At 41.2% G+C, this 57,671-nt stretch carries 56 protein-coding genes, 1 rRNA gene and 1 pseudogene; 29 read left to right on the top strand and 29 right to left on the bottom strand.

Annotated features, from left to right (window positions below; genetic code table 11):
* The first annotated feature begins 180 nt into the window (after positions 1–180).
* Together L6C30_RS07355 and L6C30_RS07350 are read left to right on the top strand one after the other, a co-directional pair.
* Positions 181–441, top strand: a complete 261-nt coding sequence (locus L6C30_RS07355; protein WP_171066665.1) for a hypothetical protein — start codon at positions 181–183, stop codon at positions 439–441.
* Between the two features lie 169 nt (positions 442–610).
* A complete protein-coding gene (locus L6C30_RS07350; protein WP_236162759.1) occupies positions 611–1,546 on the top strand; it encodes a tRNA-dihydrouridine synthase in 936 nt (311 codons plus the stop codon).
* Between the two features lie 63 nt (positions 1,547–1,609).
* On the opposite strand, the gene L6C30_RS07345 is transcribed toward L6C30_RS07350, so the two are convergent.
* The 12 genes and pseudogenes from L6C30_RS07345 to acnD all read right to left on the bottom strand — a co-directional run bounded on the left by L6C30_RS07345 (position 1,610) and on the right by acnD (position 12,446).
* Entirely contained in the window at positions 1,610–2,677 is a 1,068-nt protein-coding gene (locus L6C30_RS07345) for a DUF1176 domain-containing protein (protein ID WP_236162758.1), read from the bottom strand.
* A 159-nt stretch (positions 2,678–2,836) separates the two neighbouring features.
* Positions 2,837–3,163, bottom strand: a pseudogene (locus L6C30_RS07340) (YegP family protein).
* A 238-nt stretch (positions 3,164–3,401) separates the two neighbouring features.
* On the bottom strand, positions 3,402–3,743 hold the full coding sequence (locus tag L6C30_RS07335) for a zinc ribbon domain-containing protein YjdM (RefSeq protein ID WP_230244009.1): 342 nt from the start codon (positions 3,741–3,743) through the stop codon (positions 3,402–3,404).
* Positions 3,744–3,846: 103 nt separating this feature from the next.
* Positions 3,847–4,212, bottom strand: a complete 366-nt coding sequence (locus tag L6C30_RS07330) for a DUF488 domain-containing protein (RefSeq protein ID WP_236162757.1) — start codon at positions 4,210–4,212, stop codon at positions 3,847–3,849.
* 115 nt (positions 4,213–4,327) lie between these two features.
* Positions 4,328–4,705, bottom strand: a complete 378-nt coding sequence (locus L6C30_RS07325) for a ribonuclease E inhibitor RraB (protein ID WP_019837763.1) — start codon at positions 4,703–4,705, stop codon at positions 4,328–4,330.
* A gap of 163 nt (positions 4,706–4,868) precedes the next feature.
* Positions 4,869–5,849, bottom strand: coding sequence for a DUF5660 family protein (locus L6C30_RS07320; protein ID WP_236162756.1), 981 nt, complete (start codon positions 5,847–5,849; stop codon positions 4,869–4,871).
* 276 nt (positions 5,850–6,125) lie between these two features.
* The gene (locus L6C30_RS07315) at positions 6,126–6,791 is read right to left on the bottom strand and encodes an RluA family pseudouridine synthase (RefSeq protein ID WP_070152914.1); all 666 of its coding nucleotides are present in this window, start codon (positions 6,789–6,791) and stop codon (positions 6,126–6,128) included.
* 121 nt (positions 6,792–6,912) lie between these two features.
* The gene (locus L6C30_RS07310; protein WP_230244007.1) at positions 6,913–7,626 is read right to left on the bottom strand and encodes an SIMPL domain-containing protein; all 714 of its coding nucleotides are present in this window, start codon (positions 7,624–7,626) and stop codon (positions 6,913–6,915) included.
* Positions 7,627–7,744: 118 nt separating this feature from the next.
* Entirely contained in the window at positions 7,745–7,996 is a 252-nt protein-coding gene (locus L6C30_RS07305; protein WP_004972400.1) for a DUF6868 family protein, read from the bottom strand.
* Positions 7,997–8,558: 562 nt separating this feature from the next.
* Positions 8,559–9,131 (bottom strand): DUF4126 domain-containing protein, encoded by a 573-nt coding sequence (locus tag L6C30_RS07300; RefSeq protein WP_070152908.1) that lies wholly within the window; start codon positions 9,129–9,131, stop codon positions 8,559–8,561.
* A gap of 106 nt (positions 9,132–9,237) precedes the next feature.
* A complete protein-coding gene (locus L6C30_RS07295) occupies positions 9,238–9,381 on the bottom strand; it encodes a zinc ribbon-containing protein (protein ID WP_004972403.1) in 144 nt (47 codons plus the stop codon).
* Positions 9,382–9,839: 458 nt separating this feature from the next.
* On the bottom strand, positions 9,840–12,446 hold the full coding sequence (acnD, locus tag L6C30_RS07290) for a Fe/S-dependent 2-methylisocitrate dehydratase AcnD (protein WP_230244006.1): 2,607 nt from the start codon (positions 12,444–12,446) through the stop codon (positions 9,840–9,842).
* A 256-nt stretch (positions 12,447–12,702) separates the two neighbouring features.
* Here acnD and L6C30_RS07285 point away from each other — a divergent pair, with 256 nt between their 5' ends.
* Both L6C30_RS07285 and L6C30_RS07280 read left to right on the top strand, forming a co-directional pair.
* Positions 12,703–13,425 carry a folate-binding protein YgfZ gene (locus L6C30_RS07285; RefSeq protein ID WP_230244005.1) on the top strand — a complete coding sequence of 241 codons (723 nt, stop codon included), beginning with the start codon at positions 12,703–12,705 and terminating at the stop codon, positions 13,423–13,425.
* A 186-nt stretch (positions 13,426–13,611) separates the two neighbouring features.
* Complete coding sequence (locus L6C30_RS07280) at positions 13,612–14,418, top strand: tetratricopeptide repeat protein (protein ID WP_236162773.1); 807 nt, start codon at positions 13,612–13,614, stop codon at positions 14,416–14,418.
* 101 nt (positions 14,419–14,519) lie between these two features.
* On the opposite strand, the gene L6C30_RS07275 is transcribed toward L6C30_RS07280, so the two are convergent.
* Positions 14,520–15,452 carry an AEC family transporter gene (locus tag L6C30_RS07275; RefSeq protein WP_236162755.1) on the bottom strand — a complete coding sequence of 311 codons (933 nt, stop codon included), beginning with the start codon at positions 15,450–15,452 and terminating at the stop codon, positions 14,520–14,522.
* A gap of 123 nt (positions 15,453–15,575) precedes the next feature.
* Positions 15,576–16,712 (bottom strand): NADH:flavin oxidoreductase/NADH oxidase, encoded by a 1,137-nt coding sequence (locus L6C30_RS07270; protein WP_179994319.1) that lies wholly within the window; start codon positions 16,710–16,712, stop codon positions 15,576–15,578.
* Positions 16,713–17,000: 288 nt separating this feature from the next.
* On the opposite strand from L6C30_RS07270, the gene mutM reads away from it, so the two are divergent.
* Together mutM and L6C30_RS07260 are read left to right on the top strand one after the other, a co-directional pair.
* Entirely contained in the window at positions 17,001–17,861 is an 861-nt protein-coding gene (mutM, locus tag L6C30_RS07265) for a bifunctional DNA-formamidopyrimidine glycosylase/DNA-(apurinic or apyrimidinic site) lyase (RefSeq protein ID WP_004972419.1), read from the top strand.
* Positions 17,858–18,136: a peptidylprolyl isomerase gene (locus tag L6C30_RS07260; protein ID WP_004972420.1), complete on the top strand. Its 279-nt coding sequence runs from the start codon at positions 17,858–17,860 to the stop codon at positions 18,134–18,136. Before mutM ends, L6C30_RS07260 begins: the two co-directional genes overlap by 4 nt.
* Positions 18,137–18,227: 91 nt before the next feature.
* Here L6C30_RS07260 and mscL read toward each other — a convergent pair whose 3' ends face one another.
* Both mscL and typA read right to left on the bottom strand, forming a co-directional pair.
* Entirely contained in the window at positions 18,228–18,662 is a 435-nt protein-coding gene (mscL, locus tag L6C30_RS07255; RefSeq protein WP_004972423.1) for a large conductance mechanosensitive channel protein MscL, read from the bottom strand.
* 199 nt (positions 18,663–18,861) lie between these two features.
* Positions 18,862–20,700, bottom strand: coding sequence for a translational GTPase TypA (gene typA / locus L6C30_RS07250; RefSeq protein ID WP_070153741.1), 1,839 nt, complete (start codon positions 20,698–20,700; stop codon positions 18,862–18,864).
* 173 nt (positions 20,701–20,873) lie between these two features.
* Here typA and L6C30_RS07245 point away from each other — a divergent pair, with 173 nt between their 5' ends.
* The 3 genes from L6C30_RS07245 (at position 20,874) to L6C30_RS07235 (ending at position 24,807) form a co-directional block, all read left to right on the top strand.
* Positions 20,874–22,244, top strand: coding sequence for a uracil-xanthine permease family protein (locus L6C30_RS07245; protein ID WP_236162754.1), 1,371 nt, complete (start codon positions 20,874–20,876; stop codon positions 22,242–22,244).
* Between the two features lie 65 nt (positions 22,245–22,309).
* Positions 22,310–23,344 carry a methyltransferase gene (locus tag L6C30_RS07240; RefSeq protein WP_236162753.1) on the top strand — a complete coding sequence of 345 codons (1,035 nt, stop codon included), beginning with the start codon at positions 22,310–22,312 and terminating at the stop codon, positions 23,342–23,344.
* Positions 23,344–24,807: an amino acid permease gene (locus tag L6C30_RS07235; RefSeq protein ID WP_236162752.1), complete on the top strand. Its 1,464-nt coding sequence runs from the start codon at positions 23,344–23,346 to the stop codon at positions 24,805–24,807. The genes L6C30_RS07240 and L6C30_RS07235 overlap by 1 nt, the downstream gene beginning before the upstream one ends.
* A 502-nt stretch (positions 24,808–25,309) precedes the next feature.
* Here L6C30_RS07235 and omp38 read toward each other — a convergent pair.
* Entirely contained in the window at positions 25,310–26,356 is a 1,047-nt protein-coding gene (gene omp38, locus L6C30_RS07230) for an outer membrane protein Omp38 (protein ID WP_236162751.1), read from the bottom strand.
* 375 nt (positions 26,357–26,731) lie between these two features.
* Here omp38 and L6C30_RS07225 point away from each other — a divergent pair, with 375 nt between their 5' ends.
* The gene (locus L6C30_RS07225) at positions 26,732–27,250 is read left to right on the top strand and encodes a GspH/FimT family pseudopilin (protein WP_236162750.1); all 519 of its coding nucleotides are present in this window, start codon (positions 26,732–26,734) and stop codon (positions 27,248–27,250) included.
* 128 nt (positions 27,251–27,378) lie between these two features.
* Positions 27,379–28,554: a thiolase family protein gene (locus L6C30_RS07220; protein WP_236162749.1), complete on the top strand. Its 1,176-nt coding sequence runs from the start codon at positions 27,379–27,381 to the stop codon at positions 28,552–28,554.
* 129 nt (positions 28,555–28,683) lie between these two features.
* On the opposite strand, the gene L6C30_RS07215 is transcribed toward L6C30_RS07220, so the two are convergent.
* The 4 genes from L6C30_RS07215 to L6C30_RS07200 all read right to left on the bottom strand — a co-directional run bounded on the left by L6C30_RS07215 (position 28,684) and on the right by L6C30_RS07200 (position 33,485).
* Complete coding sequence (locus L6C30_RS07215; protein WP_019837783.1) at positions 28,684–29,670, bottom strand: diaminopimelate dehydrogenase; 987 nt, start codon at positions 29,668–29,670, stop codon at positions 28,684–28,686.
* 302 nt (positions 29,671–29,972) lie between these two features.
* The gene (locus tag L6C30_RS07210; RefSeq protein WP_019837784.1) at positions 29,973–30,458 is read right to left on the bottom strand and encodes a DUF934 domain-containing protein; all 486 of its coding nucleotides are present in this window, start codon (positions 30,456–30,458) and stop codon (positions 29,973–29,975) included.
* A complete protein-coding gene (locus L6C30_RS07205) occupies positions 30,451–32,094 on the bottom strand; it encodes a nitrite/sulfite reductase (protein ID WP_019837785.1) in 1,644 nt (547 codons plus the stop codon). Before L6C30_RS07205 ends, L6C30_RS07210 begins: the two co-directional genes overlap by 8 nt.
* Before the next feature lie 272 nt (positions 32,095–32,366).
* A complete protein-coding gene (locus tag L6C30_RS07200) occupies positions 32,367–33,485 on the bottom strand; it encodes a CaiB/BaiF CoA-transferase family protein (protein WP_236162748.1) in 1,119 nt (372 codons plus the stop codon).
* A gap of 210 nt (positions 33,486–33,695) precedes the next feature.
* Between L6C30_RS07200 and L6C30_RS07195 the strand changes: the two genes are divergently transcribed.
* From L6C30_RS07195 to L6C30_RS07180, 4 genes are all read left to right on the top strand, one after another.
* On the top strand, positions 33,696–34,706 hold the full coding sequence (locus tag L6C30_RS07195; RefSeq protein ID WP_019837787.1) for an AraC family transcriptional regulator: 1,011 nt from the start codon (positions 33,696–33,698) through the stop codon (positions 34,704–34,706).
* A 230-nt stretch (positions 34,707–34,936) separates the two neighbouring features.
* A complete protein-coding gene (locus tag L6C30_RS07190; RefSeq protein ID WP_070153758.1) occupies positions 34,937–36,142 on the top strand; it encodes an acetyl-CoA C-acetyltransferase in 1,206 nt (401 codons plus the stop codon).
* Positions 36,143–36,153: 11 nt separating this feature from the next.
* Positions 36,154–38,289: a 3-hydroxyacyl-CoA dehydrogenase NAD-binding domain-containing protein gene (locus L6C30_RS07185; RefSeq protein ID WP_236162747.1), complete on the top strand. Its 2,136-nt coding sequence runs from the start codon at positions 36,154–36,156 to the stop codon at positions 38,287–38,289.
* A 162-nt stretch (positions 38,290–38,451) separates the two neighbouring features.
* Positions 38,452–38,784, top strand: coding sequence for a hypothetical protein (locus L6C30_RS07180; RefSeq protein WP_019837790.1), 333 nt, complete (start codon positions 38,452–38,454; stop codon positions 38,782–38,784).
* A gap of 114 nt (positions 38,785–38,898) precedes the next feature.
* On the opposite strand, the gene L6C30_RS07175 is transcribed toward L6C30_RS07180, so the two are convergent.
* On the bottom strand, positions 38,899–39,321 hold the full coding sequence (locus L6C30_RS07175; protein WP_019837791.1) for a GNAT family N-acetyltransferase: 423 nt from the start codon (positions 39,319–39,321) through the stop codon (positions 38,899–38,901).
* A 22-nt stretch (positions 39,322–39,343) separates the two neighbouring features.
* Positions 39,344–40,564 carry an SAM-dependent methyltransferase gene (locus L6C30_RS07170; protein ID WP_230243994.1) on the bottom strand — a complete coding sequence of 407 codons (1,221 nt, stop codon included), beginning with the start codon at positions 40,562–40,564 and terminating at the stop codon, positions 39,344–39,346.
* Between the two features lie 98 nt (positions 40,565–40,662).
* Here L6C30_RS07170 and L6C30_RS07165 point away from each other — a divergent pair, with 98 nt between their 5' ends.
* Together L6C30_RS07165 and L6C30_RS07160 are read left to right on the top strand one after the other, a co-directional pair.
* Complete coding sequence (locus L6C30_RS07165) at positions 40,663–41,310, top strand: hemolysin III family protein (RefSeq protein WP_019837793.1); 648 nt, start codon at positions 40,663–40,665, stop codon at positions 41,308–41,310.
* Between the two features lie 188 nt (positions 41,311–41,498).
* Positions 41,499–42,812, top strand: coding sequence for an MFS transporter (locus L6C30_RS07160; protein WP_019837794.1), 1,314 nt, complete (start codon positions 41,499–41,501; stop codon positions 42,810–42,812).
* A 64-nt stretch (positions 42,813–42,876) separates the two neighbouring features.
* On the opposite strand, the gene L6C30_RS07155 is transcribed toward L6C30_RS07160, so the two are convergent.
* Positions 42,877–43,887: a metallophosphoesterase gene (locus tag L6C30_RS07155; RefSeq protein WP_230243993.1), complete on the bottom strand. Its 1,011-nt coding sequence runs from the start codon at positions 43,885–43,887 to the stop codon at positions 42,877–42,879.
* Positions 43,888–44,063: 176 nt separating this feature from the next.
* Between L6C30_RS07155 and L6C30_RS07150 the strand changes: the two genes are divergently transcribed.
* Positions 44,064–45,674 (top strand): phospholipase D family protein, encoded by a 1,611-nt coding sequence (locus tag L6C30_RS07150; RefSeq protein ID WP_230243992.1) that lies wholly within the window; start codon positions 44,064–44,066, stop codon positions 45,672–45,674.
* Positions 45,675–45,771: 97 nt separating this feature from the next.
* On the opposite strand, the gene L6C30_RS07145 is transcribed toward L6C30_RS07150, so the two are convergent.
* The gene (locus L6C30_RS07145; RefSeq protein WP_070153822.1) at positions 45,772–46,590 is read right to left on the bottom strand and encodes a 1-acyl-sn-glycerol-3-phosphate acyltransferase; all 819 of its coding nucleotides are present in this window, start codon (positions 46,588–46,590) and stop codon (positions 45,772–45,774) included.
* Between the two features lie 427 nt (positions 46,591–47,017).
* Between L6C30_RS07145 and hflX the strand changes: the two genes are divergently transcribed.
* The 6 genes from hflX to L6C30_RS07115 all read left to right on the top strand — a co-directional run bounded on the left by hflX (position 47,018) and on the right by L6C30_RS07115 (position 51,164).
* The gene (gene hflX / locus L6C30_RS07140; RefSeq protein ID WP_236162746.1) at positions 47,018–48,358 is read left to right on the top strand and encodes a ribosome rescue GTPase HflX; all 1,341 of its coding nucleotides are present in this window, start codon (positions 47,018–47,020) and stop codon (positions 48,356–48,358) included.
* A 35-nt stretch (positions 48,359–48,393) separates the two neighbouring features.
* Complete coding sequence (locus L6C30_RS07135; protein WP_236162745.1) at positions 48,394–48,765, top strand: hypothetical protein; 372 nt, start codon at positions 48,394–48,396, stop codon at positions 48,763–48,765.
* A gap of 10 nt (positions 48,766–48,775) precedes the next feature.
* Positions 48,776–49,450, top strand: a complete 675-nt coding sequence (locus L6C30_RS07130) for an LrgB family protein (RefSeq protein ID WP_019837800.1) — start codon at positions 48,776–48,778, stop codon at positions 49,448–49,450.
* A gap of 86 nt (positions 49,451–49,536) precedes the next feature.
* Positions 49,537–49,983 (top strand): DUF2147 domain-containing protein, encoded by a 447-nt coding sequence (locus L6C30_RS07125; RefSeq protein WP_026438199.1) that lies wholly within the window; start codon positions 49,537–49,539, stop codon positions 49,981–49,983.
* Positions 49,984–50,161: 178 nt separating this feature from the next.
* Positions 50,162–50,608, top strand: coding sequence for a DUF2147 domain-containing protein (locus L6C30_RS07120; protein WP_019837802.1), 447 nt, complete (start codon positions 50,162–50,164; stop codon positions 50,606–50,608).
* 103 nt (positions 50,609–50,711) lie between these two features.
* Entirely contained in the window at positions 50,712–51,164 is a 453-nt protein-coding gene (locus tag L6C30_RS07115; RefSeq protein WP_019837803.1) for a DUF2147 domain-containing protein, read from the top strand.
* Between the two features lie 85 nt (positions 51,165–51,249).
* Here L6C30_RS07115 and L6C30_RS07110 read toward each other — a convergent pair whose 3' ends face one another.
* From L6C30_RS07110 to pdxA, 3 genes are read right to left on the bottom strand one after another with little or no spacing between them, the layout of a single operon-like run.
* Positions 51,250–52,098, bottom strand: coding sequence for a symmetrical bis(5'-nucleosyl)-tetraphosphatase (locus L6C30_RS07110; protein WP_236162744.1), 849 nt, complete (start codon positions 52,096–52,098; stop codon positions 51,250–51,252).
* Complete coding sequence (rsmA, locus tag L6C30_RS07105; protein ID WP_019837805.1) at positions 52,098–52,910, bottom strand: 16S rRNA (adenine(1518)-N(6)/adenine(1519)-N(6))-dimethyltransferase RsmA; 813 nt, start codon at positions 52,908–52,910, stop codon at positions 52,098–52,100. The genes L6C30_RS07110 and rsmA overlap by 1 nt, the downstream gene beginning before the upstream one ends.
* Positions 52,911–52,929: 19 nt before the next feature.
* Complete coding sequence (gene pdxA, locus L6C30_RS07100) at positions 52,930–53,898, bottom strand: 4-hydroxythreonine-4-phosphate dehydrogenase PdxA (RefSeq protein ID WP_236162743.1); 969 nt, start codon at positions 53,896–53,898, stop codon at positions 52,930–52,932.
* Between the two features lie 706 nt (positions 53,899–54,604).
* Between pdxA and rplM the strand changes: the two genes are divergently transcribed.
* From rplM to L6C30_RS07075, 5 genes are all read left to right on the top strand, one after another.
* Positions 54,605–55,033 (top strand): 50S ribosomal protein L13, encoded by a 429-nt coding sequence (rplM, locus tag L6C30_RS07095; RefSeq protein ID WP_004909012.1) that lies wholly within the window; start codon positions 54,605–54,607, stop codon positions 55,031–55,033.
* 12 nt (positions 55,034–55,045) lie between these two features.
* On the top strand, positions 55,046–55,432 hold the full coding sequence (rpsI, locus tag L6C30_RS07090) for a 30S ribosomal protein S9 (protein ID WP_004972483.1): 387 nt from the start codon (positions 55,046–55,048) through the stop codon (positions 55,430–55,432).
* A 247-nt stretch (positions 55,433–55,679) separates the two neighbouring features.
* On the top strand, positions 55,680–56,333 hold the full coding sequence (locus L6C30_RS07085) for a glutathione S-transferase N-terminal domain-containing protein (protein WP_236162742.1): 654 nt from the start codon (positions 55,680–55,682) through the stop codon (positions 56,331–56,333).
* A 10-nt stretch (positions 56,334–56,343) separates the two neighbouring features.
* Positions 56,344–56,772 carry a ClpXP protease specificity-enhancing factor gene (locus tag L6C30_RS07080; RefSeq protein WP_019837808.1) on the top strand — a complete coding sequence of 143 codons (429 nt, stop codon included), beginning with the start codon at positions 56,344–56,346 and terminating at the stop codon, positions 56,770–56,772.
* Positions 56,773–56,788: 16 nt separating this feature from the next.
* A complete protein-coding gene (locus L6C30_RS07075; protein ID WP_070153784.1) occupies positions 56,789–57,439 on the top strand; it encodes a hypothetical protein in 651 nt (216 codons plus the stop codon).
* Between the two features lie 132 nt (positions 57,440–57,571).
* On the opposite strand, the gene rrf is transcribed toward L6C30_RS07075, so the two are convergent.
* A 5S ribosomal RNA gene (gene rrf, locus L6C30_RS07070) occupies positions 57,572–57,671 on the bottom strand; the annotation flags it as partial.

Below are 57,671 nucleotides of genomic sequence, written 5' to 3'. Positions count from 1 at the left end.
ATCTGTATAGGTCTCCTTCCCATAGTTATTTATATATTTATTAGAGACTTATGTAGTCCTCAAATTCCTACTAATGCAAGTAATTCATATACCTTAGGAATCGTTTTCATCACATTGATTTCACCTATTATTGTCATTATTGGATTTTTAATAGGTCATGTAGTTTTTCTTGCGATATTCATGATTATTGATTTAATCATTTCAAAATTCTGTGGTAATAACATAAAATTTATATTTAGTATTCTATTAACTACTTTAGTCATGATTTTCTTTTTGGAATTTATTTGGTGGGAAGTATTTTACTCTGAAGGCTCTATTCCAATCCGAATTTATGTGTGGAATATTACAATATTAACTTTACCATGGATGCCAATCATTGGTGCTCTAGCTATCCAAAAGTGGAAGCAACAGAAATTTTTATCTAGAAATAACAATTTATAATTCAGATATTTCCAAGGCCGATTTAACATAATGGTGGTTATACACAAAACAAACAACAACAATAAAGGCTAAAACCTTATCTCACTCTACAACAATTCAAAACCCTTTTCCTAGACATCCTCCATAAAAAAACGTATAACTCCACTTTTGTTTGAGCTGGTAGCATCCTGTGAAACTAATTCTTGCACCCATGGAAGGCTTAACCGACCCCATCATGCGTGATGTACTCACGTCTGTAGGCAGTTTTGACTGGTGTGTGACAGAGTTTATTCGGGTCACAGACAGCATTCTGCCAGATCATACCTACCACAGCTATTGCCCAGAACTACTCACCAACGGCAAAACTGCGGCAGGTACACCTGTGCATGTTCAATTTTTAGGAAATAATCCTGAAATGTTAGCAGCCAATGCAGCCAAAGCTGCGGCTATGGGCGCTCCTGCGATTGATATGAACTTTGGCTGCCCTGCCAAAACCGTCAATCGGCATCGAGGCGGTTCAGTCTTACTCGATGAACCCGAAGTGGTATATGAGCTAGTGAAAGCCGTGCGCGATGCCGTTCCTGCTCACATTCCTGTTTCCGCCAAAATGCGTTTAGGTTATATGGATCGGAACTTCATGCTAGAAAATGCACACGCCATTGAAGATGCAGGCGCAGCATGGGTCACAGTACACGCCCGCACCAAAGCCGATGGCTATACACCTCCTGCGTTTTGGGATCAACTGCGCCCGATTCGTGAAGCATTGAAGATTAACGTCATCGCCAATGGCGAAATTTGGAACAATACCGATGCCAAACAATGCCAATTAGAATCGGGCTGTGAAGATTTAATGATTGGTCGTGGTGCAGTCACCACCCCAGATTTGACCCAATGTATTCGTCAAAATTCAGACCGACCTTTGCTAAGTTGGCAAGATTTGCTGCAACTGCAAATTCGCTTTATTCACGGCCCTGCCAAAACTGAAATTGGGATGCTAGGCCGTTATAAACAATGGCTTGGTATGATGTCGAAACATTATCCCGAAGCCAAAGCTTTATGGGATGAAATCAAACGTCTGAAAAAACTCGATGAAATCATTGAAAAATTGGTCGCGCACACGACTTAAACAGTGAATCTATCAGACTTAAGATTTATCTAAAAAATTTCAGCTTTTATTGGTGGACATTATCTATTCAAGCTTACTGACAAAGCTTGGCATTTCCCACGCACTGCCTGCAAAACCTTTGCATTGTCCTGCATCAAATTGATAGCTTTTGACAAACTGCTGACCATTCCACGCCCATTCAATTTGACTAAAACAATCGCCAATTCCACGCCCTTTTAGATAAGCAAAAATCTGACCGTTGCTGAACTCTGAAGCAGAATCGGTTACAAATTGCTGTATCTTTTGCAATTTTTTATCCATGACCCAATAAGCCACACCCCAATTATAAGCCCCTCGCCAACAACTTGCCTCAACCAACACCCTATCCTGATTTAAAGGATAAGTATGAATTTGCTGTTCAGCTTGTTCAGGTTCAAACAGCATATAACAATCTTCACGATCTACGGTTTTCTGTAAAATCGGATATAACTTTTCTGCACTGGCTGCACTAAGCAGCTGTGCTTTGGTAGTTCGGTATTGAGGCTGCATGAGAATATTGATTTTAGGTATCGCTTGCGCTTTTAAGACCTGCGTGGATGCTTGATTGCCTTTTGCCAATATTGCAGAGTCTGTGTCCACACGCTTTTGAAATTCATCCATTTTTAACAATACCGCACTCATGCCTGCACCAGACAATTTCCAGCGTTGTTGAGCATGTTTCAACTCTATTACCACATGCTTACGCGCCTGTGCCAACAGCTTTTGCACACTGGCAGCAGATAAATGGGCGATACGCTCATGAAAGTTTAATTGTTGCAAAACACGCCCATTTAAAAATAAAGTCGCTTGAGCAATATCTTCCTGAATTTGCAATTGCCCTTGTACAGCAGTCTTTGCACCTGCTTGACGGGTCAATAGCATGCTAATCGGTTGTTCAAAATCATCATCGCTTTGGTATCCTGCGGCACGGCAGGTTCCTGTATTATCACAAGCCAACTCCCAATCTTGATGCTGAAAATACAATCCTTGTAAAGCAGTCGACTGGCTTGAAGCAATCGTTTTTTCAGTAGTGATAGGGGCTGCAAAAATACTAACGCTACCTAACAAACCACTGATCGCCAGCAACATTTTTAGATTGCATATGAAATTCATGATCTTCACAACTCCTGAAATGATCATCTATGATTTAACGGCTTCATCTAGGCTGAATTTAGCGCCTTGCCTACTTATCTCAATAAAAAACACGCCACAGCATACTTTTCTAATGCAATTGAACATCAAGATTTTCTGTAAAAGATTACGATTCCTGCGTTAAACCTTGACCGTGGCACTTGCGCCATTAGTTTTCACCGACTCAATTCCTTTGTCACGTGATTGTTCAGAAGTATAAAGCTGACTTGTCCCAATAATTAGATGATTAACAACTTTTAAATTAAAATAGGGCTTACCATTCTTAGATGTCAGTCGATCATAACGTGCATCATCCTGACTATTCTTTTGTACTGAAGCGATGCCATTTTTAGCAGAAGCTTTTGCCTTATATTGTTCACTGGTTAAGATAATTTCGCCATTGCCCGCTTTAAATTCAAAGCGGTACTGAACATTGCTTGCTTATGAAATCTCAAACCATCCAGACATAACTATTGCCCCCAGTTTTCTTGGGAGTGGTGAAGTATATTGTTCAATGATGCTAGCAATTATATTGTCTAAAAACTATTCTTTTCGCTAGAAGATAAAGAGCTTAGGTACAAGAAAGCAGTATTAATTTTGTACATTCTTAAAGTTATTTTTGCTCAATTTGAATCATAATATACTTAAATAAACCCCGAAATGCGCAGGTCACTCAAGTTACCTGCGCTATTGAAATCTATTTAACTTAAGCTTTTTTCACATATTCAGATTTTAATTTCATAGCACCCATACCATCAATCTTACAATCAATGTCATGACCATCTGCTGCCTCTGGAATTAAGCGAATATTTTTCACTTTGGTCCCCACTTTTACAGCTGCCGAAGAACCTTTAATTTTCAGGTCTTTAATCACAGTTACCGTGTCACCATCTGCCAACACGTTGCCATTTGCATCTTTAATCACAGCAGCAGTTTCTTCAAGCTGTTCCCCTTCTTTCCACTCATGTGAGCATTCAGGACAAATCAGCAGGTCGCCATCTTGATAAGTGTATTCTGATTGGCATTTTGAGCAATTCGGCAAAGACATAAAAAACCTCAAAAACTATATTGTAGCATTTTTTATTTAATTTTCATAAACTTAAAAGTATTACAAAGCATAAGGATAATGCATAGAATCATACGATGGATTTTTAATCCATTGATGTTAAAGATTGCTCCAAAACATGTTTTAACACCACCACATGATTGTGCTGCTCATCTTTAGCTGCTGTGACTAAAGTAACTTTCTGTTGCTGTGCCAATTCACGTAATGCCTGTACTGCAGCGTGTTGTTGGGCTAATTCAGCTGTATAACGCTGCTGAAACTGATTCCAATGTTGCTCAGGGTTTTGATGATACCATTTGCGCAGTTCAGTCGAGGGCGTAATTTCTTTGAGCCATAAGTCAATACGAGCACGTTCTTTACTCACACCACGCGGCCATAAACGATCAACTAGCACCCGTGTTCCATCTGCCTGAGTCGCTTCAAGATAAGCGCGTTTCATTGCAATATCCATATTTTCACCTCTGCATCTTTCATGATGTCTTCATCAGCGCCAGAGTTTTAGGCAGCAGATTATGTATTAAAAATAAAAAAGCATGTGATCAACACATGCTTTTCAGATAACCGATTTAATCTTCGTAATCGTCTTCGTCTTCATCATCGTAGACGTAAGCCATACAGCCCCAACCATCGTATTCACCGCCATGTTCTTCAGCAATTTTAGTGAACCATTGTTCTAAATCAACAATGTCTGAATACTCTGGTTCCATGTAAACATAAATGGTAATGATCCATTCAACTGCGTCAGATTCTTCATCTTGGAATAATGAAATTTTTTGTTCTTCAGCCAACAAATACAAAGCACATTTTTCAGCTTGTTCTTGTGTGGTAAATGCGATGGAGTACTCAATCTCATGTGGCTCTGTCAGGTCATCCCCATCTTCATGCATTTGCCAAAGTACATTGCCATTATCATCATCAGGGAATTGTTCATAGTCACGTGTCATGCGAATATCCTTGTTATCTTTTTAGCCAATATATATCTGGCAAGTGACAAAATAGTGAATTCAACATAGCACAAATTTGCCCTAAGGACTCAATTTTCATTTCGTTATACACTGACTTTAGTCTGAAACACCCAAAAGCTTGTATTTAGACACCGCAATTGCTCTAAGCATTTGCAGCCAGTTTAATTTGTGGCGTCTGACAAGAGCTTTTCTGTTTAAATGCCAACAGCAAAGCGGCAAACTTTAATTCTTCTTGTCGAAGTGTCAAATAAGAGTCCAGAATTTTTGCGTGTCCAAATGCAGCCGCATAATGATTCAGCAAAGTAAAATCATCCTGCAAAGCTTGAAGTGATTCAGCCAAATTATGTTCAGTCAGCTGCGCCAAATATAAATCTGCTTTGCTATTAAATGCTTGAGTCAGTAACGTCATTGCCGCTAGACGGCGTTGCTCATCGACAAAAGCACAATGCGCAACTTCTTGATTTTTGACTGCATCTTGAATCTTGTGTCGTACTTGCTGCAAGTGTTGTGCTGTATCACTGTAGCCATAACCTTCAATCAGATCATCCAATAGCTGCTGAGCAGGCAACTGAAAATCAGGCGTATGATTTTCAATTTTATGATACAGCGCGGTCATAATCTGTTCGAGTTGCTGACGTTCTTCAACCAAGTTATAAAAAGCACCCAATTGATCTTGTGCAGTTTTAAGCATTTTGGCTTTGGTTTTTTGCTCATGCTCGGCTAAAAAATCTCGGACTTTTTCAACTTGTTGCTTGCACTGCTCCCGCGTATTTTCCGCTTCGGATTTAACCATTTCTACAAACATTTCAACTTGTTGGCGACGTTCTAATACATATTTCTCAACGTCTAAAATATGTTGATAGTTCTGCAAGGTTTCTAAACGACCTTTTAAACTGCCTATTTCAATGCGTAGCACAGCCAGCTGATGCTCTAATTCATTACTTTCCAACTCATCGGACGCTAAATTGGAGCGAGTGCGGTCTAAATTGCTTTGTAAAGATTGAATGCTGGCAGATAACTCACGGCTACGCTGAGATTGCCAAAAAATAATCACCACCAATACAATAATGATTGCAGCCAATATATACAGCATATAACTATACAGCATATAACTATACAGCATATGACTCTACCCCGCATTGGTCTGCCAGATGCTGAAAAGTCATCTTCAGTTTTAAAGACGCTTTCTAACCCGCTTTGACAGCCCACCACACTCAAAAACACAAAATTTTAAAACAGCGAGTCATTCATCTCCTTCATTTATGCCAAGGCAAATGAATAACTAAAGCTCTAAGGATACGTTAGCGAGTTAGCGGCACGAAGACTATCCCAATTTTTGAGTATTTTCACAAAAAAATTGAAAAATATGCGCCTGTTAGAAAATTAAATCCGAAAATCCCTAAAAAGGAAGCTGTGCTCGAATTGCAACAGGAACTTGGCTTAAAGGTTGCGTGAAAGCCAAATAACTGGCATGCAGCGCCATCCGACCTAAAGTACTTTTTTTCGGTTCAGGATGATATAACTTATCGCCTGTAATGGGATGTCCAATATATTGCATGTGTACCCGTAACTGATGAGAACGTCCTGTGATTGGGGTGAGCAAAACACGGGTAATATCTTCAACCGCACAATATTCCAAAGCTTGATACAGCGTTTGCGCAGGTTTACCTAAATCAAAATGCACAATTTGGCGTGGACGGTTTTCCCAGTCAGTAATTAAAGGCACATCGACACTGCCCTCACCTTCAAGTTTGCCTTGAATTAAAGCAATGTAGTTTTTTTCTACTGTTCGTGCCTGAAACATTTTACTCAATGCGACTTCTGCATCACGATGCTTGGCAAACATGAGAATACCTGAGGTGGCCATGTCTAAACGATGGGCAATTTTTGCCTGAGGATAATTTGCGAGCACTCTTAAATATGCGCTGTCTTGATGTTGAGGCAAACGTCCAGGCACAGACAATAAACCTGCAGGCTTATCAATCACCAGTAAATCGTCATCTTCATAGACAATTACTAACGGATCTTGTGGAGGTGCGTAAATAAAGTTGTCGTTTAAAGCCATGAACTACAGCACGCAAAGTGGTGCGGGCAAAATATCAAGCACAACCCGAGCTGTCAATTCAGTCGGGCGATGTGCTTTTTTATGTAAAATTTAGATTTTTAATTGGCTTAGTCTGCCAAACTTAGTCTGCTAAATAGTATTCCACCGTAGACACCACACGAACTTTTTTCAAATAAGGGGTATTGCTGTCACGGTCTTCAATACTAAATACACCCTGATTGGCCGATTTAATTTTGCCTAAACGACTATCAGAATCTGCAGCAAACTTTTCTGCAACACTGCGGGCATTTTGTGTGGCTTGCTCAATCATGGCAGGTTTAATGTCATTAAGTTGGGTATATAAATATTCGGTGCGTTGCCCATAATCTTCACCACCAAAGGCTATTCCATTTTTACCTAAATCGACCAAGCGGCTTTGTGCGCTGCGCACTTTATCAATATTTTTGGTATAGACCGTAATGGTTTGATGTGCGGTATAACGTAAAGCGACATTGCCATCGCCTCCATATTGCTGGGCATATTTATCGGTAATTACAGGTGCTGCAATGGTCATTTCTTCAGGGCTAAAACCTTCATTTTTTAAAAAGTTTTGAATTTGAGAGGTTTGGCTTTGCATGGTGTCATATAACGCTGCCAAGTCTTGACTGGCTGTACTAAAACGAATTGGCCATACCGCCACATTGGCTTTTACTTCACGCTCAGACAAACCTTTGACTGAAACCACACGCTCATATTGTTTAATTTTAAGTGCGCTATTGCCCAAAATCCAACCTGCGAGCACCATCCCCAAACAAATTAGACCGCCTAAAATCAGTGCAGGTTTAAATTGATTCATGTTTACCAACTCCTCAAATTGCGGGCTTTTCGCCTCTATTTCGATGACCGTGTGTTTTTAATGTACTGTTTAAAGCGATGTTTCTATGCTTTTCGATGCTTGTTTATCGAGTTTTAAATTAAGGTCGCATCATATACAGCGCGATAAGTGGCGCGATATTCAATAGCAATACCCCAATTTTATAGACTGCCATGCCACCATAATGAATGGCATCAAAACTTGCATCTGACAGTTTGAACCATCTGCCATGTAACTGTCGAAGCCAGTCATGCGCGAAAATCACCACCACAAACCACAGCATTAAAATGGCATAGTTAATCAGTGCGCAGGTCAGTAATAAACGACACCAAAAATCGTAATCAACACTCATATCCCACCTAATTAGATGTGGATGATCATTACAAATTAACAGATTTAAACGAAAAACTTGATGGGAGTTTTGTAGCGGAAAGATGGTTTAAAATTCATTTAAGTTATTATTTTTTCTTAATTTTATTTCTTAATCTTGTTTTATTTTTTATATTTTTAACAATGTTCTTTAGGGTGTTAGGGAAAACAACTGTGGTTTACTTCAACTATCATGCTGGATAAGTCATGATCTTATAGCCTATAAACTTCTGATTTATAGCGTCCTAAGCCGAATCGAGACCTTTTGGGTAAGTACTACACGCACGTTGTACGCAACTGGTAGCAATCTACTCTTTTCGATCCCCATCACACCCTTGAGATATATAGTAGTGATTTGAGGATGGGATTGTTTCCCCGAAATGATTTTATTTTGATTTATTTTTAAAATTTTTATCACTTTTTAAGTTATATTTTAAAAAATTTCCCAAATAGGCATTTTTTATGCGCACAAACCATCAAATAAAGCTTAAATATTAAATTTATTACCACACTTATTTTTGAATATTTTCAAACTGACCAAAAATCTATGTGGACGATTCAACAACTTTCTTTTTGCCTCGAATCCAGCGAATCGCCCAAATTAAAGCAATAACCACCACAAACACCACCAATACAGGCACAACGAAAGACAACACTGAAAGTACGGCAGCCCCAATCCACTCTCCTGTTGAAATTACAGGATTCGCAACACCGCCTGTGGTTGCCGTTGATACACCACGCACCGCCACTGTGCTCATTTGCACAACACCTGCTGTACCGCCACCGACAATAATGGCTGAAGCCCAACTGGTAAATTGCGACATTTCACCACTACTTACAGCCATTGTGGTGAGTGTACCTGCAATCATGGCAGCAGGTGTTGCCACGGTATCGAGTAAATTATCGACCCACGGCACATAATACGCAGCAATTTCACTGATTGTTGCCACAGTCAAAGCCAGACAAACCGCAGGCATTGCCAACCATTCAAAACCTTTTAAAGGTTCAAACCAACCCATGAGCGCCGCAACACTCATGACCAGCAAAGGCACAAAAACCCGAAAACCACTGGCAGCACTTAGCCCAATGCCGACACATAAACCGAGTATTGTTTCCATGTTCTACCTCATTGCCTTGGGTTTTCTATGGCTAAAATAGCAAAAAGCCCCATCGGGTGATAGGGCTTTAGATTAAAACAGGATCTGCTGTTTTATGTCGTGTAGCTTAGGCAACCTTGTTGTTATATTGGGTGCCATGGCATTTGGTACACGGTGGTAGACGGTCTGTACCAATTTCTAAGTAAACGCGATGCCCGCATTGGACACAAAAATAGAAGCCTGTTCCTGGTTTATCACCTGCAGTTACCATCTTTGTTCTCCGTATGATTTAGAAATGGTCAATCCAGTATATCTATTCTGTGATGATTGTCTATTGTCCATTTTGACAGGTGATGAGGGCAGTTGGGCGAAGGATGATTTTGTTAGAAAATTAAGCCGATTTTTTTTAGAGATTCACATAAAAAGTATAACGGGTTAAAACAACTTTCAAAAAATAAACTTATACACCTTCAGGGTTTCAATTTCTAAATTTGTTAACAGTGAATGGCTTTGTTACATAAATATGTAAGCATCTGATTTAAATAAATTTAATTTTGGATTAAAAATTAATCAAAACTTTTAAAATCATATAGTTATGAAATATTTGTGCAACAAAGCCTTTTTCATATACAAATTTATCATTATATTTACTGCAATCTTAAAAACTAAAAACCCCATCATCAAGATAGGGTCTTTTAGAATAAATTTCAATCAGCTATGGACTAAATATCAAGCCACATTCCCTTCCAAGAAGTCCTGTGCAAAACGTTGCAATACACCGCCCGCTTCATATACAGACACTTCTTCTTCGGTATCTAAACGGCAAGTCACAGGCACTTCAATCATTTGATTTTTGCCGTCTGCAGTTGAACGCTCAATCACCAAAGTTAAGTCTGAACGTGGCGCAATATTACCCATCACGCTATAGAGTTCTGTACCATCCAAACCTAAAGTTTTACGGTTTACACCCGCTTTAAACTCAAGTGGCAATACGCCCATGCCCACCAAGTTGGTACGGTGAATACGCTCAAAACCTTCAGCGACAATTGCTTCCACACCAGCAAGACGCACACCTTTTGCAGCCCAGTCACGGCTAGAACCCTGACCATAATCCGCACCTGCAATAATAATTAACGGCTGTTTACGGTTCATATAGGTTTCAATCGCTTCCCACATACGCATTACTTCGCCTTCTGGCTCAACACGCGCTTTAGAACCTTGCTTAATTGTGCCGTCTGAACGTACCACCATTTCATTAAACAATTTTGGATTCGCCAAAGTTGCACGTTGTGCCGTCAGGTGATCACCACGGTGCGTTGCATAAGAGTTGAAATCTTCTTCTGGCAAGCCCATTTTTGCCAAATACTCCCCTGCTGCCGAATCTAAAACAATCGCATTCGATGGAGATAAATGGTCTGTGGTGATGTTATCGCCCAAAATTGCCAACGGACGCATATTGGCTAATGTACGTGGAGCCGCCAATGCACCTTCCCAATACGGCGGACGACGGATATAAGTACTTTGTGGACGCCAGTCATATAGCGGACTTTCAGATTTTTCTGACTCACCCAAATCAAACATTGGGATATACACTTGGCGGAATTGTTCAGGTTTAACTGACTCTTTCACCAAAGCATCAATTTCAGCATCAGATGGCCAAATATCTTTTAAGTAAATTGGGTTGCCATTTTGATCTGTACCTAATGCATCTTTTTCGATGTCAAAACGGATGGTACCCGCAATCGCATAAGCCACAACCAATGGTGGAGATGCCAAGAAAGCTTGTTTCGCATACGGATGGATACGACCATCGAAGTTACGGTTGCCCGAAAGTACCGCGGTCGCATATAAGTCACGGTCAATAATTTCTTGTTGAATCGCTGGGTCTAATGCACCAGACATACCGTTACAGGTGGTACATGCATAAGCCACAATACCAAAACCAAGTTTTTCTAAGTCTTTGAGTACGCCTGCTTCTTCCAAATACAATGCTGCGGCTTTAGAACCTGGCGCAAAAGATGATTTCACCCAAGGTTTACGCACAAGACCAAGCTCATTAGCCTTACGTGCCAACAAGCCTGCTGCTACAGTATTACGTGGGTTTGAAGTATTGGTGCACGAAGTAATTGCTGCGATGATGATAGCGCCATCTGGCATCAAGCCATCAGTACGGTTTTCTACCACACCCGCAATGCCTTTTTCTTTCAGGTCAGATGTTGAAACACGCGCATGCGGATTCGATGGACCTGCAATGTTACGAGTTACCGTTGAAAGGTCAAAACGTAGTACACGTGGATATTCTGCCTGAGTCATTTCAGATGCCCAAAGACCAATTTCTTTGGCATAGCTTTCAACCAGTTTGACCTGATCTGCTTCGCGACCTGTTAAGGTTAAATAGTCGATGGTGTTTTGATCGATATAGAACATGGCAGCAGTTGCACCATATTCCGGAGTCATGTTGGAAATCGTGGCACGATCACCCACCGACATGCTATCTGCGCCTTCACCAAAAAATTCTAAATAAGCACCGACGACACGCTCTTTACGCAAAAACTCGGTTAAAGCCAACACGATGTCTGTTGCCGTAATACCTGCCTGACGCTCACCAACCAACTCAACACCAATAATATCTGGCAGACGCATCCAAGAAGCACGACCCAACATTACGTTTTCAGCTTCAAGACCGCCTACACCCACAGAAATGACACCCAAAGCATCGGTATGTGGTGTATGTGAGTCTGTACCGACACAAGTATCTGGGAATGCAATGCCTTCACGGTTTTGAATCACTGGGGACATTTTTTCCAGATTGATCTGGTGCATGATGCCATTGCCTGCAGGAATCACATCAACATTTTCAAACGCAGTTTTCGTCCATTCAATAAAGTGGAAACGGTCTTCATTACGACGATCTTCCACTTCACGGTTTTTACGGAAAGCATCTGGGTCAAAACCGCCATATTCCACTGCCAAAGAGTGATCGACAATTAACTGGGTTGGCACTACAGGATTCACTTTAGATGGATCACCACCTTGATCGGCAATCGCATCACGCAAGCCTGCCAAATCTACCAATGCGGTTTGACCTAAAATGTCGTGACATACCACACGTGCTGGATACCACGGAAAATCATGCTCTTGTTTACGTTCAATCAACTGTTTTAAAGATTGTTCTAAAATTGCAGGATCACAACGGCGCACTAACTGCTCTGCAAGTACTTTTGAGGTATATGGAAGTTTGGCATAAGCGCCTGGCTGGATATCTTCAACGGCTTGACGCACGTCATAAAAATCGAGCTGAGTGCCTTGCAGCGGTTTGCGGTAGTTGTTATTCATCTGGTATTCGCCCTTACTCTATTGTTCTCAACATCTTATGGGATGATTGTTTCCACCCGTCGAAAGCATTGTACGCTGCCAAAAACCCATTTCCCAAATCTTATATATTTCATAAACTTAAGTATAAAAATAGGGTTTTTTGAAATATTTAATTACATTTTGTGTAAAATTCTTGCCCTTAAAATGCTTTTTTTTCAAAAATAGCGCAAAATTGACCTCATTCTTTAGTCTTAGATTTCATTGTGAAAGGTTATTCATGCGCGATTTAGCTTTCTGTGCTTTAAGTTTAAACGGTGTCGATGCACAAAAATTCCTGCAAGGTCAGGTAACGATCAATGTCGAAACATTAGCTGAAAATACAACGCGTTATACTGCAATTTGTAGTTTAAAAGGACGCGTTCAGTTTGGTTTGTGGCTTAAAAAAATCACGTCTGAATGCTTTGAAATCGTCAGCACAGCTGACCAAGCAGAAGATTTAGCCAAACACATTAAAAAGTTTGGTGCATTTTCAAAAATGCAGCTTGAAACCATCGGTACGGTTTACCCAACCATTCAGGGCAATCAAACGGAGTTTTCAGTTGAAGTCACTGATTTAAATGCATGGCAGCTACAAGCCATTGACGCAGGTCAAGCGTGGATTCAAGCCTCAACAGCAGAATTGTTTCAGCCACAGGAATTGCGTTTGCATCAACGAGATGGCGTGCATTACGACAAAGGCTGTTATTTGGGTCAGGAAGTGGTGGCACGTTTATGGTTTAAAGCCAAACCAAAACGCTGGTTGCATTTAATTCAGGGTTCAGGCGAAGTCCCTGCACCTGCCGCCAAACTGAATAATGATATGGAAGTGGTGAACAGCCTTGCAACTGCAGATGGCTTTAAAGCGTTAGTGGTTGCTAGACCCAATGCTTTGCAAGAATTATCTGTACAAGTGTTAGATTTACCTGAACATTTAAATGGCGATGTCGCCCGCCCGCAATAGACTTAAAAAAAATTGGTTATATCACGAGGGAATCACAAGATTCCCTCGTTCTTTTCTGTGATTTGAATAATTCACAGTTTTTATATTTACATTCACACTTTTCAACTTATGATGAATGCACCACTACAAAACAAAAGTACATCAATGGATGTGATGTGCAAAAGAGAACAAGGTAAAACTCAAATGATAAAAAAACTACTCATGGCGGGCGCAATTGCCCTCTCTAGCAGCATCAGCATGGCAAATAGCAACATTGCAACCGATCCTGCTTTTGCCAAGATTGAACAATTAATGCAAGCCAATAAAGTTAAAGATGCTTTTCAGGAATTAGAAAAGCTTGCCAAAGCAGGCAATGCACAAGCCTTGTATAACTTAGGCTATTTGACGCAAACTGGACAAGGCACAGCAAAAAATGAAAAGAAAGCCATTCAGTTGTATGAGCAAGCTGCTCAAAAAGGCTACCCCGTTGCAAGTTATGTTTTAGGTAAAAACTACCTCACTGGCGCACTGGGTTTAAAACAGGATATCGCCAAAGCCAAACAATATTTACAGACTGCATCCAGTCAAGGTTTTAATGATGCCACAGTAGATTTAGCCGTTTTATATTTCTCAGAAAATACGGCAGCATCTGACCAAAAAGGTTTAAAACTATTACAACCTTTAATTGCCAAAGATCATTATCAAGCCATACATGCAAAAGCCTTGTACGAAATTAGCACAGGCTTTAAAAACAAAGATGAAGCACCAATTAAGCAAGGGCTGCAAAGCATTCAAAACTTGGCGCAAAAGGGTTATATTCCTGCACTCATGGCAGTGGGCAATATGTTTGTGAATGGCAATATCGTGCCGCAAAACTTGCCTGAAGCGAAAAAGATTTTTGCCTCACTGGCACAGGAAAATGTAGCGCAAGCCAAAGAATCATTGGCTGTGGTTGAAAAAATGATGGCAGATCAAGCCAAAGCTTCCAACAAGGCAACCGCTAAGAAAAGTTAAGATAGTTTCTTTATAAAAGCTATTAATCAGAGAAATTTTAAAAAAAGTCTGTATCAGCATGGTACAGACTTTTTTATGATTTGAGCACTTCGATACCGTTGCTATAAATACTTACCCGATTGTGTCAATAAAATCGCCACCATCACAAAACCAAAAACTGTACTCAACACCAAGGGGGCTAAGGCTTTTTCATGTAAACCATAGTGCTGCCCGAAAATACCAAAGGCAATTGGCATTGGTAAAGCCGCAAGCAAAGTCCCGACAAATAGCATTTCTCGGTTCACATCTAATGCCCATAAAATTCCAAAAATCGTGAGTGGCATCAGCAATACTTTGAATGCAACCAAAACAATACTTTGCAAATTCACCGACTTGATTTGCATGCCGACCAAACTTCCACCAATCACAAATAAAGCCAAAGGTGAAGCAGTTTTGCCCAACATTTCCAGCACTTGTGCAATAGCTTGCGGCAGTTTGAAATTCAACAATACGCACAGCATACCCAATAAAATAGATAAAATTACTGGATTTTTCAGTAAGCGCTGCACAGTTTCGGCATACACCTGCCAACCTGATTTCGCTGAAGATTGTAGCCCTCGTTCTGCCAAAATCAGCATCAATGCCACAATAATTAAATTTTCGACAATTAAAGTTAAAGACAAATAAATTGCCGATTGACTGCCAATCAACAAAGTCAAAATAGCAGTGCCAATAAACCCTGTATTTGACATTGATGCACCCATTGCCAAGACACTGGCATGGGTTAAGTTTGAATTAAAATAATGCCGATACAGTAAAAAGGCAAAGATAAACAGCAGAATAGAACCGCCACCGTAACCTAAAAAATAAGCGGGATGCCAGATTTCTGACAAACTTTTACTGGCCAATGCCTGCAATAGAAATGCAGGCAACGCCACTTTCATGACAAATTGACCTAGAAACTGAATCGCACTGTTTTCAATAAATTGGCTTCTGACGGCAAAATATCCCAACAGCACCACAGCACAAATGGGAAATAAAATACTCAGTAACACCCTGACATCCTTTTTCAGTGTTGCCCATGATCGACATGGTTTTACTGATTTACCTTACACCGAATCTCCCGATAAAGCACGGCAAAATAGTTTAAGTTTCACTTATTTTAAGCAGATAAAATATTAGGATTCCACTTCCGTATCTGTGGATTTAAACGGCGCAAATAAAGTACGAAACCCATGCGGCTGACAGCGCAAATATTGCGGGGCAATCTCAATTTTTTCACCCAATTCTGCCGCAGCATGCCATGGCCAACGAGGGTCATATAAAATCGCACGTGCGATCGCAATCGCATCGGCCTGTTCATATTGCAAAATACCTTCTGCCTGCATCGCTTCGGTAATCAAACCCACCGCAATTACAGGAATTTTTACAGCTTGCTTAATGGCATGTGCAAATGGTGTTTGATAACCCGCATGTAAATCAATTTTTTGATCGACATGCAAACCACCGCTCGACACGTGAATATAAGCCGCACCTAAATGCTCCAGTGCTTTTGCCAAACCTACTGAAGATTCCACATTCCAACCCTCTGCATCATCCATCCAGTCTGTTGCAGAAATTCGCACCCCAATTGGATAGCCTTGTGGAACAGCATTTTGAATTGCTTGAAATACTTCCAATGTAAGGCGAATCCGATTTTCCAAACTGCCGCCATATTCATCTTGGCGGTGATTAGACAGTGGTGACATAAATTGATGCAGCAAATAACCATGTGCAGCATGAATTTCGATTAAATCAAAACCTGCATCCACCGCTCGTACTGCGGCACTGGCAAAGTCTGCAATCACCTGTTGAATTTCATCTTGCGTTAAAGCATGCGGAGGATGTTCGTGCGGTTGAAATGGTAACTCACTGGCCGATACAGTCTGCCAACCATGTGCATCACTTGGGCTAAACTGACCTTTGCCCTGCCAAGGTTTATCGGTTGAGGCTTTACGTCCCGCATGTGCCAACTGCACAGCAAATGGCATAGGCGATAAACTTTTAACTTTATGCAATAAGGCTTTAAGCTGCGCACGCTGCATGTCATTCCATAAGCCTAAATCTGCATAGCTGATACGCCCTTCAGCCTGTACTGCGGTGGCTTCTACAATGCACATCCCTGCACCCGACAAGGCATAATTTGCCCATTGCTGCTCATGCCAATAGCTCAACTCACCTTGTTCATTGGCAGAATATTGACACATCGGAGCGATAATAATTTTGTTGGCAAGTTGCAGTGATCCAAATTGAATCGGCTGAAAAAGTAATGTCACGCTGCAAGCCCTCATACAGTGCGATTCACCAAAAGCGAATCATTAAATAAAAAAGAAGTAATCACTCAGAATCTGCCATCTGTTTTAGATGGTTTTTCTATAATAGATGTTTAAAAATGATTTATTTATAACGTGTTGTATGGTTTTTGCAAAGCCTGCTTTTGTTTTACACAGAATAATTTTGCGACAGCACACTATGGCTTGTATTCTATGGATAATGCCCAATATTAAGCGCATTACTGTATGTCCTTGCCTGCTTAATTTCTAAAAGCGGATTGAATTTGTACCATGCCAGAATTACCAGAAGTTGAAACTACCAAAACTAGTCTATTGCCGCTACTTGATCAAAAAGTCCTGAATGTAGAAGTACGTCAAGCCAATTTACGCTGGCCCATTCCAGAAAACCTACATAAACTCACAGGACAAAAATTACTGCAATTGACCCGCAGATCCAAATACATTCTGGCGCAATTTGAACAGGACAGCATGTTGTGGCATTTAGGCATGTCGGGCAGTTTTCGTCTTTGCGATGCGCAGGAAGATTTACGCAAACACGACCATTTGATTATTCAGTTTGAAGATATACAATTGCGCTACCACGACCCACGTCGCTTTGGCTGTATTTTATGGCTAAATGAAAGCTCTCAACGCAAACTGATAGATCCACTTGGCCCTGAGCCGTTGAGTGATGCCTTTAACCCCGACTATCTTGCACAGAAGCTCAAAAACAAAAATGTTGGCATCAAAGTTGCAATTATGGATAACCATGTCGTGGTGGGTGTGGGCAATATTTATGCCACGGAAAGTCTGTTTAATTTAGGTATTCACCCTGCACAACCTGCATCATCACTCAGTTTGAAACAGATTGAAAAACTAGTGCTCGAAATCAAACGCATTTTAAAACAAGCGATTGATTTAGGCGGTTCGACCTTACGTGATTACAGCAATGCGATGGGCGAAAATGGCTATTTCCAACAAACCTTGTTGGCGTATGGACGTGCAGGTGAAATGTGTGTGAACTGTGAAACCACACTAGAAAATTTAAAACTGGGCCAACGTGCCTCGGTATTTTGTCCTGAATGTCAGCCTTTGAAAAAAGTACTCACTTCGACTAAAGCTGCAACAAGCAAACGAGGTAAAAAAGTATGAGAACCGCTATTGTGCGTCATATTTTAGTGAAAGATAAAGAAACCTGTGAACAACTGAAAAAGCGGATTCAATCAGGTGCTGATTTTGCCAAAATTGCCAAACAATTTTCGACCTGCCCTTCAGGAAAAAAAGGTGGGGAATTGGGTGAGGTCAAAAAAGGACAATTGGTACCCGTAATTGATAAGTTAGTGTTTACCGCAGCAGAACGCGTACTACACGGCCCTGTAAAAAGTCAGTTTGGTTTTCATTTGGTAGAAGTAAAGTTTCGGATGTAATTTTTATGCCTTCAGCGCCTCTCCATCCTAGAGAATAGGGTGCAAACAAACGGCGCATAAAGCGCCGTTTGTTTTGATTGCGTATTAAAAATTATTGACGTTTTTTCAATTCATCACGAATTTCACGTAGCAACGCGATATCTTCTGGCGTTGCTGCTGGTTCTGGCGCTGCTTCTTCTTGTTTACGGCGCATACGATTAATCATTTTCACCATTAAGAACACCACCCATGCCAAAATGATGAAGTTAATTAAAATCGTAAGGAAGTTACCATAGGTCAGGACATTTACACCTGCTTTGGTTAACTCATCTAAAGACTGTAAATTGTTTGGGTTATCGCCCAAAACAAAGAACTTTTGTGTGAAATCCACACCACCGCCAGTGATCACAGTAATCAATGGCATGATGATATCTTTCACTAATGAGTCAACAATTTTACCAAATGCCCCACCAATAATCACACCGACAGCCAAGTCGATCATGTTACCTTTTACCGCAAATTCGCGGAACTCTTGAATAATACTCATTTAAATCTCCAGTTTTTTTGACTTTAATTTATGTGACGAAGTATACATTAATTTTATAGCTTCATTTCCACGTAACTTACTCGGAAATCATCTGCTTTTATATATTGGTTTGCTAATTTTAAACAAAAAATGCCATCAATAAATTGATGGCATTTTTAAATTTTGCTGCCCCGCATGAGGACAACATCATTTTTAAAACTTATTTACCAGAACGGTTACGTTTACGTTCGTTTTCAGTCAAGTAACGCTTACGGATACGAATTGACTTTGGCGTTACTTCAACCAGCTCATCATCTTCAATAAATTCAAGCGCTTGTTCAAGCGTGAATTCAATTGCAGGTACCAGTGTCAACGCATCATCAGTACCAGAAGCACGTACGTTAGTTAACTGTTTCGCTTTAGTTGGGTTAACCACCATGTCGTCTGAACGAGAGTTAATACCAATGATCATACCTTCGTAAACTTCTAACTGAGGTTTAGCAAATAGACGACCACGGTCTTGCAAGCTGAACAATGCATAACCCAAGCACGTACCTTGAACCATAGAGATCAACACACCGTTTTGACGTTTCGCAACTTGACCTGCTTTCATTGGGCCATAGTGTGAGAAGCTTGACGTCATGATACCCGTACCAGAAGTCATGGTCATGAATTCAGAACGGAAACCAATTAAACCACGTGAAGGCACAGTGGCTTCAATACGGATACGGCCTTTACCGTCTACTTCCATATTGGTCATCTCACCTTTACGGTTACCCATTTGTTCCATCACAGCGCCTTGGTGCTGTTCTTCTACGTCAAAAGTCACGTTTTCGTATGGTTCTTGCATTTCGCCATCAATCTCTTTCAAGATGACTTGCGGACGAGATACACCCATTTCGAAGCCTTCACGGCGCATGTTTTCAATCAATACAGAAAGGTGAAGCTCACCACGACCAGATACTTTGAAACGGTCTGGACTGTCAGTATCTTCTACACGAAGTGCAACGTTGTGAATTAATTCGCGGTCTAGACGTTCACGAATGTTACGTGAAGTCACGAACTTACCTTCTTTACCCGCAAAAGGTGAGTTGTTGACTTGGAATGTCATCGATACGGTTGGTTCATCTACAGAAAGCGGCGGTAAAGCTTCTACATTTTTCGGATCACAAATCGTGTCAGAAATATGGAGTTCGTCCATACCTGTTACACACACGATGTCACCTGCAGAAGCAGATTCAACATCAACACGCTCTAAACCGTGGTAACCCATGATTTTTAAGATACGACCGTTACGTGTTTTACCTTCTTGGTCAATCACGGTTACTGGTGTATTCAGCTTCACAGAACCACGTTGAATACGACCCACACCAATCACACCCACGAAGCTGTTATAGTCGAGTGAAGACACTTGCATTTGGAATGGACCATCAACATCAACTGCTGGTGGCTCAACGATATCGACAATGGTTTGGAACAACGGTGTCATATCTTCCGCTAATTCATCTGGTGCAGGACCCGCAACACCACGTAAGCCTGATGCATATACGATTGGAAAGTCTAATTGCTCATCAGTTGCACCCAAGTTATCAAACAAGTCAAATACTTGATCAATAACCCAGTCTGGGCGCGCGTTTGGCTTGTCTACTTTGTTGATGATCACGATTGGCTTTAAACCACGTGCGAACGCTTTTTGCGTTACGAAACGTGTTTGCGGCATTGGGCCTTCTTGTGAATCAACTAAAAGAAGTACGCAATCCACCATCGACATGACACGTTCAACTTCACCACCGAAGTCGGCGTGTCCTGGGGTGTCCACAATGTTAATGCGGTATTCAGTATCTGTACGTTTATCTAACCATTTGATTGCAGTGTTTTTTGCAAGAATGGTAATGCCACGTTCACTTTCAATAGCGCCTGAATCCATGACACGCTCAATCTCGCCCGCTCGCTCACCGAGTGCGCCCGATTGTTGTAAAAGTTTATCCACAAGAGTTGTTTTTCCGTGGTCAACGTGCGCAATAATTGCGATGTTGCGGAGAGTTTTAATATCTGACATGTAAATTCAATACGCTATAAATTTGAGGGCAAATTATACAGAAAAATACTAAAGTTTTATAGTGACACTTTATTGACACACACAATTTTTTTTGATGAGAAACACGCTTTTGATTTTGTAAAGCTGTGTAACTCGATTAGAATAGCGCCACTTTTGCAATATCTTTACGACTTATGTCTGATTTTAACCAATCTCCCTCCCCAAAAGACCAACTTGATCTGGTCTATGGTCTGAATGAGCGTCCAAAACCACTTATCGCTTTTTTAGCCGCTTTTCAGCATTTACTGGCAATTATTGTTCCGATTGTCACACCAGGCCTCTTAATTTGCTTGGCTTTAGGCGTTTCCAAACAAGATACCAACATGATCTTGTCAATGTCTTTGGTCATTTCAGGTATTGCAACCTTTTTACAATGTAAAAAAGTCGGCCCTTTTGGTGCAGGTTTACTCATTGTACAAGGCACCAGCTTTAACTTTATTGGCCCAATTATTGGTATCGGCTCTGCCATGGTTGCTGCAGGCACACCTGTTGAATCAGTCATGGCGGCAATTTTTGGTGTCGTGATTGCAGGCTCATTTATTGAAATGGGCGTTTCCCAAATTTTACCTTGGGTAAAAAAGCTGATCACTCCGCTCGTGACAGGTATTGTTGTACTCCTGATTGGCTTGACCTTAATTAAAGAAGGTTTAATTAGTATGGGCGGTGGATATCAAGCCATGAGCAATAATACCTTTGCCAATACTGACAACCTGATTATGTCGTGCACAGTCTTGGCCATTATTATTATTTTAAACCGCATCAATATCACATGGATTAAAAGCTCTGCCATTTTAATTGCCTTGGTGATTGGTTATGCAATGGCAGGCATGATGGGTCATCTTGACTTTTCAGGTCTGAAAGATGCGCCTCTGGTACAGGTCCCAACACCAATGCATTTTGGACTAGATTTCTCTTGGAGCTTGTTCATTCCCTTAGCATTTATTTATTTAGTGACATCACTAGAAGCCATTGGTGATATTACCGCGACCTCTAAACTTTCCAATCAACCTGTCGATGGCCCACAGTGGATGCAACGTATTAAAGGCGGTGTATTGGTGAATGGCGCAAACTCTTTCTTGGCAGGAATTTTCAATACCTTTCCAAGTTCAGTATTTGCCCAAAACAATGGCGTGATTCAACTTACAGGTGTTGCTAGCCGTTATGTTGGCATCTGGATTGCAGCCCTCCTCATCATTTTAGGCCTGCTCCCTGCGGTCGCAGGTGTGATTCAGGCTGTGCCTCAAGCCGTACTAGGTGGTGCTGTGATGGTGATGTTTGGTGCTGTTGCCGCTTCGGGAATCAATATTCTTTCAGGTGTCGTTTTAGATCGACGTGCCTTGCTGATTATTGCAATTTCATTGGGCTTAGGTTTAGGTGTTGCACAAGTGCCACAAATTCTGGAACACTTACCTGAATTATTCCGTAATATTTTCAGTTCAGGCGTTGCAACAGGCGGTATTGCAGCACTCATTTTAAATATTGTGCTTCCTGAAACTAAAAAGTAATTGCATGTCCAAAAAACACTGTCTGAGCTGAACTTAGACAGTGTTTTTCTATTGGAGAGAGAACCATGAACCCCCAAAGCGAAGTTTTACTCAGACAATATGACTATTTGTCTGGTCGTGTTCTACTGATCAATGCACCATCCGATCAACTCCTCGCAGAATTGGGTGACTCAATCCAAGCCTCTGTGTGGACATGGAATTTTAACGACTATCAATACTTTCAAAATCAACAAGCGCAAGTGCATTTTGGTGCAGAATTGCCTGAAGGTGAATTTGATCAAGCGGTTATTTTTGTACCGAAATCCAAGGAATTACTCAATTACCTAATTCACTCCATTGCCGCACAACTCCCACAAGGCAGCAGCGTATTTTTAGTTGGTGAAAAGAAAGCTGGAATTGAACGGGCTGCAAAGCAATTACAACCTTATGGCAAGACACTCAAGCTAGATAGCGCACGCCACTGCCAACTTTGGCAACTAATTTTAGAACACAATGTTCAAGCTAAAGCTCTATGTGACTGGGCACAACGCTATAACATCAGCACACCAAAAGGTGACTTACAAATTTGTGCGCTACCAGGCGTATTTAGCCAAAAACACTTAGATGTTGGCACAGCTGTGTTATTACCTTATTTAAATCAGGTGACTGCTGGAAAAATTGCAGATTTTGGCTGTGGTGCGGGCGTGATCAGTGCTTATTTAGCCAAACTCAACCCAGAAAATCGCATTTTTGCTTTAGATGTCGATGCATTTGCTTTAGCCTCAACACAAATGACGTTTGAAAAAAATCAACTCAACCCACAACAGCTTGAAATTAAAGCCGTGACAGGCATTGAGGATGCACCGTTATTTTTGCATGCCATCGTGAGTAATCCCCCGTTCCACCAAGGCATTCAAACACATTACGATGCCAGTGAAAATCTGTGTAAAACTTCACGTCGTCACCTGAAGTCGGGTGGTGAACTTTGGATCGTGGCTAATCGCTTTTTAAATTATCCACTCTTAATTGAACAAAGTTTCGGTCAATGCACAATCAAGGCAGATCAACAAGGCTTTAAAGTACTGTTTGCCAGTACTCAAAAAAATACGAAGGACGCATGATGAGCGAAACTCAAAACAATCGACAGTTACAGCGTAAGCTCGGTGCGCGTCATTTAAACATGATCGCCATTGGTGGCTCAATTGGTACAGGTTTATTCCTTGCTTCAGGTGCGACCATTGCCAATGCAGGTCCTGGTGGCGCCTTGCTTGCGTATGCCCTAATTGGCGTCATGATTTATTTTTTGATGACCAGTCTAGGCGAACTTGCAACGCATAATCCAACTTCAGGCGCGTTCTTTACCTATGGCAGTAAATATGTCGAAGGTGGTTTTGGTTTTGCGCTAGGCTGGAACTATTGGTACAACTGGGCCATTACCGTGGCATTTGAATTGGTGGCTGTACAATTCATTATGAAATTCTGGTTTCCCGATATTCCTAGTTTCTATTGGAGTGCCTTATTTCTAGCGGTTGTATTTGGTATTAATGCCTTAACCGTCAAAGGTTTTGGTGAATCTGAGTTTTTCTTCTCACTGGTCAAAGTCCTTGCAATTATAGTGTTCATCATCATTGGTCTATTCATGATTATCAAAATCATGCTGACTCCAGATGTTGCTACTTTTGCCAATTGGAGCAAAGGAGAAGCGCCATTTGTAGGTGGATTATCTGCCTTAATTGGGGTGGCAATGATTGCAGGATTCTCATTTCAGGGTACAGAAATGGTGGGGGTTGCAGCGGGTGAATCTAAAAATCCTAAGAAAACCATTCCAATTGCAATTAAACAAATCTTCTGGCGTATTTTATTGTTTTATATCGTGTGTATTTTCATTATTGGTACCTTAATCGCCTATGATGACCCACGTTTACTTCAAGCAGCCGCCACCGATAACATTGCACTCTCTCCGTTTACTTTACTGTATGAACAGGCAGGCTTTGCTTTTGCCGCAAGTGTCATGAATGCAGTAATTTTAACTGCGATTCTTTCTGCGGGTAACTCGGGTATGTATTCATCGACCCGTATGCTATTTGATATGGCACGTAAAGGCAGTGCACCAAAAGCTTTTGCCCGCTTAGATGCTCGTGGCGTCCCAATGAATGCACTGTATGCCACAACAGCAATCGCTGCACTATGTTTTTTAACAACATTTATTGGCGAAAAACAAGTATTTAACTGGCTTCTGAATATGTCAGGCATGTGTGGCTTTATCGTTTGGCTCGGGATTGCTGTATCACATTACCGCTTCCGTAAAGGCTATTTGGCACAAGGCTACAAACTTGAAGATTTAGATTACCGCGCTAAATTTTTTCCTTTTGCGCCATGGTTTGCCTTTATTTTGTGTGCAATTATCGTGTTAGGGCAAAACTACCAAGCAGTTCTCGAAGGTGAATGGCTCGCAGTTTTATCGACTTATATTGGTATTCTTTTGTTCTTGGTCATTTGGTTAGGTTATAAATGGAAACACAAAACCAAACTGATTGCGTATCAGGATATGGATGTGAAACCACTACACCCTGATCATGACTAAAAAAGTTCTTCTTCTATTTCACTTCATTTAAGAAGCTAAGGTTCAAAAAAACAGCCAACATTTGGCTGTTTTTTATGCTGAAAATTTAAAACAAATTTTATTTTAAAGCACTTTCGTTATTGATAATACGATGAAATATCATGCCACAAATTGCTCAATGTTGATTTTGATCATCGCTAAACAACGACTTGATCGACTGATAGACATAGAGTCCATATATCCTATTTTAAAAGTTTGATCTGCGACGATGCTTTGGAGTTTTTAAATGAATTGACGATAAACTCGCTATAAAAATTCGACTTAGTTTACGATTCAACAAGCCGAAATATTAAGCATAATCAGACTCCACCTTATTTACTCTTTATTCAAAAAAATCATAGTTTTACAATATTTTTAATCGTATTAAGTGTAAATAATTTTATGCAATATCTAATCCATACATTCCATAAAAAGAGGCATAAAAAAACGACTCCGAAGAGTCGTTTTTTCAACTTAACTCAAATTATTGAGCTTGTTGTTCAACAGTCACTGTACGGCTGCCAGTGATCGTCGCGAATACACGACGGTTCATAGCACGACCTTCTTTAGTGTTGTTGTCAGCAATCGGTTGATCCCAAGCGAAACCTTGAGTAGACAAACGAGCTGGATCTACATTGTATTCATTTACAAGTGAAGATTTAACAGAGTTCGCACGAGCTAAAGATAAACGTTCGTTCAATGCACGTGGGCCAGTATTGTCAGTGTGACCTTCGATGCGAGCAGTAGCGTTTGGATATTCAACTAACTTCTCAGCAACTTTAGCGATTTCTGGCTTGTACTGATCTTTGATGTTTGATTTGTTCGTATCAAAGAACACACGAAGTTCCATGTTCAGGTCTTCAGTCAACTCTTGTGGAGCTGGTTGAACTGGAGCAACGGTTTCAACTGGGGCAACTTCTACTACTGGAGCAGCAGGCTTCAAGTGACCGCCAAGAACTACGTTAAGACCAGCTAAAGCTGTATAGTTCCAAAATTTTTCGTCAAAGTGGTAAGTACCACGCGCTTCTGTACGAAGAGATAAAGCATCGTTTAAGCGGAAGAACGCACCAACACCTGCATTACCAAGTGTACCTTCTTCTTCAAGACCACGACCTTCACGACCTAAATCATTATCAAATTTATACTTATAGTGACCAGCACCTAAAAGTACATATGGTTTGATTTTGCTGTCGTAGTTTTTAGTGATCAAGTCAGAAGTCGCATAGAAGTTACCTGCGATATTTTGACCTTTATACTCTGCACCAGCTTGATCGATCATATCACCTTTAACTTGGCTATATTCAGCTTCAAAACCTAACCAAGGGGTAAGTTCAACACCAAGTGCAGCACCAACAAATAGATCATCATCCATTTGCGCAGAAGTGGTCAACTCACCATCATCACCACCATTATTGTGCTGTGTATCTTGCCAAGTGTAACCAAGCATTAATGGGGTAACAGTTACGCCCGCGTTTGCAGCAGCTAAAGGAGCAGCTACGAGCATTGCTAATGCAATACGACTCATTTTCATGGATTTATCCTCCAGAGATAACAATTGTTGTTCAAGCTCAAGCTTAAATTTTCGACTACCCTGAGATAGGCTTTTTTATACCCCAGTATTATTTTTAAGCTAGTCACTTTGAATCATACAAACACTTTTTTACTTTTCCAAGTGCTTGATAATTTTAATCAAGTAAATTATTGACAAAATTACTTACAATTTCCGTTGTAATTCGGTAACTTTTTACTCAATTATTTGGTGCGAATAGCCTATCTTTCTTGCGGTTTATTCTAACACTTTCACGAAAAGTTGTTTAGTAATTATTATACAACACATAAAGTGCTATAAAACAACAAATTACTCAAATTAATCATAAAAAAACATAACAATAACAGGTATAGACTTATGTCGAATATAAGCAAAAATGGCTTCACGCTGTTTGAATTGATCGTCACGTTAGCGATTAGTGCGATTTTAATCATGGTTGCCCTGCCCTATTTTCATCAGCTGATGGCACAACAAGAACTCAAGCGAATTCAGTATTCATTACAGGCCAGCCTGAAAATAGCACGCTCCCATGCCTTCACCCATCATAGTAATGTTGTGATCTGTCCAACACATGACTTTAGCCAATGCAGTAAGCAAAACTGGAATACGGGTTTTATGATTTTTATTGATCGAAATAAAAATCGTCAGATAGACAACAATGAATACATTCTTTATACAGAAAAAACTGCACTTAAATACGGTACCTTGGATTGGCGTGGCACTTTAAACATACCCAGTGTAACTTTTAATGCACAACAAGGTTTGCCGATCGGCTCGAATGGTAGCTTCTTTTACTGTTCCACTCACCTTACAAGCAGGCGCTTCATACTCAGTAAAATGGGGCAAACCCGAGCTGAAGACATCAATATATGTTAACTCAGCAGTCTAAACGATCTTTACATTGTCACTTTATTCTCTTCTTTTTTTGCCTATACTGCAGAGTTGATCTATTCCTACTTGGAATTCAATCTAGATATAAGCACACATAAAATTGGGAGAATAAAATGACGGATATCGTTATTGTAAATGGTGCACGCACTGCAATGGGTGGCTTTCAAGGCAGTTTAGCCAATGTGACTGCACCAGAATTAGGTGCGGCAAGTATCCAAGCGGCCATTCAACGTGCGGGGGTACAAGCAACAGAAATCGATGAAGTCATTATGGGCTGCGTCCTGCCTGCAGGCTTAAAGCAAGGCCCTGCTCGTCAGGCGATGCGTCAAGCAGGCTTACCAGATTCTACAGGTGCGGTCACCATCAACAAACTCTGTGGTTCTGGTATGAAAGCTGTCATGCAAGCAGCCGATGCAATCAAAGCAGGTTCTGCCTCAATCATTGTCGCTGGTGGTATGGAGTCAATGAGTAATGCACCTTATGTACTGACCAAAGCACGTGCTGGGTACCGTATGGGACATGGTGATGTGAAAGACCACATGTTCTTAGACGGCCTTGAAGATGCTGAAACAGGTCGTTTGATGGGCTCATTCGCACAAGACATGGCTAATAGCAAAGGCTATACCCGTGAACAAATGGATGATTTTGCGATTCGCTCTCTTAAACGCGCGCAAACTGCCGTAAATGAAGGCTATTTTGCCGATGAAATTGTGTCTGTAAATGTTTCAACACGTAAAGGTGACGTGGTTGTCGATAAAGACGAACAACCGTTTAATGCCAATATTGAAAAAATTCCAACTCTGCGTCCTGCTTTTGCCAAAGATGGTACGATTACCGCGGCCAATGCCAGCTCAATTTCAGATGGTGCTTCGGCTTTAGTCCTAACGTCTGCAGTAAATGCAGCAAATAAAGGTTTACAGCCATTGGCGAAAATTGTGGCTTATGCCACCAATTCACAACATCCATCAGAATTCACTATCGCCCCTGTTGCTGCAATTCAAAAAGTATTAGATAAAGCGGGTTGGCAAGTTGCAGATGTAGATTTATGGGAAATCAATGAAGCTTTTGCCATGGTCACCATGTGCCCAATAGATGAATTCAAGCTTGATCCTGAAAAAGTGAATATCAATGGTGGTGCCTGTGCGCTTGGACATCCTGTGGGTTCTACAGGTTCACGTATTATCCTGACTTTAATTCATGCGCTTAAACGTACAGGTGGCAAACGTGGCGTGGCCGCTCTCTGTATTGGCGGTGGTGAGGCAACTGCAGTCGCGATTGAATTGCTTTAATGCATTGCAACCCCTATTTCGTAAAGCAGAATTAGGGCAGATGGAATACAGTCATTCCCAACCCTTCTTTATTCAAAAAGCAAAAAGACGAATCATTGATTCGTCTTTTTGCTTATAGCTTGAAAAAGTTTAGAGCAATTCAGCGCGCAACTGTTCAGGCGATTTCATTGACAATAAACCTGGCGCAACATCGTAAGCAGTTTTTGCACCATATTGCTGCATTTGGTTTAAACGATAACAAGCACGTGCATAAGCTACCAAAATACTCGCGGTAAACTCCGGATTGCTGTCTAACTTCAATGAGAATTCAAGCACTTGTTTTTGTTCATCGCTGGTATTGCCACTGCGAATAACAAAACCACCATGCGGCATGCGTTGGTGATCTTTGGCCAAAGTCGCTTCATCAATGAAATTTACAGTTGTGTTGTAGTCTGCGAAATAATCTGGCATGGTCACAATCGCTTGCTCAACGGAAGCTGCATCGGCACCTTCTGCAAGTACGACATAACATTCACGAGTATGTTTGTCTTTAGTGCTTAATACAGGGCGCGCACCGCTACGCACTTGCTCAATCGCATCATTAGATGGAATGGTATATTGCACACCTGCTTTTACACCATCAACACGACGAATGGCATCTGAGTGTCCCTGACTTAAACCTTTCCCCCAAAATGTATAAGTTTCGCCATCGGGTAATAAAGCTTCACCAAATAAACGATTGATTGAGAACATGCCTGGATCCCAACCAATTGAGATAAGTGCAGTTTTCTTATTCGCTGTCGCAGGTGCATCTACAGATGCATAATATTCAGGAATACGCGCATGCGTATCGAAACTATCGACAATATTAAATTGGCTGGCTAATACAGGGCCTTGTTGTGGCAAGTCGTCTTTTGAACCACCACATAAAATCAGTACGTCAATTTTGTCTTGAAAATCGGACAGTGAATCCATTTGAAAAACTGCTGTTTCAGCATAACATGGTGAAACGCTTTCAGGCGCACGGCGGGTAAAAATACCTACCAATTGCAAATCTGGGTTTTTCTGAATTGCCGTTTCAACGCCACGACCTAAATTGCCATAACCAGCAATACCAATACGGATAGAATTTTGCATAAAGACAAATCACTTCATTGAAAAAATTGAATAAATAAATCAGAGGATAATCACATCCAATTATCGTCTTGGTTGATTTTTGATACTTTAAAATAAAGTCTATATAGGGCTACGATGCTTCGTCAGTGTGCTTATGCTACAGCACTTTGCCGAAAATTAAATCATTAAGAAGTGACATAAAACAAACCCTTTGATCACTTTAAGGCAAAAAAAGCCTGCGCATGGCAGGCTGTTTGTAAATGTGTGAACCGCTATATTTCAATGAAATCTATCTATATTTAGATAAACCCATCATCAATATATTACGCACCAGTTTGATAATTTGGTTTAGGTACAGCTGTAGACGCTTGATAAGGGCGCGTAAAATCCGCCAAACCTGCCGCAGCTTCTTGCACGTCTTTACCTTCTTTAATCACGAAAGTATCGAAACCTGCACGCTTCATATAGTTCAAGACATCTTTAAATACATCACCAACTGCGCGAAGTTCGCCCTGAAAGCCTTGACGGCGTAACAATGCCGCAAAAGAATAACCTCGACCATCGTTAAAACCTGCGAATTCAATAAAAATCGCATCGAGTTCTGCCAATGGAAATTCATGGTTTTCAGGCGAAGCATCTACCGTTAAATACAAAGCTTTTTTACCAGAAATTTGTGCCAACAGATCAAGCTGTTCAACGCTAAGCACCACATCACCTTGCGGTAATGCTGCATCTTCAGCAATCACTTGATAAGTATTGTCTGCAATCGTGCCATCTTTCGCGAGCACAGGGAGTGCAGTATTAAGCATAAGCGCGCTCCTTAAATGGTTGAATGCCGACACGACGATAAGTGTCGATGAAGTCTTCACCTTCACTACGCAAATCTAAGTAGGTATTTAAAATTTCTTCCACGACATCTGGAATCACTTCGGCAGCAAAAGATGGCCCTAAAATATCACCAATTGAAGCATCATGGTCTGCATGCCCACCTAAAGTGATTTGGTAAAATTCGGCGCCTTTTTTATCAACACCTAAAATCCCGATATTACCAACGTGGTGATGACCACAAGCATTCATACAACCTGAAATATTCAAATCCAGTTTGCCAAGATTATAAATGGTATCCAAATCATCAAAACGGCGTGAAATAGCTTCTGAAATTGGAATAGATTTAGCGTTGGCAAGTGAACAGAAATCACCCCCCGGACAGCAAATAATATCGGTAATAAAGCCAATATGTGCACGCGCCAAGTTGTTAGCATCTAGGACTTGCCACAATGCAAATAAGTCTTTTTGTGGCACATCTACCAAGGCAATATTTTGTTCATGCGTGGTACGCAATTCACCAAAGGTATATTGATCTGCTAAATCTGCAATTAGATTCATTTCTTCGGTCGTCATGTCACCTGGTGCAACACCTGCACGCTTCAATGAAATAGTGACAATACGGTAGCCTTGAACTTTGTGCGCATTGGTGTTGATGTTGAACCATTGTTTGAATTTTGGATACTGTGCAAACAGCTCACTAAAATCTTCATCGGCATAATTTTGATAAGCAAATGGCGTGAAGTTTTCATCCATTTTTTTCAAAGTTTCAGCATCAATTTTTAAGGTTTTCACGGTATGTGCAAATTCAGCTTCAACTTTTTCTGCAAATACTGCTGGAGTTAGGGCTTTTACCAAAATTTTAATACGTGCTTTATATTTATTGTCGCGACGACCATGCAAGTTATAGACACGTAAAATGGCTTCTAAGTAAGCAATCAAATCCTCACGTGGCAAGAACTCACGAATAAAGCTACCAATAATTGGAGTACGACCTAAGCCACCACCCACTTTAATTTTATAGCCAATTTCGCCTGCTTCATTTTTAACAATATATACGCCAATGTCGTGAAACGCAGTCGCTGCACGATCCACTTCTTCAAGTGCTGAAACAGCAATTTTGAACTTACGTGGCAAGAATGCAAATTCAGGATGGAAGGTAGACCACTGACGAATTAATTCACAAGTCGGACGAGGGTCGGCAATTTCACCTGCCACAACGCCTGCATATTGGTCTGTGGTGGTGTTACGAATACAGTTGCCTGAGGTTTGAATAGCATGCATTTGTACTGTTGCAAGCTCAGCTAGCATATCTGGCACATTTTCAAGTGCAGGCCAGTTAAACTGAATATTTTGACGTGTTGATACGTGTGCATAACCACGGTCATAGTCTTTGGCCAGCTGCGCCACTTTACGCAACTGCTTAGAGTTCATCAGACCGTAAGGCACAGCAATACGCAACATTGGCGCATAGCGTTGTACATACAAACCATTTTGCAGACGTAATGGACGATATTCGTCTTCAGTCAATTTGCCTGCTAAATAACGTTCCGTTTGGTCACGGAACTGTGCAACACGTTCATTAATCAGTTGCTGATCGAAATCAGTATATAAATACATGGCGTACAGCTAGTCATTTCTATTATCACGGCTGACAGCATAGCGAGATTCAATCTATCAACAAAATGTGTTTTTTACATATTTCTTAGCGATTTTATTGATAAGACATTACAATGGCACAGCCTGCAAGCCTTTGCCGAAATTTCCAGACCTTTTACATAGCTATCACAAAATAATGCATGCTTTAGCACTTTTTATGCTAAAGCATCTATCTTCGTTTTTATTTCGTGTTTAAGTTGAGTTTCCTACATATTTTTAGCTATTGAGCATGATCACCATTGTCCTACACCTAAAGCCTGCCCAATATAGTCATAGCGCATTTTTGAACGTGAAAATTTAATAGGACAAGCCAACTGAGTTTCGGTTTGTGTGGCATTGCCTTGAATTGGGACATTTACAGTCCAACCGCGCTGCTTTGCCAAGGGTGAATGTAAAGCTTCATCTAAAGTTAAAACGGGTTCTACACAAACATCGTGTTGTGCAAAGATATGCTGCCACGTGGCAAAATTTTGCGCTTTAATCTTGGCCTGAATGGCTTGTTTCACTTGTATATGGTCTTGCGGGTCTAAAGATGTGCCTTTTTCGAGCAAAATGGGCAAATCTAAAATTTGTGCCAAGCCTTGCATAAATTGTGGCTCTAAGCTGCCCACCGAAAGATAACGACCATCGGCCGTTTCATAATAGTCATAATAACTGCCTCCATTTAAGTAAGATTGCTCAGCATATTGAGGCAGCTGTGCCGCCAAAACAGCAGAAGCTGCCATATTATTTAATGTGGCAGCACAATCGGTCATCGAAATATCAATATATTGCCCTAAGCCACTGCGCTGACGCTCAATCACCGCACTCAAAATTCCAACCAAAGCATGCAATGAACCACCTGCTACATCGGCCACCTGAATACCTAGCGGTGGCGGCCCGCCTGCTTGACGTCCGCTGTGCCCTGCAATTCCAGACAAAGCTAAATAGTTGATGTCATGTCCTGCTCGTTGTTGATAATCACCTGTTTGTCCATAACCTGTGATGGAACAATAGATCAGTCGCGGATTAATTTTTGCCAAGCTGGCATAGTCCAGTCCTAAACGCTGCATCACCCCTGGTCTAAACTGTTCGAGTATAATATCGAAATCAGTAATTTTCTCGTGAATAAGGTGAATACTTTCCGGAGATTTTAAATCGAGAGTAATGGACTGTTTATTACGATTCAAATAACTATGCGAAGTCGCCTGTCCATTGGCATAGGGCGGAAATAAACGAATCAAGTCAGGTCGGCTTGCCGATTCAATGTGAATGACCTCTGCGCCCATATCCGCCAAATACAAACTGGCAAAAGGACCTGGTAATAAGGTGGAAAAATCCAAAACTTTTAAACCGCTTAGTGCATGTGTCATTGTTGTGATTACTCAATTTTTACTGATTTTCCGTTCATCTTATAAACAGCAAAACTGTAACACAATGTCATGTTCAGCCATTTACCTTGATCATTTCGGCAATTTATTATGTAAAATAAGTAAAATTGGTATTGTAAATTGCCAATTTCAATTTTTTAGCGTCATTTAGGTCAAGCTTACGTGAATACAAAAGAGACTGAAGGATTTAACATGAGCCGCGATACCATTAGTATCCATTTTGTCAATGCTGCGCTCACAGGTGTCAAACGACTCGGCATGGACGTCGAAACCTTATTATCTCATGTCGGTATTGAAGCAGAACTTCTGCGCCAACCGAAAGCACGTATTTCACCTGAACAATATACCCGCTTTATTAAAATGCTGTGGATGGTGACCCAAGACGAACACGTCGGTTTTGATTCTCAGCCACGTCGTTTGGGTACATTCGCAATCATGTGCCAATTGGTGATTCACGCCAAAACATTGGGCGATGCCTTAGAACTTTCTTCGCAATTTTATAAGCTTTTTGGTGATGATTGGTCAGTTACATTAGAACGCGATAAACACGAAGCGCGTTTGGTGCCCTCTATTCCACAAGTCATGGATCCTGATCACTTTATTACTGAAAGTATGTTGATGATTTGGCACGGCTTGGCCTCTTGGCTGATTGAACGTCGCCTGCCTTTAGAGCGTGTGCATTTTGGCTATCCTCGTCCTGCACACGCAGATGAATACGATGCGTTGTTCTTTGCGCCTGTTATGCAATTTGACATGCCACGCACTGAAATTACCTTTGCTGCCGACTATCTAGATTTACCAATTCGTCAAACTCAAGAAACCTTAGACGAATTCTTAAAAACTGCACCTGCACAATTATTGGTGAAATTCAAAAACACCAATTCTTTAACTTCGCGTATTCGTGATGTGTTAAAGAGTCAGATTGGCGAAGAAATGCCAACCTTGAACGATGTTGCATCAATGTTGTACCTGTCGCCACAAACCTTGCGTCGTCGTTTGGCTGCAGAAGGTAAAAGCTATCAAGGGGTAAAAGATGCGCTACGTCGTGATGCCGCGATTCATCTATTGCTGAATCCTGAACTCACTCTAGAAGATGTAGCACAACAAGTTGGCTTTAGTGAAACCAGTACTTTCCACCGTGCTTTCAAAAAGTGGACTGGCGTCACCCCTGGTTTATACCGTCAGTTGCATGGTTATCATTAATTCACAGCTAAAAAATTCACATTCACCCGTAATTTCAGTTAATCGCCCTTGCACACTGCAAGGGCTTTTTTTATCGCTCTATTTTAGTTTCAATCTTTCTAACAAATTTCTGTGTCATCCCAATTAGCAAAAAACCTCACTGACCTTTACCGTTCTTGTCATTGCACTTCAAAATTTTCAGATTACACTCAAAAGCAATCATAAAGAAAACTATCGACAAAGGATTGATTATGAGCGAGGCCTATATCATTGATGCTATTCGCACTCCGCGCGGCAAAGGAAAAAAAGATGGCGCATTACACGAAGTTAAACCCATTCGCCTACTCACGACTTTATTAAATGAATTGCAACAACGACACAGCCTAGACACCTCACAAGTAGACGACATTGTTTTGGGTTGTGTCACACCAATTGGCGATCAGGGTGCGGATATTGCCAAAACTGCTGCGATTGCCGCAGGTTGGGACAATGATGTTGCAGGCGTACAAATCAACCGCTTTTGTGCCTCGGGCTTAGAAGCCGTGAACCTCGCAGCGCAAAAAGTCCGTTCAGGTTGGGAAGATTTAATCGTTGCTGGGGGTGTGGAATCTATGTCGCGCGTGGCAATGGGTTCTGATGGTGGTGCTTGGGCATTCGACCCTGAAACCAACATGGCCTGTGACTTTATTCCCCAAGGCATTGGCGCTGACTTAATTGCCACTTTAGATGGTTATAGTCGCACCGAGGTCGATCAATTTGCAACCGCATCGCAACAAAAAGCAGCCGCAGCACAAGCGCGGGGATATTTCGAACGCTCGATTGTACCCGTTAAAGATCAGGCAGGTGTGGTGATTTTGGCACAAGATGAATTTATCAAAGCACAGACCACAGCTGAAAGTTTGGCACAGCTCAAGCCAAGTTTCGCGATGATGGGACAAATGGGGTTCGATGCCATCGCCTTGCAAAAATATCCTGAAGCAGAACAAGTCAATCATGTGCATCATGCAGGCAATTCATCGGGTATTGTTGATGGCGCGGCATTGGTGTTGATTGCATCGGAACAGGCGGTACAACAACACAATTTAAAACCACGCGCCAAAGTGCTTGCCACTGCACTGGTCGGCACAGATCCTGCGATTATGCTCACAGGACCAGCACCTGCAGCACGCAAAGCCTTAGCCAAAGCAGGACTGAACATTGAAGATATTGATCTGTTCGAAGTTAATGAAGCCTTTGCAGCCGTGGTTCTGCGTTTTATTACCGAGCTTCAGGTCGACCCCGCCAAAGTCAATGTGAATGGTGGTGCCATTGCCTTGGGTCATCCACTTGGCGCGACAGGTGCTATGATTTTAGGCACTTTACTGGACGAACTAGAACGACAAGATAAAAAACGCGGCATGGCTACATTATGTGTAGGCGGTGGGATGGGAATTGCCACCATTATTGAGCGAGTATAAGGAGTATAAAAATGAGCGCCATTCACTATCAAAAAAATGCCGATAACATTGTAATTCTAACCTTTGACTCGCCGAATCAATCGGCCAACACCATGAACGCTGACTTTAGAGATGCATTAGCGCAAGTGGTGCAAAAGTTACAAGCAGACGAACAAGTGGCGGGGGTTATTTTTGCCTCTGCAAAAAAAACTTTTTTTGCAGGCGGTGACTTAGATGAGTTGATTCAAGTGCAGCCTGAACATGCCAGCTCATTTTTTCAGATGATTGAACACCTAAAAGCACAGCTGCGTTATATTGAAACTCGTGGTATTCCTGTAGTAGCTGCCTTGAATGGCACAGCACTCGGCGGCGGATGGGAACTTGCCCTGTGCTGTCATCATCGTATTGCAATTCGTGATCCAAAAACCAAGTTTGGTTTACCCGAAGTGACTTTAGGTTTATTGCCTGGTGGCGGTGGTATTGTGCGGATGGTACGTTTATTGGGATTACAAACTGCCCTGCCACTGTTGATGGAAGGCAAACAGCTGAGTGTGGAAAAAGCACAAAGTTTAGGTTTAATCCATGATCTTGCTGAAAATGAAACAGAATTACTCAGCAAAGCCCAAGACTGGATTCTCGCACATCCACAATCACAACAAGTATTTGATGTCAAAGGTTATAAAATCCCAGGGGGAACGCCATCCACGCCTACTGTCGCGCAAATGCTTTCCATTGCTCCTGCCATGTTACGCGACAAAACCAAAGGCTGTTACCCTGCGCCAGAAGCAATTTTGAGTGCAGCAGTAGAAGGTGCACAAGTTGATGTCGATACAGCCTTGCGCATTGAATCCCGCTATTTTACCCAGCTCGCAACAGGTCAAATTTCAAAAAATATGATTGGCACCTTTTGGCATGGGCTGAATGCGATTAAATCGGGGAGTTGCCGTCCGCAAGGCATTGCACCGCATCAAACGCAAAAAGTCGGTATTTTAGGTGCAGGCATGATGGGTGCAGGCATTGCTTATGTCACGGCAAGCAAAGGTATTGCGGTTGTTCTGAAAGATGTATCCATCGAACAAGCTGAAAAAGGCAAAGCTTACAGTCAAAAACTACTCGATAAACAAGTATCGCAAGGTCGTATAAGTGCAGAGCGAGCGGCACAAGTCTTAGCCAAGATTCATCCAACGGCACAGGCTACCGATTTACAAGGCTGTGATTTGATTATTGAGGCGGTATTTGAAAATCCTCAACTCAAGGCGCAAGTCACACAAGAAGCCGAAGTTTTTCTAGCAGAACAAGGTGTGATGGCATCCAACACCTCAACCCTACCCATTAGTGAACTTGCCCAAGCGGCGCAAGACCAGCAGCGTTTTATTGGACTGCATTTCTTTAGCCCTGTCGATAAAATGCCATTGGTCGAAATCATTAAAGGAAAAAATACCTCTACCGATACTTTGGCAAAGGCCTATGATTTTGTGCAGCAGATTGGTAAAACACCGATTGTGGTCAATGACAGCCGCGGCTTTTTTACCAGTCGGGTGTTTGGCACTTTTGTGCAGGAAGGCTTGCGCTTACTGGCGGAAGGCGTACATCCTGCCAAAATTGAAATGGCTGCTTTAAAAGCAGGCATGCCTGTTGGCCCACTTGCCATTCAGGATGAAGTATCTTTAACCTTATCTGAACACGTGGCACAGGAAGCACGTAAGGCGTTGCAAGCCGAAGGGAAAGACCGACCACTGTCGAGTGCAGATGAAGTCATTCAAACCATGATTCATCAATTCTCGCGTAAAGGTAAAGCAGCTGGTGCAGGCTTTTATGACTATCCTGAACAGGGTAAAAAACAGCTTTGGTCGGGGTTAAACCACTGGTATCAAAATACCAAAATCGCTGAACAAGAGATGATTGACCGTTTCTTATTTGTGCAAGCACTGGACAGCTTACGTTGCTTAGAAGAAGGTGTTTTAGAATCTGTCATTGATGCCAATGTGGGTTCCATTTTTGGCATTGGTTTTCCTGCATGGACAGGTGGTGCTTTGCAATTTCTAAATCAATATGGTTTAAAACAGGCTTTAGCACGGGCACAGCAACTTGCAGCAGAATATGGCGAGCGTTTTAACCCACCTAAAATCTTGCAAGACCGTGTTGCCACAGGTGCAGCAAGTATTTAAATCTAACTTATAGTTCAAAGAGGGATACGTCATCCTTCTTTTTATTTGCTTAAAATTAAAAGAATGATCCCTACATGAATAGAATTTAATCCGTTTTTTTATGAATTTTATGTTATAAAGTTACATAATTTTAAGATTTAGATTCAAATTGGGTAGATACACATGACTGAACACCTTACTCCTGAAAAATCACCTTGGGGTTGGAAAGCACTCTTTATTTTCTGTATTTTGGGTGGAATTTTCATGTTTATTTTCTGGTTAGCGGTCACGAATGAACCTGATTACATGCCTAGCCAGCAACAAAAGCAGAATACTCAGCAACACGCCTTTAAAAATGCACCTGCCATGTCACAAGAAGCTTTGGCAAAAGCACAAGCAGATCGTGAAGCACGTGAAGCTATATCTGCTGAAACTGCAGATGCACACAGTATGACTGAAACAGAACATGCCAATATGCCTGAAAACCATGAGTCAGCGCCCGCACATGGACATTAATATGCGCTAGCCGCTCAGTTCATACAGTTCATAAAAAAAACCGCCATGATCGCATTCCATCAGGGCGATTTTTTATTTTGTACGATTAAAAAATCAGGACTATCGACAATTCATTTAAAACACCAATCGCATATCTACATGTGGAATACCACAATCTAAATACGACTCACCCTCCACCTGAAAACCCAAGCTTTGATAAAACGGAATCGCATGTTTCTGCGCAGACAACTTAACCCAAGGACGTTGCTGCTGCTTTGCCATCTGAATAATATGCTGCATTAGAACACGTCCCACACCTTTACCACGCTGTGACTTCAGTACCGCGACCCGCCCAATATTGTGATTTTCCAATAAGCGTGCTGTTGCAATCGCCTCCTCTGCTACATAAACCACAAAATGCAAAGCAACAGCATCCTGTGCATCCCATTCATCTTCAGGGGCAATCTGCTGTTCTTGAATAAAGACTTGCTCACGAATAGATTTGGCCTCTATCGCAAACTGTGCCCAAGTGCCGGATTGAATTACATAATTTTGCATCTTTTATCTGATTCCATTTTGCTTAGCACTTAGAACCAATGCCCTGCTGATCCCACTGATCATTCAACAACAACTCCAAAGAATGTTTTTGAATACCGTACATGGTTTTTAAATAACGAATTTGTGCCAAAACAGTCTGATCAGGTTCACTCCAATTTTGACGTTTAGTTGCCAAAATCATTTTGTTTTTACTGGTGTGTTCCAAAGAAACAAACTCAAAAACTTTAGTGTCATAACCATACGCTTTAAGTAATAAAGCGCGGATGGTATCGGTCAACATTTCTGCTTGCTGTCCTGCATGAATGCCAAACTGCAACATGGGTTTAAGCACACTCGGACTTTGCAGTTGTGGACGCAATTCTTTATGGCAGCACGGCGCACACATAATCATTTGTGCATTCAGGCGAATACCCGTGTGAATTGCAAAATCTGTAGCCACATCGCAAGCATGTAATGCAATCATGACATCCAAATGTTCAGGTTGATAGGTACGCACATCGCCCTGAAAAAACTCCAGCTGCTGAAAATCTGCCGCCTTTGCTACCGACTGACAGAACTCGACCATTTTCGGATTCAATTCCACCCCTGTAACCCAAGGTTTCAATTGCTGCTTTTGCAAATAATCATACAGTGCAAAGGTCAAATAGCCCTTACCTGAACCAAAATCCACCACACGCACGCTTTGCTCAGAAAGATGAATATGCGCCAATGCACCCGCAAAAATTTCAATAAATTTATTAATCTGTTTCCACTTGCGCGCCATGCTTGGAATGATCTGCGCCTGCGCATCGGTAATACCTAGAGGTTGTAAAAAAGGACTACTTTGCTCAACATAGCGTTGCTTTTCACGATCATGCCCTTGTTGCTCTTTGGGTTTTGCAGCAGCTGTTACCGCTTTACTCATACTGAGCATGGCTTTCTTTTTATTCTTTTTAAGCTGAATTTCTTGATCGAGCGTAAATAAATTCGCCTGTTTACAATCTGCCAATAACTGACTCAATTGTGACTGGGCTTGCGCCAAAGGATAATTTTTGGTGATATCCTGCGTTTTATGACGATACAAACAACTCAACACCTGCTCTTGATTGAGTTGAATAATACGCAGGGTAATTTTTTCTAATTGTTCCAATTCGCCTTTGTACTGGCTAAGCACTACACGATCAAGTTTTTGTGTATCAATGGCTTGCTGAAAAGCCTCCAAGAATTGTTGTTCCTGCGCAGAGGGAGAAGCCAAAGTCGACATAGTGAAAACCTGAAAAAATTACAATTCAAGTTTAAATGTTATTACCCTAAAAGCAAAATTGAATTACTATACAGTTGTATAAATAAAAAAGAACACCTATGAAATTGAATGCGCCTTTAGTACCAGATTATGACCATCAAGAGGAACGGATTAACTATCTGAGCCACGGTATTGGTGCAGCTTTGGCATTAATTGGCGGTATTTTTTTACTGATCAAAGGCGCATACCTGAGTACAGGACAATGGCTAGGTTTATGGGCCTATGCCATTAGTATGGTGTTGCTCTTTTCTGCCTCTATGCTGTATCACATGGCAACTGCTGCAGACCGCCGCTATTTTTATAAAAAGCTTGATCACACTGCCATTTATTATTTAATTGCAGGTACTTATACCCCATTTTTATCCATCGCGATTCCTACTCAAAAAGCACAATATTTGTTAATTGTCTTATGGATTATTGCCTTGATTGGCACCCTATTTAAACTGGTATTCATCAACCGTTTTCATAAAATTTCTTTAATTGCCTACTTGGCGATGGGTTGGTTAGCCGTTCTGGTCATGGACAATATGCAAGCCTATTTAAGCAGCCAAGCCCTGAACTTTTTGTTGATTGGCGGGATTGCCTACACCGTGGGTGCATTGTTTTATGCCTTAAAACGCGTAAGATATACCCACGCAATTTGGCATGTATTTGTCCTTATTGGTGCAGGCACACACTTTCTGGCAATTTATCTGTATGTGATTTAATCACGCTGAATATCGTTCATGCCTTACACATGAAACGGTCAGATTTGAATGATACGCATGGATGCAGTTTTGTGACCAACTTGTTGTTCAAAAAAGCATAACTACAAAAGGTGTTGACTATTCTTCTGCCCATGCGGTCTATGACGAATTGCACTTTCATTTAAAATTCATTTTACATAAGGTCCTGTATGGCATCTTCATCTACTGCTGCCGCTGAACAGCCGACTCAAAATTCTAAATTTCGAGTACTGACTGCAAGTTTGGTCGGTACCACCATCGAGTTTTTTGACTTTTATATCTACGCCACTGCGGCAGTCATTATTTTCCCGTATCTGTTCTTTCCGACCAGTACTGACCCAATGACGGCAACTATTCAATCTCTAGCCACTTTTGCCATTGCCTTTATTGCCCGTCCAATTGGTGCAGCTTTATTTGGACATTTGGGTGATCGGATTGGACGCAAAGCCACTTTGGTCGCGGCATTATTGACCATGGGGATTTCTACAGTCTGTATTGGTTTACTGCCAACATATGCACAAATTGGGATTGTCGCACCATTATTATTGGCATTGTGTCGTTTAGGACAAGGTTTAGGTTTAGGCGGCGAATGGTCAGGCGCGGTACTATTGGCCACAGAAAATGCCCCTGAAGGTAAACGTGCTTGGTATGGCATGTTCCCACAATTGGGCGCTCCGATTGGTTTTATTCTTGCCACAGGTTCATTCCTTATTTTAGGTGCGCTGATGTCTGAGCAAGACTTTATGACATGGGGCTGGCGGATTCCGTTTATTTCCAGTGCCTTATTGGTGATTGTCGGTTTGTGGATTCGCTTAAAACTGCATGAAACACCTGCCTTCCAAAAAGTGTTGAATAAGCAAAAAGAAGTCAATGTGCCCTTTATTCAGGTCTTTAAAAAACACGCTAAAATGCTAGTGCTCGGTACAATTGCTGCAATTTGTACCTTTGTGGTGTTTTATCTGACTACGGTATTTGCCTTGCAATGGGGGACTAAACAACTGGGTTATTCACGTGAAGAGTTTTTAAAACTTCAACTTTTAGCCACATTGTGTTTTGCCGCTTTTATTCCCCTCTCAGCCGTTTTAGCGGAAAAATTTGGACGTAAAACTACGTCTATTGCGGTATGTATCATCTCTGCAATTTTTGGCTTATTCTTTGCCGATATGCTTGCTTCAGGCAGCACGTGGATTGTCTTTATTTTCCTGTGTATTGGCTTGGCGATTATGGGACTCACTTACGGGCCCATTGGTACAGTATTGTCTGAAATTTTTCCAACGTCTGTACGTTATACAGGCTCGGCACTCACCTTTAACTTAGCGGGTATTTTTGGCGCATCGTTTGCCCCACTGATTGCTACTAAACTCGCCACCACTTATGGCTTGGCTGCAGTGGGTTATTATTTAAGTGCGGCATCGATTTTGTCTTTAATCGCATTCTTAATGATTCGAGAAACCAAGCATGACGATGTAAACAACCAAATTTAAGCGTAAATATTGCATCAAAAAACCAGCCGAGGCTGGTTTTTTCATGTAGGTAAGGTGCAGGCGCTTATAATAATTCAATAATATCAATCGTGGGTGGCACACCAAAACGAAAAGGAACACCCACCATTCCTGTGCCCACAGTCACAAATACATCGGCATGATCATGCCGATATAAACCTTTTTTATGCCCCAAAATAGATACTTTTTTCATCACATAATCGGTCAGCCACGGCAGTTCAACCTGCCCACCATGAGTATGTCCTGCCAACATCAACGGGCGTGTCGGCAATTTCGGCACCATATCGACTGTATCTGGGTTGTGCGATAACAACACCCACGGCTTGTCCTGAGGTAAATCAGGCATATAGCGCATATCGGTTTTACCTGCCCATAAATCGCCAATACCGAGCAAACGAAACTCATCAAACTCGACAATTCTGCCTTCAATATCAATCACGTTATTTTGTTCTAAAGCCGTTTCTAACAGCTCTTGAATGGGTGGGCCTGGATACTGTTCATCATGATTGCCATTTACAGAATACACAGGCGCACAAATTTCTTTTAATACTGCCAATTCTTCGACCAATTTATTTTCAGGCTCATAAGTCCAGTCGCCTGCCACAACCACAATATCGGGATTTTGCAAATTGAGTTTCTTCACAATTTGCTTCAATTGACGCTCATGTCCAGAAAATAAACCAATATGTAAATCTGCAATTAAAGCAATTTTGACGGGCTTGGATAAACGACGATCTGGATGAATTTGATATTGAGTAGTTTTAACTTGAATCAAATGCGGCTCAATAAAACGTGCATAACTCAACACGGCACTGACTAAAAATACAAAAATTGCTTCGTGGATGGAGTAATAGCCCTGAACACCCGCATAAACACTAAAAAAAACCAAAGGCGGCAACAGGTAAGATAAATAAAATGCCAGTAAATGCACAAAGGCCTTAAACGGGTGAATGGTTTCTGTATTGGCCTGACTGCGCCATGCTTGCGAAACTGCCCACAACGCCAAAATCGCCATACCAATATAGAAATACAACACGACTGAATCGTTATTCCACATATTTATTCTCTATTACTTCATACTTCTGCTATTCAATGCTGCGCTAAACCCAGATGTTCCATTTAGCCCCTGCACGTCATATATCTGTATTGTCATATTTATCTTTTCATAGCTGACAATTATACTCAAACCCTATTTTTAACTTATTTGCTCCCCGTGCTAAAAAGGAATTTAATTTGGCAAACCGCAGCTCATCCGCTTCATTTCAAAATATTCGGCACAACCTTTTATGGCTGAGTTGCGCCTTCGTTTTGACACTCTCAGGCTGTAGCACGCTGCCCAAACAAATTGAACATCCGATTCAAATGGCGTTTGAAACCCCAACCGATCAAACCAGTTTGGCTAAAATCGTACTGCCGCTACGCGAAAAATATCCGCAGCTTACGGGTTATCATGTCCTATATGATCCACTAGAAGCCCTAGCAGCACGTATCTACCTGATTAATAAGGCAGAAAAATCTTTAGATTTACAATATTATATTTGGGATAACGATAAAATTGGCGCGCTTGCGCTACATGCCATTATTCGTGCGGCAGATCGTGGCGTGAAAGTCCGCTTATTGGTAGATGATAACAATGCCAAAAAAATGGAAGGCATTTATCTCGCGCTCGATCAACATGTCAATATCGACATCAAACTATATAATCCATATCGCTTTCGACATTATCGTGCCATGGACATGATTTTGGATTTGAAGCGTATTAATCGTCGTATGCACAACAAAAGCTTTATTGCCGATAACCAAATTTCTCTGATTGGTGGGCGCAATATGAGCAATCAATACTATAACGTCAGCGACAATTATCAATTTTCTGATGTCGATGTGATGTTAGTCGGCTCAGCTTCGGATGAAATTATTCACTCTTTTGATGAATACTGGAATGATGACTATGCTTATTCAGTCAAGCAACTGGTCAATCCACGACATTACACCTTGCGCTATGAAAGCTTAAAACAGCAATTAGAACAGCACGATCAAGAAGCCACTGTACAAAATTATTTAGATTTGGTGACTCGTTCTAAAGCGATTGAAGAGTGGATGACGCATAATATTAAGTTCGATTGGGTCAGTGCTGAAGTGGTCAAAGATGCGCCGAGTAAAATTAAAGACCGCGCCTCAAAAGAAGAACATCTTAACTTTCAACTGCTGACGCATTTAGAAAAGCCAAGCAGTAGTGTCGATATTATTTCTGCTTATTTTGTCCCTGAGCAATCAGGGGCAGAAAAACTAAAAAACTTAGCGAATGATGGCCTTCAGGTACGCGTACTGACCAACTCCTTTAAAGCCAACGATGTCCCCGTAGTACATGCTTTTTATGCCAAATATCGGGAAGATTTATTGGCAAATAACGTGCAGCTATATGAGTTTTTGGCACGACCTGAAATGGAAAACCTAAATACACATACGCAAGAAATTTCCAAAAAAGCCAAAGTCAGCATGAAAGGTTTAAGCCGTTCTAGTTTACATGCCAAGCTAATGGCGCTAGATGAAAAACAGGTGTTTATTGGTTCGTTTAATTTTGATCCACGCTCGGCATATTTAAATACTGAAATTGGAGTAATTTTAAATAGTCCACCATTGGCTCGCGCAGTTCACCAGACCATGGATGTCAATTTGTCCAAATATGCTTATAAACTGGTTTTAGATGCGCAGCAAAACATTCAATGGCAGATGAAAAATCCACAAGGTGAAACTCAAATTCTAAAAAAAGAACCAGGGATGAAATGGTATCAACGTGCGGCAATGAAAATTACCTCATGGCTACCCATTGAAGGCTTTATGTAGCAACGAAATATTGAAGCTGTTAGATGGTGACCATTATTCTTAAAACAACGTGATGCGCTTAGGCTATCTTTAACATGAAGATGCGCCTAAGCATTTTTTATGATGTCAGCGTTTGTGGTTTTAATACCTGACGATGTAATTCAGCCAAGCCTTCTGTCATGCGTTCCTGAACCACAGCAGTTAAAGATTCAATATCATGCCCTTCTACCGCAATTGCAGGTAAAGCCATTAAATGCGCTGTCACTTTCGGCATTTCCAAAACATCTTTCACATGATCAACAAAGGTCATGTCATTAATAAACGGCGCAACAGTATCTAACTCACCTTGCTGATTCACATAACAAATCAGACAAATTTGCACAGGTCGTTTGGCTTCAATCGCGGCCCCTAAAATACGACCATGCACTTTTTTAATTTTGCTTCCATCTGACGTAGTCGCTTCAGGAAAAAACAATACGGGAATATCTTGTTTTAGAAATTGCGTGATTTGTTCACGAATTTTGACCGAATCGCCAGAGCCACGCTTAATAAATAGCGTTCCACCGCCTTTGGCTAACTTACCCAATAACGGCCATTTTTCAATTTCAGCTTTGGCCAGAAAAAACACCCGCGCACTAGAACCCAATACTGCCACATCTAACCACGAAATATGATTACTGACCCATAGCGCAGGATCATGCGGAATTTCACCATGAATTTGTACTTCGATATTAAAAACTTTGCACAATTGACGGCAAAAATATTGTACATAACGCGTATTATTCGGGTTGTTGGTGTCTTTATACAATTGATGACGATAGACCAAATAAAACCCTTCACCAATCGCGCCAGCCGTTGCCAGAACTTTTTTGCTATACAAAGCAAGCTTTGCCAAACCATGTATTGGAGATGTGTGAGTTTCAACAGCTGGGTTCATAGGGTCATCACTAATTGTTAAACGCAAAACAACGTATAAAGGTTTATATTTTGCTCATTCTATACTGTTCAATCTGAACTTGCATAGATCAGAAAAACCCAAAGCTGCATGCAGACATGCGACTTTTGGAAAATTAGAGCGCTTTGAGAAATCAAAAAATAATTATGAGAAATAAGTTAAGTGGATATAAAAAACTCCCTGCTTCCTGTGGGAGAAGGTGAAGAAAAAGGCCTGAATTATTGATTTAAATCGGTCTAAACGGATTCTAATCTCAATAAACAAACTCTATATTTAGGTCATCCTCAGATTTGAGTTTACACACACTGAAATGGCACTAACTCAAGGTGCAGGAAAAATCCAGTCATCTAATTCCCTGCACAAACATTTTTTCTACTAGAATAAAGCTTTAACATGGAGATTGCGCTGAGTGGAAAATTTTGTGCCACATCAAGATGGCGAGCGTGTTGTACTGGTCAGTGTCACTGTCCAAATTTTAGAAGACCTTGATGCCGAAGAGTTTCAGCTCTTGGCTGAATCTGCGGGTGCAGAAGTTTTACAACACGTCCACACTCAACGCAGCAAACCAGATGCCAAACTCTTCATTGGCTCAGGCAAAGCCGAAGAAATTGCTGCATTGGTCAAAGAACACGAAGCCAGTTTGGTCATTTTTGATCATGCGCTCAGTCCTGCGCAGGCACGTAATTTAGAAAAAGTGATGCAATGCCGCGTGGTGGATCGCACCGAACTTATTTTAGATATTTTTGCTCAACGCGCCCGCACTTACGAAGGTAAATTGCAAGTCGAATTGGCACAATTACAGCACTTATCTTCACGTTTGGTGCGTAGTCGTAGCAACTTAGACAGTCAAAAAGGTGGTATTGGCTTACGTGGCCCTGGGGAAACCTTGCTGGAAACCGACCGCCGCTTATTGCGTATTCGCATGGGACAACTCAAAACCAAACTTGATAAAGTTCGTCAAACGCGTGCGCAAGGTCGTGTGGCACGACAAAAAGCCGCCATTCCTACCGTTTCATTAGTCGGTTATACTAACGCAGGTAAATCGACCTTATTTAATATTCTGGCGCAAAGTCATGTGTATGCTGCAGACCAACTGTTCGCTACGCTTGACCCCACTTTGCGGCGTTTGGAATGGGATGGTATTGGACGTCTAGTATTGGCAGATACAGTCGGCTTTGTAAGAAACCTGTCTCACTCTTTGGTTGAATCATTTAAAGCAACCTTGGAAGAAACTTTAGAAGCCAGTTTATTGCTGCATGTGATTGATTCAAGCAGCCCTGATGTGTTGGAACAAATTGAAGCTGTCGAGGGTGTGCTGAAAGAAATTGGTGCAGATGTACCCATTTTGCGGGTTTACAATAAAATTGATGTTTCAAGCGAAACAGCCAAGATTATCTATGACAAACCACATCAACCCGACCGTGTCTATGTGTCGGCACATTCAGGGCAAGGTTTAGACTTGTTAAAGCAAGCCGTACATGAATGTTTGATGGGACAAATTCAACAGTTTGATCTAAAATTACAACCTGCTTATGGCAAATTGCGCAATCAACTGTATACGCTCAATGTCATTCAAGCAGAACAGTACGATGATGAGGGTCAATTACATCTACAAATCAGCATGGCACCCCATAAACTGGAACAACTGATTAAACAGGCGCATTTACCGATAGATGAAATTTTAGGTGCGCAGGCAAAACAATTTAAACGTCTGCTTAAAGCATTTGAAATTGATGATCAAATCGGTTAAAACGTGATAAGTAAAATTTTAACGAAAGATCAAAAATGAGCAGGATAAAACATATCGATTGGCCAGCATGGATCGGCACACTCCTTTTGATTATAGTGTTTCGTGAGTCCTCTGTGTGGATCATGACCCAATTGAATCACCCAGAATTAGGCAATTTAGTCGGTTTGCTCAGTCTGCTAGCAGTATTATTTACATGGCGCAAACTCAGTAAAATTCCCGCTCGTCTGGTCGATACCAATAACAAGATCATGAAAGAAAGTGCCTTTGCCTTTTTACCCATTAGCGCAGGCTCATTAATTATGCTCACGCACATGGGCAAACAAATTCCAATCTTCTTGATTGTATTGTGCATCAGTACGCTAATGCCGCTTTGGCTGTATGCCAAAATGGCAAAACGCTGGCTTTAGGAGATTAAAAATGCTGTCAATTCTATATGGTTTTTTAATCACCTTCGTTGCGTATTTATTGGCAAAACCTTGCAACCAAAAATTCCCGCAAATCCCCGTCATTGTCTTTGGCATGTGTTTTGTGTTGCTGCTGTTGTACTTTTTCGGAATTCCATACGAAACTTACGTTACACAAACTAATCCCTTGTTTAATCAATTGTTGGGTTATGTGACAGTTGCACTTGCTATTCCTTTAGCAGCAATGCGTTATGATGATTTACCCCTCAAAGCAATTTTAGGTATTTTGCTCTTTGCCAGCTTTAGTGCTGTGGCACTGCCGATGGGACTTGCTTATGCGCTACACATGTCGAACGCCGATATTATGGCTTTTGCTACCCGTGCAGTGACCACGCCGATTGCGATTAATATCGCAACCTTATTAGAAGCACCGATTCAATTGGCAGTATTAATTGTAATTTTATCGGGTGTCGTGGGTGCTGCTTTGTCACCGCTTATTTTAAAACATATCAATGATGAACGTGCATCGGGCTTAGCACTTGGCTTAGCTGCACATGCCATCGGTACTGCCCAAGCGTGGCAACGAGGTAGTGTTGCAGGACGTTATGCTGCCTTTGGAATGGCAGTCAATGCGGTGTTTACCGCAGTTTGGCTGCCAACATTTATACTATATTTGCAAAAAATGTGACTGATAAATCACTTTTTCACATTGTGACAATTTCACTTTCTATTTATTATGAAATATCCAGTTTGTGAAATGAAGGAACATTGAACATGGTCAAGATGAAACTCACCGTTGCTTTAATCTGCTCAGCGTTAGGCAGTTTTGCGCTGGCCCAAGATATTACAGGAACTTGGAAAAACATTGACGATAAAACGGGTTCATCTAAAGCAATTTTAGAAATTCGTCAGGAAAGCAATGGTAGCTACACCGCTAAAATCGTCAAAGTAACGCCACGTCCGGGTTACACAGCAAAAGAAACCTGTGTCAACTGCCCTGCGCCTTATACCAACCAACCTATTTTAGGGATGGATGTACTCAAAGGCTTAAAACATACAGGTGGCTTAAACTACTCTGGTGGAAAAATCATTGACCCACTAAGCGGCCATATTTACAGCACCAAAGCTAAATTAAGCAGCAACGGTAAGCGTTTGACCATGCGTGGTTATGTCGGTGTATCGGCCTTAGGACGCAGCCAAACTTGGATTAAAAGCGAATAATTAATCACTTCTGTTTTCACATAAAATGCCACACGTTCGTGGCATTTTTATTGGTTTTCCTGCATCTTAGTTGCAACTTTAAGATTAATGACCTCTCAAATCGCTTGACTCCTTCCACAACTCGCTTTATACCTTGAATTAACCTCTGTGATAACTTTCGACAATCAAAGGAACTGATATGAAGAAAAATGTATTGATGGGCGTATTTGCAAGCTTCATCTTCAGTGGCTCAGCATTTGCATCAGACCTAACGGGTATCTGGCAAAGTATTGATGATAAAACAGGCTCACCTAAAGCACTTATTGAAATTACCAAAGCTGAAAATGGCAGCTTTACAGGTAAAATTATTAAAGTCACACCAAGACCAGGCTATACCCCAAAAACCATGTGTGTGAATTGTCCTGCACCATATACCAACAAACCTTTGGTGGGTTTGGAAGTTATTCATGGCTTAAAGCATGTGGAAAATAACAACTATGCCGATGGACGTATTTTAGATCCACTTACAGGCAAAATGTATAGCCTGAAAGGCCGTTTAGCGTCTAATAATAAACGTCTAACTTTACGTGGTTACGTCGGAATTTCAGCCATTGGTCGGACACAAACGTGGATTCGCCAACAATAAGCGAGTAATTGTGTCGCATCGGTCATTTTTTCTAGATACTCGGGACTTTGTGTCAGTCAATTCACAGATTAGACTAGAGCAAAGACCGAGTAAGGGAAATAAAATGATTCAGAAATTGGCTTTAGGAATAGCCGTCATCTTCGGCAGTCTAAGCACTTTGGCGATGGCACAAGATTTAGTAGGGACTTGGCAACAAATTGATGATAAAACAGGTTCACCTAAAGCTGTCATCGAAATTCGTAAAGAAGCCAATCAAACCTATACGGGTAAAATTATTAAAGTAACTCCACGTCCAGGTTATACCCCACGTGAACTTTGTAATAAATGCCCTGCACCTTATACTGATCAACCTATTTTAGGAATGGATATTTTAAAAGGCTTAAAACAAGTCAAAGATAGCAACAATTACGAAAAAGGACGCGTGATTGATCCATTGGCAGGTCGTATTTACGATGCAAAAATCCGCCTCAACTCGACAGGTAAGCGTTTGACTTTACGTGCTTACATGGGTGTATCTACACTAGGTCGCAGCCAAACTTGGATTCGAATTCAATAAAATTCAAGATAAAAAAACAGCCACTTTAATAGGTGGCTGTTTTCATTTCAACATCTCATTTTTAAATTATAAAGATGAAATATTGTTACCATTCTTCCAGCGGATTATCCACTGCAAACAATTGCTGATCTTCCAAACGATACGCCATGAGCTGATTACCCCACACACAACCGCCATCCACATTTTGAATATTGTCGGCTACCGTTTGTCCCTGCAATGCTGCCCAATGACCAAATACGATTTGATGTGTTTGCGCAGCTAAAGATGGATATTCAAACCACGGTTTAAAACCTTCTGGCATCGGATCGTCTAAGGAATCTTTAAAGCTGAATTCCAAACCACCCTGTGCATTGGCTAAACGCATACGGGTCAAATAGTTGGTAATACAACGTAAACGCGCATGCCCCTCTAAATCATCCGACCAAACTGCAGGTTCTGCCCCATACATTTCCTTTAAGAATGCATCCACTACCTCAAAGTCCTCATGCCCAATCACCGCCTCAACTTCTTTTGCCAAAGCTGCGGTTTGTTCCGCATTCCAAATATGTGGAATACCTGCATGAGTCAAAATGGTGTTTTCATTGGGAAAAAGACACAAAGGTTGTTTACGTAACCAGTCAATCAAATCATCACTGTCAATTGCATCAATCACATCACGAGTATTGTCTTGCGCTTTGATTTTCTTTAAGCCACGTGCGCCTGCCAACAAGGTTAAATCGTGATTGCCTAACACTGTTGCTGCAACGCCACGATCCACAAGTTTTTTAATAAAGCGCACTGCACCAATTGAGTTTTCACCACGCGCAACCAAGTCGCCAGCAAACCAGATAAAATCTTGATCGGGATCGAACTGTATTTCTTTTAATAAAAGCTTTAAGGCTTCAAAGCAGCCCTGCACATCACCAATGACATAGTTGTATCGAATTGCTGTCATTAATTCACCATCTGATCTGCCAATGCGACAAATGCGGCCAAACTTAAAGTTTCAGGACGTGCCATTGGGTCTACCCCTGCTCGCTCAAATGCATCTTCAGCTAACATACCTTTTAAACTATTGCGTAATGTTTTACGACGTTGGGTAAATACATGCGACACCAAACGTGCCAATGCTTTTTCATCTTTGGCAATAATCGGTTTGGTCACATAAGGTTCTAAACGGAATACCGCAGAAGTGACTTTAGGCGGTGGATTAAATGCTCCTGGTGGCACTTCAAATAAGAAAGTTGGCTTACAGTAATACTGCATCATGACCGATAAACGCCCATATTCTTTGGTATTCGGTTCAGCCGTGATGCGATCTACCACTTCTTTTTGTAGCATAAAGTGCATGTCTTTGACTTTGTCGCCAAACTCCAAGAGATGAAACAAAAGCGGTGTCGAAATGTTATACGGCAAGTTTCCAACTACACGTAGCGGACGCCCTTCCTGAAATAACTCGGTAAAGTCATATTTCAGCGCATCACTTTCTACAATGGTTAAACGCTCAGGATGTGGCACACGTCCTGGTAAACCTGCAGCCAAATCACGGTCTAATTCCACCACCGTCAAAGCATCACACTCACCAATTAAAGGCGATGTCAATGCCGCTAAACCAGGTCCAATCTCGACAATATTATCACCTGGACGCGGGTTCACTGAGCGAACAATTTTGGCAATCACACCTTGATCATGTAAAAAGTTTTGACCAAAGCGTTTACGAGCCTGATGCCCTTCTTCTTTTGGGTTTAGGGCATTAATTTGATACATAAATATTTCCAAGCTGAAATTATGGACGTGCTAAATCCAGCGCTAAATCGACAGCAACATGCAAGCTAGAACTTTTCGCAAGTCCCGTACCTGCGAGGGAGAGCGCTGTGCCGTGATCGACTGAAGTACGAATAAACGGTAAGCCTAAAGTAATGTTAATTGCTTCACCAAAGCCCTGTGATTTTAACACAGGTAAACCTTGATCGTGATACATCGCTAAAACTGCATCGGCATCTTTTAAATTTTCTGGGGTAAATAAAGTATCTGCAGGCAAACTTAAACTCAGATTTTCACCACGATTACGGTAATTTTGCAGCACAGGATTAATTACCTCAATTTCTTCCATGCCTAAATAACCATCTTCGCCCGCATGTGGGTTCAAACCACAGACCAACACTTTAGGATGTTCAATTTTAAACTTGCTTTTGAGATCATGCAGCAAAATATCAATCACTTGTTCTAAACGTGTTTTGGTAATGGCATCTGCTACGGCACGTAAAGGTAAATGCGTGGTCGCTAAGGCAACACGTAAGGATTTAGTGGCTAACATCATCACCACACGCGCAACACCTGCAAACTCCTGATAATATTCAGTATGCCCGCTAAAAGAAATACCTGCTTCATTAATAATAGATTTTTGCACGGGTGCAGTCGCCACGCCCACACTCTTACCTGTCATTGCATAAGAAGCCGAACGACGTAATTGCTCCAACACATAAGCTGCATTTTGTGTATTTAAATGCCCTAATTCAACATCTACAGCCAAAGGTACATGCTCAACATATAACTGTCCAAGCGCTGCAGGCTGTTGCTGACCTGAATATTTAATCAATTCAACTTTTTGTTTTAGAATTTCAGCACGTTGTTCTAATAATTGATGATCAGCCAATACCACAATTGGACGTTCATCTTCTCGATCTGCCAGACTTAGGCAAATATCAGGTCCAATACCTGCAGGTTCACCACTGGTGACATATAAAGGTCGCATAAAAGCTCAATCAAGATTTATCAAAGGATGATGAAAGTATATCGTCAACTTTGATGATTGTTTTATTTTCAGTCTAAGATAAATCGAGTACGCACCCCCTTGCACATGTGCCCATTCAAAAATAGCGGTCACAGCAACAGCGAATAGCAACCCCATCATCGCATTTGTGTGATTTTAAGAAATATCCGCGATTGTGTATCTGCTCAGCACAGCAATATGACTCCGCTTATGCCATACCAAAAATGAGAAGAATGTAAAATGGATAAAATTGAATACAGAAATTACATGCTAAACACATCCACACCATATACAGCACCTAATAGTACTAAACCCAACGTCTAGACACTGAGCAATGTAATAAAACATCCTGCAATAAATCTGATGCATTTAGATACACATAAATCAAATCACTTAAGTATTTCTGATTGCGAATCTGCTGACATCCTTTGCTCATTTTTTTATATTGAATGCTAGAAACCTCAGTTTAAAGCCTGAACAAGGTGATTTAAAATGGCAAAATCTTGGCTTCTTAATCTTGAACGTGTGAAATTTATTCAACTTTTCTTTTATAACCAAGATTGGTAAAATATAGCGCTTAAAATGTGACTTTTCCATTGTAGTTCTACCCATTCTCAGGTAGAATTCGGACTCCTTTTTGTTTGGACAGCTTCTATAGTCCAAACCAACTATAATAGGTAGTGGTTTAATGAAAACTCTCAGCGCTAAGCCAGCTGAAGTTCAACACGACTGGTACGTTGTTGATGCTTCTGGCAAAACTCTAGGTCGCCTTGCGACAGAAATCGCACGCCGTTTACGCGGTAAGCACAAGACTTCTTATACTCCTCACGTTGACACTGGCGACTACATCGTTGTCATCAATGCTGAGCAAGTTCAAGTGACTGGTAACAAATCTCTTGACAAGAAATACTATCGCCACACTGGTTTCCCTGGTGGTATCCGTGAAACTAATTTCGAGAAATTAGTTGCTCACAAACCAGAAGAAATCTTCCAACGCGCTGTAAAAGGCATGTTGCCAAAAGGTCCTCTTGGTTATGCTATGATCAAGAAAATGAAAGTGTACGCTGGTGCTGAGCATCCTCACACAGCTCAACAGCCACAAGTTTTGGACATCTAAGGGATACAGCACATGGCTACTAATTATGGTACAGGTCGCCGTAAGACCGCAACTGCACGTGTTTTCTTATCAGCTGGTACAGGTAAACTCGTAATTAACAACCGTACGCTTGAGCAATATTTCGGTCGTGAAACTGCTCGTATGATCGTACGTCAACCATTAGAGCTTCTTGAAGCTACTGAAAAATATGACCTTTACATCACTGTTGCTGGTGGTGGTATTGGTGGTCAAGCTGGTGCAATCCGTCACGGTATTACTCGTGCATTGATCGCATCTGACGACACTTTAAAACCTGCTCTTCGTCAAGCTGGTTTCGTTACTCGTGACGCTCGTGAAGTTGAACGTAAGAAACTTGGTTTACGTAAAGCTCGTAAACGTCCACAATTCTCTAAACGTTAATTCGTTTACCGAATCGGACTCAAAAAGCCTTGGATTTTCCAAGGCTTTTTTTATGCAGTTCAACCAACTGAGTATTCTAAACCACATAGACAATTCAAATTCACACATACCAAAATCAAAATTTAATACAGCACAATACTTAAAAAGTCGATCAATAAATATCTCATACACTTTTATCAGCTTTGCTGGGTGATTTTAATGGCTAAGTTTAGTATCCTATTCTATTCATTTGGTTTTATTTCGGATTATGTCAGTCGAGAACGCACCCTTACAAGGCATTACCCTCTATAGTCATGCGGACGACTTTCGCTCACATTGGATTCGTTACGTTCTTGCCGAAAAACAAATCAAATATCAACTGATTTTGGTCGATTATGAAGATGAAGACCTCACAAGTTTAAATCCGTATAATCAACTTCCAATGCTGCTAGAAAACGATTTAAAACTCTTTAATACTGCGATTATTTCCGAATATCTAGATGATCGTTATCGACAAAACAAACTTTATGCAGATGCACCTATGCCACGTGCAGAACAACGTCAATATATTTGGCGCTTTGAGCAAGACTGGTTCAAACTTGCCGATCAGATGCTACGTCATCCTGACAGCTTAGATCACGCAGCACAGCGCACTGCACAACAAAAATTACGTGATACACTCATTTCACTGACACCATTATTTCAGCATTATCCTTATTTCATGTCGGAAAATTTCAGCATTTTAGACTGCATGCTGGCACCATTATTTATACGACTAAAAGCCATGGGCATAGAATTACCCAAACAACACTGTCGTCCGATTTTCCTGTATTGTCAGCGGGTTTTTTTACGCCCTGCCTTCACTCAAGCAATGACTTTACAAGAAAAAAATCACTATCAAGAATTTTTAATTCATACCTAAAGAGCATATTATGTCTGAATCTGAAATCAATTTAACTCCAACCCGTCCTTATTTAGCCCGCGCAATTTATGAATGGATTTGTGATAACCAACTCACACCACATTTATTGGTCGATGCCACACAGCCGAATACACTTGTTCCTGAACAATTTATTCAAGATGGTCAAATTGTTCTAAATATCGTTCCACATGCAGTACATGCCTTACACATGAGCAATGAAGCAATTACCTTCTCTGCACGCTTTGGTGGCGTGTCACGCGACTTATATGTACCCATGAATGCCGTATTGGGTATTTATGCAAGAGAGAATGGACAAGGCTTATTCTTTGATCCAAGTGAGTATGCACATATCCAAAATGATCAAGATGCTTTAGAATCAAAGACTGAAGAAAAAACCGAACAAAGTAAGAAAAAACCAAGCCTTAGATTATTAGATTAAAACAATGGAGTAGTGGATGGCTTTTGATTTAGTACAATATTTTGCAGCGCAGATTAAAGTTCAAAAGCCTTCGCTTTTGAAACAATATAATACTGTTGATCGCGACCAATATATTCAAGAAATCAATGCACTGAACTTAGGAAAACTGGTCAGTTTGTGGCGAGAAGACAACCAAAAACTGTATCAGGAAATTGATCATCAAGATGAATTATATATTCAGGAAATTGCACGTCGACTTACCACATCTCAACACAATCAGTCGACCCTCTCCAAAACTGAGCTTGAACAGAATATTAGTGAAGTTTTAGCCTTACAGCTTACTGAACTCAAGCAATTAGATCAAACAGGTAATTTTGGTAATAAAGGTCTAGGGGAATTATTACTGGGTCAAATTGAACACTTATCTGGTCAGGCTGATGATTGGGTTTGGTCAACAAACGATCTAATAGAGTTAAAAGGTTCTAAACCAATTCCTCAAGAAGAGCTATCATTAGAGGCATCAATGAAGGAGTTTAATCTAATGGTTCAACAACATACCCACGATGATCATCAAAATATTGAGCCTGTAGAAGCAATTGTACCAACTTGGTCCAAAGTGCTAGAACCTATCGTTGCGATTTCGATTTTGGCAATTTTATGGTGCTCCGTTACACAATTATTCGCTTAAATAAATCCCCTAACTAAGCCTCAATAAAACCATCCACAGATGGTTTTATTTTACCTTCTTTTTATATAATTTTTAATTTAATACAGAGATAAAAAAACACCCTCAACGCTAGTTGAGGGTGTTTGAATAATGAGCTGGCGATGACTTACTCTCACATGGGTAACCCCACACTACCATCAGCGCGAAGAGGTTTCACTTCTGAGTTCGGGAAGGGATCAGGTGGTTCACTCTT

Origin of the sequence: Acinetobacter sp. KAM396 (genome assembly GCF_021602765.1) — a bacterium.
Taxonomy (GTDB): domain Bacteria; phylum Pseudomonadota; class Gammaproteobacteria; order Pseudomonadales; family Moraxellaceae; genus Acinetobacter; species Acinetobacter towneri_A.
This window is presented reverse-complemented; position numbering and strand designations above follow the sequence as displayed.

What these genes read in the sequence shown, in the direction of transcription:
- L6C30_RS07355 (WP_171066665.1), top strand. Translation starts at nt 181, where the DNA reads ATGATTATTGATTTAATCATTTCAAAATTCTGTGGTAATAACATAAAA.
- L6C30_RS07345 (WP_236162758.1), bottom strand. Translation starts at nt 2,677, where the DNA reads ATGAATTTCATATGCAATCTAAAAATGTTGCTGGCGATCAGTGGTTTG.
- L6C30_RS07335 (WP_230244009.1), bottom strand. Translation starts at nt 3,743, where the DNA reads ATGTCTTTGCCGAATTGCTCAAAATGCCAATCAGAATACACTTATCAA.
- L6C30_RS07330 (WP_236162757.1), bottom strand. Translation starts at nt 4,212, where the DNA reads ATGGATATTGCAATGAAACGCGCTTATCTTGAAGCGACTCAGGCAGAT.
- L6C30_RS07325 (WP_019837763.1), bottom strand. Translation starts at nt 4,705, where the DNA reads ATGACACGTGACTATGAACAATTCCCTGATGATGATAATGGCAATGTA.
- L6C30_RS07320 (WP_236162756.1), bottom strand. Translation starts at nt 5,849, where the DNA reads ATGCTGTATAGTTATATGCTGTATAGTTATATGCTGTATATATTGGCT.
- L6C30_RS07315 (WP_070152914.1), bottom strand. Translation starts at nt 6,791, where the DNA reads ATGGCTTTAAACGACAACTTTATTTACGCACCTCCACAAGATCCGTTA.
- L6C30_RS07310 (WP_230244007.1), bottom strand. Translation starts at nt 7,626, where the DNA reads ATGAATCAATTTAAACCTGCACTGATTTTAGGCGGTCTAATTTGTTTG.
- L6C30_RS07305 (WP_004972400.1), bottom strand. Translation starts at nt 7,996, where the DNA reads ATGAGTGTTGATTACGATTTTTGGTGTCGTTTATTACTGACCTGCGCA.
- L6C30_RS07300 (WP_070152908.1), bottom strand. Translation starts at nt 9,131, where the DNA reads ATGGAAACAATACTCGGTTTATGTGTCGGCATTGGGCTAAGTGCTGCC.
- L6C30_RS07295 (WP_004972403.1), bottom strand. Translation starts at nt 9,381, where the DNA reads ATGGTAACTGCAGGTGATAAACCAGGAACAGGCTTCTATTTTTGTGTC.
- acnD (WP_230244006.1), bottom strand. Translation starts at nt 12,446, where the DNA reads ATGAATAACAACTACCGCAAACCGCTGCAAGGCACTCAGCTCGATTTT.
- L6C30_RS07285 (WP_230244005.1), top strand. Translation starts at nt 12,703, where the DNA reads ATGCGCGATTTAGCTTTCTGTGCTTTAAGTTTAAACGGTGTCGATGCA.
- mutM (WP_004972419.1), top strand. Translation starts at nt 17,001, where the DNA reads ATGCCAGAATTACCAGAAGTTGAAACTACCAAAACTAGTCTATTGCCG.
- L6C30_RS07260 (WP_004972420.1), top strand. Translation starts at nt 17,858, where the DNA reads ATGAGAACCGCTATTGTGCGTCATATTTTAGTGAAAGATAAAGAAACC.
- mscL (WP_004972423.1), bottom strand. Translation starts at nt 18,662, where the DNA reads ATGAGTATTATTCAAGAGTTCCGCGAATTTGCGGTAAAAGGTAACATG.
- typA (WP_070153741.1), bottom strand. Translation starts at nt 20,700, where the DNA reads ATGTCAGATATTAAAACTCTCCGCAACATCGCAATTATTGCGCACGTT.
- L6C30_RS07245 (WP_236162754.1), top strand. Translation starts at nt 20,874, where the DNA reads ATGTCTGATTTTAACCAATCTCCCTCCCCAAAAGACCAACTTGATCTG.
- L6C30_RS07240 (WP_236162753.1), top strand. Translation starts at nt 22,310, where the DNA reads ATGAACCCCCAAAGCGAAGTTTTACTCAGACAATATGACTATTTGTCT.
- L6C30_RS07235 (WP_236162752.1), top strand. Translation starts at nt 23,344, where the DNA reads ATGAGCGAAACTCAAAACAATCGACAGTTACAGCGTAAGCTCGGTGCG.
- omp38 (WP_236162751.1), bottom strand. Translation starts at nt 26,356, where the DNA reads ATGAAAATGAGTCGTATTGCATTAGCAATGCTCGTAGCTGCTCCTTTA.
- L6C30_RS07225 (WP_236162750.1), top strand. Translation starts at nt 26,732, where the DNA reads ATGTCGAATATAAGCAAAAATGGCTTCACGCTGTTTGAATTGATCGTC.
- L6C30_RS07220 (WP_236162749.1), top strand. Translation starts at nt 27,379, where the DNA reads ATGACGGATATCGTTATTGTAAATGGTGCACGCACTGCAATGGGTGGC.
- L6C30_RS07215 (WP_019837783.1), bottom strand. Translation starts at nt 29,670, where the DNA reads ATGCAAAATTCTATCCGTATTGGTATTGCTGGTTATGGCAATTTAGGT.
- L6C30_RS07210 (WP_019837784.1), bottom strand. Translation starts at nt 30,458, where the DNA reads ATGCTTAATACTGCACTCCCTGTGCTCGCGAAAGATGGCACGATTGCA.
- L6C30_RS07205 (WP_019837785.1), bottom strand. Translation starts at nt 32,094, where the DNA reads ATGTATTTATATACTGATTTCGATCAGCAACTGATTAATGAACGTGTT.
- L6C30_RS07200 (WP_236162748.1), bottom strand. Translation starts at nt 33,485, where the DNA reads ATGACACATGCACTAAGCGGTTTAAAAGTTTTGGATTTTTCCACCTTA.
- L6C30_RS07195 (WP_019837787.1), top strand. Translation starts at nt 33,696, where the DNA reads ATGAGCCGCGATACCATTAGTATCCATTTTGTCAATGCTGCGCTCACA.
- L6C30_RS07190 (WP_070153758.1), top strand. Translation starts at nt 34,937, where the DNA reads ATGAGCGAGGCCTATATCATTGATGCTATTCGCACTCCGCGCGGCAAA.
- L6C30_RS07185 (WP_236162747.1), top strand. Translation starts at nt 36,154, where the DNA reads ATGAGCGCCATTCACTATCAAAAAAATGCCGATAACATTGTAATTCTA.
- L6C30_RS07180 (WP_019837790.1), top strand. Translation starts at nt 38,452, where the DNA reads ATGACTGAACACCTTACTCCTGAAAAATCACCTTGGGGTTGGAAAGCA.
- L6C30_RS07175 (WP_019837791.1), bottom strand. Translation starts at nt 39,321, where the DNA reads ATGCAAAATTATGTAATTCAATCCGGCACTTGGGCACAGTTTGCGATA.
- L6C30_RS07170 (WP_230243994.1), bottom strand. Translation starts at nt 40,564, where the DNA reads ATGTCGACTTTGGCTTCTCCCTCTGCGCAGGAACAACAATTCTTGGAG.
- L6C30_RS07165 (WP_019837793.1), top strand. Translation starts at nt 40,663, where the DNA reads ATGAAATTGAATGCGCCTTTAGTACCAGATTATGACCATCAAGAGGAA.
- L6C30_RS07160 (WP_019837794.1), top strand. Translation starts at nt 41,499, where the DNA reads ATGGCATCTTCATCTACTGCTGCCGCTGAACAGCCGACTCAAAATTCT.
- L6C30_RS07155 (WP_230243993.1), bottom strand. Translation starts at nt 43,887, where the DNA reads ATGTGGAATAACGATTCAGTCGTGTTGTATTTCTATATTGGTATGGCG.
- L6C30_RS07145 (WP_070153822.1), bottom strand. Translation starts at nt 46,590, where the DNA reads ATGAACCCAGCTGTTGAAACTCACACATCTCCAATACATGGTTTGGCA.
- L6C30_RS07135 (WP_236162745.1), top strand. Translation starts at nt 48,394, where the DNA reads ATGAGCAGGATAAAACATATCGATTGGCCAGCATGGATCGGCACACTC.
- L6C30_RS07130 (WP_019837800.1), top strand. Translation starts at nt 48,776, where the DNA reads ATGCTGTCAATTCTATATGGTTTTTTAATCACCTTCGTTGCGTATTTA.
- L6C30_RS07125 (WP_026438199.1), top strand. Translation starts at nt 49,537, where the DNA reads ATGGTCAAGATGAAACTCACCGTTGCTTTAATCTGCTCAGCGTTAGGC.
- L6C30_RS07120 (WP_019837802.1), top strand. Translation starts at nt 50,162, where the DNA reads ATGAAGAAAAATGTATTGATGGGCGTATTTGCAAGCTTCATCTTCAGT.
- L6C30_RS07115 (WP_019837803.1), top strand. Translation starts at nt 50,712, where the DNA reads ATGATTCAGAAATTGGCTTTAGGAATAGCCGTCATCTTCGGCAGTCTA.
- L6C30_RS07110 (WP_236162744.1), bottom strand. Translation starts at nt 52,098, where the DNA reads ATGACAGCAATTCGATACAACTATGTCATTGGTGATGTGCAGGGCTGC.
- rsmA (WP_019837805.1), bottom strand. Translation starts at nt 52,910, where the DNA reads ATGTATCAAATTAATGCCCTAAACCCAAAAGAAGAAGGGCATCAGGCT.
- pdxA (WP_236162743.1), bottom strand. Translation starts at nt 53,898, where the DNA reads ATGCGACCTTTATATGTCACCAGTGGTGAACCTGCAGGTATTGGACCT.
- rplM (WP_004909012.1), top strand. Translation starts at nt 54,605, where the DNA reads ATGAAAACTCTCAGCGCTAAGCCAGCTGAAGTTCAACACGACTGGTAC.
- rpsI (WP_004972483.1), top strand. Translation starts at nt 55,046, where the DNA reads ATGGCTACTAATTATGGTACAGGTCGCCGTAAGACCGCAACTGCACGT.
- L6C30_RS07085 (WP_236162742.1), top strand. Translation starts at nt 55,680, where the DNA reads ATGTCAGTCGAGAACGCACCCTTACAAGGCATTACCCTCTATAGTCAT.
- L6C30_RS07080 (WP_019837808.1), top strand. Translation starts at nt 56,344, where the DNA reads ATGTCTGAATCTGAAATCAATTTAACTCCAACCCGTCCTTATTTAGCC.
- L6C30_RS07075 (WP_070153784.1), top strand. Translation starts at nt 56,789, where the DNA reads ATGGCTTTTGATTTAGTACAATATTTTGCAGCGCAGATTAAAGTTCAA.